46 protein-coding genes, 2 pseudogenes and 1 riboswitch are annotated in these 57,670 nt (G+C 73.7%); of the genes and pseudogenes, 23 read left to right on the top strand and 25 right to left on the bottom strand.

Translation table 11 applies throughout. The annotated features are described in order from the left end of the window. Positions 1 to 1,562, top strand: a 1,562-nt coding sequence (locus tag H1A17_RS13095; RefSeq protein WP_194821963.1) for a LuxR C-terminal-related transcriptional regulator, incomplete at its 5' end; no start/stop codon positions are given. 137 nt (positions 1,563 to 1,699) lie between these two features. On the opposite strand, the gene H1A17_RS13090 is transcribed toward H1A17_RS13095, so the two are convergent. Continuing rightward, positions 1,700 to 2,245, bottom strand: coding sequence for a DsbA family protein (locus H1A17_RS13090; protein WP_145921180.1), 546 nt, complete (start codon positions 2,243 to 2,245; stop codon positions 1,700 to 1,702). Continuing rightward, complete coding sequence (locus H1A17_RS13085; RefSeq protein ID WP_145921179.1) at positions 2,242 to 2,739, bottom strand: redoxin domain-containing protein; 498 nt, start codon at positions 2,737 to 2,739, stop codon at positions 2,242 to 2,244. Before H1A17_RS13085 ends, H1A17_RS13090 begins: the two co-directional genes overlap by 4 nt. A gap of 188 nt (positions 2,740 to 2,927) precedes the next feature. Here H1A17_RS13085 and H1A17_RS13080 point away from each other — a divergent pair, with 188 nt between their 5' ends. Both H1A17_RS13080 and H1A17_RS13075 read left to right on the top strand, forming a co-directional pair. Beyond that, complete coding sequence (locus H1A17_RS13080; protein ID WP_194821962.1) at positions 2,928 to 4,949, top strand: hypothetical protein; 2,022 nt, start codon at positions 2,928 to 2,930, stop codon at positions 4,947 to 4,949. Between the two features lie 177 nt (positions 4,950 to 5,126). Continuing rightward, the gene (locus H1A17_RS13075) at positions 5,127 to 7,877 is read left to right on the top strand and encodes a cellulose-binding domain-containing protein (protein ID WP_194821961.1); all 2,751 of its coding nucleotides are present in this window, start codon (positions 5,127 to 5,129) and stop codon (positions 7,875 to 7,877) included. Positions 7,878 to 8,082: 205 nt separating this feature from the next. On the opposite strand, the gene H1A17_RS13070 is transcribed toward H1A17_RS13075, so the two are convergent. Together H1A17_RS13070 and H1A17_RS13065 are read right to left on the bottom strand one after the other, a co-directional pair. Next, a complete protein-coding gene (locus tag H1A17_RS13070; protein ID WP_145921177.1) occupies positions 8,083 to 8,481 on the bottom strand; it encodes a hypothetical protein in 399 nt (132 codons plus the stop codon). Between the two features lie 157 nt (positions 8,482 to 8,638). Then, positions 8,639 to 8,782 (bottom strand): hypothetical protein, encoded by a 144-nt coding sequence (locus H1A17_RS13065; RefSeq protein ID WP_158224263.1) that lies wholly within the window; start codon positions 8,780 to 8,782, stop codon positions 8,639 to 8,641. 343 nt (positions 8,783 to 9,125) lie between these two features. On the opposite strand from H1A17_RS13065, the gene H1A17_RS13060 reads away from it, so the two are divergent. Together H1A17_RS13060 and H1A17_RS13055 are read left to right on the top strand one after the other, a co-directional pair. Continuing rightward, complete coding sequence (locus H1A17_RS13060; RefSeq protein WP_067309377.1) at positions 9,126 to 9,488, top strand: STAS domain-containing protein; 363 nt, start codon at positions 9,126 to 9,128, stop codon at positions 9,486 to 9,488. A 98-nt stretch (positions 9,489 to 9,586) separates the two neighbouring features. Continuing rightward, complete coding sequence (locus tag H1A17_RS13055) at positions 9,587 to 10,054, top strand: SRPBCC family protein (RefSeq protein WP_145921176.1); 468 nt, start codon at positions 9,587 to 9,589, stop codon at positions 10,052 to 10,054. 68 nt (positions 10,055 to 10,122) lie between these two features. Here the strand turns inward: H1A17_RS13055 and H1A17_RS13050 are convergent, their stop codons facing one another. The 4 genes and pseudogenes from H1A17_RS13050 to H1A17_RS13035 all read right to left on the bottom strand — a co-directional run. After that, entirely contained in the window at positions 10,123 to 11,181 is a 1,059-nt protein-coding gene (locus H1A17_RS13050) for a hypothetical protein (protein WP_194821960.1), read from the bottom strand. A 4-nt stretch (positions 11,182 to 11,185) separates the two neighbouring features. Further along, a riboswitch (cyclic di-AMP (ydaO/yuaA leader) is annotated at positions 11,186 to 11,317 on the bottom strand. 166 nt (positions 11,318 to 11,483) lie between these two features. Beyond that, a complete protein-coding gene (locus H1A17_RS13045; RefSeq protein WP_145921174.1) occupies positions 11,484 to 12,398 on the bottom strand; it encodes a cation diffusion facilitator family transporter in 915 nt (304 codons plus the stop codon). Positions 12,399 to 12,505: 107 nt separating this feature from the next. Continuing rightward, on the bottom strand, positions 12,506 to 14,623 hold the full coding sequence (locus tag H1A17_RS13040) for an AAA family ATPase (RefSeq protein ID WP_145921173.1): 2,118 nt from the start codon (positions 14,621 to 14,623) through the stop codon (positions 12,506 to 12,508). A gap of 290 nt (positions 14,624 to 14,913) precedes the next feature. After that, a pseudogene (locus H1A17_RS13035) lies at positions 14,914 to 15,825 on the bottom strand (alpha/beta fold hydrolase); the annotation flags it as partial. A 145-nt stretch (positions 15,826 to 15,970) separates the two neighbouring features. On the opposite strand from H1A17_RS13035, the gene H1A17_RS13030 reads away from it, so the two are divergent. Further along, positions 15,971 to 16,639 (top strand): carbonic anhydrase, encoded by a 669-nt coding sequence (locus H1A17_RS13030; RefSeq protein ID WP_194821958.1) that lies wholly within the window; start codon positions 15,971 to 15,973, stop codon positions 16,637 to 16,639. Positions 16,640 to 16,712: 73 nt separating this feature from the next. Here H1A17_RS13030 and H1A17_RS13025 read toward each other — a convergent pair whose 3' ends face one another. Then, the gene (locus tag H1A17_RS13025) at positions 16,713 to 17,042 is read right to left on the bottom strand and encodes a hypothetical protein (RefSeq protein WP_088647745.1); all 330 of its coding nucleotides are present in this window, start codon (positions 17,040 to 17,042) and stop codon (positions 16,713 to 16,715) included. Between the two features lie 354 nt (positions 17,043 to 17,396). On the opposite strand from H1A17_RS13025, the gene H1A17_RS13020 reads away from it, so the two are divergent. Beyond that, positions 17,397 to 17,885 carry a DUF3145 domain-containing protein gene (locus tag H1A17_RS13020; RefSeq protein ID WP_088647746.1) on the top strand — a complete coding sequence of 163 codons (489 nt, stop codon included), beginning with the start codon at positions 17,397 to 17,399 and terminating at the stop codon, positions 17,883 to 17,885. A 343-nt stretch (positions 17,886 to 18,228) separates the two neighbouring features. Beyond that, positions 18,229 to 19,959 carry a glycoside hydrolase family 3 protein gene (locus H1A17_RS13015; RefSeq protein WP_194821966.1) on the top strand — a complete coding sequence of 577 codons (1,731 nt, stop codon included), beginning with the start codon at positions 18,229 to 18,231 and terminating at the stop codon, positions 19,957 to 19,959. A gap of 73 nt (positions 19,960 to 20,032) precedes the next feature. Here the strand turns inward: H1A17_RS13015 and H1A17_RS13010 are convergent, their stop codons facing one another. Then, a complete protein-coding gene (locus tag H1A17_RS13010) occupies positions 20,033 to 22,726 on the bottom strand; it encodes a sugar-binding protein (RefSeq protein WP_194821957.1) in 2,694 nt (897 codons plus the stop codon). A 416-nt stretch (positions 22,727 to 23,142) separates the two neighbouring features. Between H1A17_RS13010 and H1A17_RS13005 the strand changes: the two genes are divergently transcribed. The 8 genes from H1A17_RS13005 (at position 23,143) to H1A17_RS12970 (ending at position 32,804) form a co-directional block, all read left to right on the top strand. Beyond that, entirely contained in the window at positions 23,143 to 24,306 is a 1,164-nt protein-coding gene (locus H1A17_RS13005) for an ROK family protein (protein WP_194821956.1), read from the top strand. A gap of 48 nt (positions 24,307 to 24,354) precedes the next feature. Next, entirely contained in the window at positions 24,355 to 25,398 is a 1,044-nt protein-coding gene (locus H1A17_RS13000) for an extracellular solute-binding protein (RefSeq protein ID WP_088644864.1), read from the top strand. Between the two features lie 94 nt (positions 25,399 to 25,492). After that, positions 25,493 to 26,566 carry an ABC transporter ATP-binding protein gene (locus H1A17_RS12995; protein WP_145921168.1) on the top strand — a complete coding sequence of 358 codons (1,074 nt, stop codon included), beginning with the start codon at positions 25,493 to 25,495 and terminating at the stop codon, positions 26,564 to 26,566. Continuing rightward, positions 26,563 to 28,344: an iron ABC transporter permease gene (locus H1A17_RS12990; protein WP_240762333.1), complete on the top strand. Its 1,782-nt coding sequence runs from the start codon at positions 26,563 to 26,565 to the stop codon at positions 28,342 to 28,344. The genes H1A17_RS12995 and H1A17_RS12990 overlap by 4 nt, the downstream gene beginning before the upstream one ends. Next, the gene (locus H1A17_RS12985) at positions 28,341 to 29,312 is read left to right on the top strand and encodes a creatininase family protein (RefSeq protein WP_309236767.1); all 972 of its coding nucleotides are present in this window, start codon (positions 28,341 to 28,343) and stop codon (positions 29,310 to 29,312) included. Before H1A17_RS12990 ends, H1A17_RS12985 begins: the two co-directional genes overlap by 4 nt. Continuing rightward, positions 29,309 to 30,319, top strand: a complete 1,011-nt coding sequence (locus H1A17_RS12980) for an amidohydrolase family protein (RefSeq protein WP_194821954.1) — start codon at positions 29,309 to 29,311, stop codon at positions 30,317 to 30,319. Before H1A17_RS12985 ends, H1A17_RS12980 begins: the two co-directional genes overlap by 4 nt. A gap of 9 nt (positions 30,320 to 30,328) precedes the next feature. Beyond that, a complete protein-coding gene (locus tag H1A17_RS12975; RefSeq protein ID WP_194821953.1) occupies positions 30,329 to 31,780 on the top strand; it encodes a lyase family protein in 1,452 nt (483 codons plus the stop codon). A 103-nt stretch (positions 31,781 to 31,883) separates the two neighbouring features. Then, positions 31,884 to 32,804, top strand: coding sequence for an ROK family protein (locus H1A17_RS12970; RefSeq protein ID WP_240762329.1), 921 nt, complete (start codon positions 31,884 to 31,886; stop codon positions 32,802 to 32,804). A gap of 98 nt (positions 32,805 to 32,902) precedes the next feature. On the opposite strand, the gene H1A17_RS12965 is transcribed toward H1A17_RS12970, so the two are convergent. The 9 genes from H1A17_RS12965 to H1A17_RS12925 form a co-directional block, all read right to left on the bottom strand. Beyond that, positions 32,903 to 34,471: an amidohydrolase family protein gene (locus H1A17_RS12965; RefSeq protein ID WP_228543455.1), complete on the bottom strand. Its 1,569-nt coding sequence runs from the start codon at positions 34,469 to 34,471 to the stop codon at positions 32,903 to 32,905. A gap of 190 nt (positions 34,472 to 34,661) precedes the next feature. Beyond that, entirely contained in the window at positions 34,662 to 35,888 is a 1,227-nt protein-coding gene (gene fabF, locus H1A17_RS12960) for a beta-ketoacyl-ACP synthase II (protein ID WP_145921164.1), read from the bottom strand. A gap of 1 nt (position 35,889) precedes the next feature. Further along, entirely contained in the window at positions 35,890 to 36,129 is a 240-nt protein-coding gene (locus H1A17_RS12955) for an acyl carrier protein (protein ID WP_067313076.1), read from the bottom strand. Between the two features lie 75 nt (positions 36,130 to 36,204). Then, positions 36,205 to 37,149 (bottom strand): beta-ketoacyl-ACP synthase III, encoded by a 945-nt coding sequence (locus tag H1A17_RS12950; protein WP_145921163.1) that lies wholly within the window; start codon positions 37,147 to 37,149, stop codon positions 36,205 to 36,207. Then, positions 37,146 to 38,315, bottom strand: coding sequence for an acyltransferase domain-containing protein (locus H1A17_RS12945; RefSeq protein ID WP_194821951.1), 1,170 nt, complete (start codon positions 38,313 to 38,315; stop codon positions 37,146 to 37,148). The genes H1A17_RS12950 and H1A17_RS12945 overlap by 4 nt, the downstream gene beginning before the upstream one ends. Positions 38,316 to 38,450: 135 nt before the next feature. Continuing rightward, positions 38,451 to 39,686 (bottom strand): CdaR family transcriptional regulator, encoded by a 1,236-nt coding sequence (locus H1A17_RS12940; RefSeq protein ID WP_228543461.1) that lies wholly within the window; start codon positions 39,684 to 39,686, stop codon positions 38,451 to 38,453. Positions 39,687 to 39,764: 78 nt separating this feature from the next. Beyond that, positions 39,765 to 40,844, bottom strand: coding sequence for a cellulose binding domain-containing protein (locus tag H1A17_RS12935; RefSeq protein WP_194821950.1), 1,080 nt, complete (start codon positions 40,842 to 40,844; stop codon positions 39,765 to 39,767). 133 nt (positions 40,845 to 40,977) lie between these two features. After that, entirely contained in the window at positions 40,978 to 41,643 is a 666-nt protein-coding gene (locus tag H1A17_RS12930; RefSeq protein ID WP_145921159.1) for a response regulator transcription factor, read from the bottom strand. After that, positions 41,640 to 42,824 carry a sensor histidine kinase gene (locus H1A17_RS12925; protein ID WP_228543454.1) on the bottom strand — a complete coding sequence of 395 codons (1,185 nt, stop codon included), beginning with the start codon at positions 42,822 to 42,824 and terminating at the stop codon, positions 41,640 to 41,642. The genes H1A17_RS12930 and H1A17_RS12925 overlap by 4 nt, the downstream gene beginning before the upstream one ends. Positions 42,825 to 43,012: 188 nt before the next feature. On the opposite strand from H1A17_RS12925, the gene H1A17_RS12920 reads away from it, so the two are divergent. The 3 genes from H1A17_RS12920 (at position 43,013) to H1A17_RS12910 (ending at position 45,009) form a co-directional block, all read left to right on the top strand. Further along, positions 43,013 to 43,552, top strand: a complete 540-nt coding sequence (locus H1A17_RS12920; protein WP_194821949.1) for a hypothetical protein — start codon at positions 43,013 to 43,015, stop codon at positions 43,550 to 43,552. A 104-nt stretch (positions 43,553 to 43,656) separates the two neighbouring features. Next, entirely contained in the window at positions 43,657 to 44,010 is a 354-nt protein-coding gene (locus tag H1A17_RS12915; protein WP_145921157.1) for a hypothetical protein, read from the top strand. A 36-nt stretch (positions 44,011 to 44,046) separates the two neighbouring features. Further along, positions 44,047 to 45,009 (top strand): NADP-dependent oxidoreductase, encoded by a 963-nt coding sequence (locus H1A17_RS12910; RefSeq protein WP_145921156.1) that lies wholly within the window; start codon positions 44,047 to 44,049, stop codon positions 45,007 to 45,009. 74 nt (positions 45,010 to 45,083) lie between these two features. Here the strand turns inward: H1A17_RS12910 and H1A17_RS12905 are convergent, their stop codons facing one another. Next, positions 45,084 to 45,749, bottom strand: a complete 666-nt coding sequence (locus tag H1A17_RS12905; RefSeq protein ID WP_145921155.1) for a hypothetical protein — start codon at positions 45,747 to 45,749, stop codon at positions 45,084 to 45,086. 223 nt (positions 45,750 to 45,972) lie between these two features. Between H1A17_RS12905 and H1A17_RS12900 the strand changes: the two genes are divergently transcribed. Continuing rightward, positions 45,973 to 46,584, top strand: a complete 612-nt coding sequence (locus H1A17_RS12900; RefSeq protein WP_145921154.1) for a copper resistance CopC family protein — start codon at positions 45,973 to 45,975, stop codon at positions 46,582 to 46,584. 58 nt (positions 46,585 to 46,642) lie between these two features. Here H1A17_RS12900 and gltX read toward each other — a convergent pair whose 3' ends face one another. The 3 genes from gltX to H1A17_RS12885 all read right to left on the bottom strand — a co-directional run bounded on the left by gltX (position 46,643) and on the right by H1A17_RS12885 (position 50,756). After that, positions 46,643 to 48,040: a glutamate--tRNA ligase gene (gene gltX, locus H1A17_RS12895; RefSeq protein ID WP_194821964.1), complete on the bottom strand. Its 1,398-nt coding sequence runs from the start codon at positions 48,038 to 48,040 to the stop codon at positions 46,643 to 46,645. A 116-nt stretch (positions 48,041 to 48,156) separates the two neighbouring features. After that, complete coding sequence (locus H1A17_RS12890; RefSeq protein ID WP_194821948.1) at positions 48,157 to 49,434, bottom strand: MFS transporter; 1,278 nt, start codon at positions 49,432 to 49,434, stop codon at positions 48,157 to 48,159. Next, entirely contained in the window at positions 49,431 to 50,756 is a 1,326-nt protein-coding gene (locus tag H1A17_RS12885) for a GH1 family beta-glucosidase (RefSeq protein ID WP_145921151.1), read from the bottom strand. The genes H1A17_RS12890 and H1A17_RS12885 overlap by 4 nt, the downstream gene beginning before the upstream one ends. A 182-nt stretch (positions 50,757 to 50,938) precedes the next feature. On the opposite strand from H1A17_RS12885, the gene H1A17_RS12880 reads away from it, so the two are divergent. Further along, complete coding sequence (locus H1A17_RS12880; RefSeq protein WP_088644846.1) at positions 50,939 to 51,385, top strand: SRPBCC family protein; 447 nt, start codon at positions 50,939 to 50,941, stop codon at positions 51,383 to 51,385. A 64-nt stretch (positions 51,386 to 51,449) separates the two neighbouring features. On the opposite strand, the gene aceE is transcribed toward H1A17_RS12880, so the two are convergent. After that, positions 51,450 to 54,188, bottom strand: a complete 2,739-nt coding sequence (gene aceE / locus H1A17_RS12875) for a pyruvate dehydrogenase (acetyl-transferring), homodimeric type (protein ID WP_194821947.1) — start codon at positions 54,186 to 54,188, stop codon at positions 51,450 to 51,452. Between the two features lie 206 nt (positions 54,189 to 54,394). On the opposite strand from aceE, the gene H1A17_RS12870 reads away from it, so the two are divergent. Further along, on the top strand, positions 54,395 to 54,799 hold the full coding sequence (locus H1A17_RS12870; protein WP_168222548.1) for a YjbQ family protein: 405 nt from the start codon (positions 54,395 to 54,397) through the stop codon (positions 54,797 to 54,799). A gap of 72 nt (positions 54,800 to 54,871) precedes the next feature. Here the strand turns inward: H1A17_RS12870 and H1A17_RS12865 are convergent, their stop codons facing one another. Further along, complete coding sequence (locus H1A17_RS12865) at positions 54,872 to 56,533, bottom strand: alkaline phosphatase (protein WP_194821946.1); 1,662 nt, start codon at positions 56,531 to 56,533, stop codon at positions 54,872 to 54,874. A gap of 329 nt (positions 56,534 to 56,862) precedes the next feature. Here H1A17_RS12865 and H1A17_RS34390 point away from each other — a divergent pair. Next, positions 56,863 to 57,670 (top strand): annotated as a pseudogene (locus H1A17_RS34390) (transketolase); the annotation flags it as partial.

Raw genomic sequence — 57,670 nt, 5'->3', positions numbered from 1 at the left:
GGGCGTACGCGGGGGACGTGGCGGCGGCGACCGCCCGCCTGCGGGACGCGGTGCAGGCCGCCCGCACGCTGCCGGCCCCCCGCCGGGACCGGTTCCGGCGGCTGGCCGTGGCACTGGAACTCACCCTGGCCCGGCTGTCCGGCGACCCCGCGACGGTACGCGCTGCCGCCGCCCGCCTGCTCGCCACCGGTTCGGTGCCGCCTGCCGGTTCGGGGCTGGCCACCGGTGCGGCTTCCGTCGCCCCGGTTCCTCCTGATCCGCCCGCCGGCACCGACGTGCTCGGCCCGCCGACCGGTGCCGACCTTGTGACCGGCGAAGATGTGGTGACCGGGGATGATCCACGGACCGGCGAGGACGACGCGGATGTCCGGGCGGTGGCCGGCACCGCGCTCGGCCTGACCGACCTCGCCGAGGGGGAGTTGGGCCGGGCCGCAGCGTGGTTCCGTGCCGCGCTGGCGGCGGCCCGGCGGGTCGGCCGACCCCGGACCGAACTGGTCGGCGCGAGCCGGGCGGCGCTGTTGCTCGCCCTCGCCGGTGAGCTGTCGCCGGCCGAGGAGACCGCGCGGGCGGCCCTGGCCATGCCCCCCTGCCAGGGCTGGTCGGGGCGGGTCGACTGCGGCCACGCACACCTGGCACTGGCGCTGGTGGCGGTACTGCGCGACCAGCCCGCCGAGGCGACCGCCGAGCTGGCGGCGGCCGGCGCGGTGACCGGGACGACCCTGGCCGGGGCGGTGGCGGCGCTGTGCCGGGCGGCCCTGCTCCGGGACGCGGGCGAGCCGGCGGCGGCCATGGCAGCGGTGCAACGCGCCCGCGACGAACTGACCACCAGCGGTGCCGGGGAGCTGGCTGACCGGTTGCTGGCGCTGGAAGCGGACCTGCGCGGCGAGCAAGGTGACGTGGACACGGCCCGGCGGCTGCTCGGCGAGCGGGCGCACGGGCCGGACCCGGTGCCGGTGCTGGCGTTGGCGCTGGCCCGGGTGGAGTTGCGGGCCGGTGACCTGCGGGCCGCCCGGCACGCCCTGCCCGACTGGGACGCCCCGGGCGCGGTTGGTTGGCCGTTGTCGGTACGGCTCGCCGCCGGAGTCCTGGACGCGCTGCTGACCCGGCGGGCCGGTGACGAGCGCCGGGCCGGGCGGCTGCTGGAACGGGTGCTGGACCTGGCGGGGCGGCACGGCCACCGGCGGGTGTTCACCCGGGCCGAACCGGAGGTGCGGGAACTGCTCGCGGCCCACCTGGACTCCGGTACGGCGTACTGGCCGCAGGTCAGTGACCTGGTGCGGGACGTCGCCCCGCCGTCCGGCCAGGGGACGTACGGCACCCGGCGCGGGCCGGCCGATCCCCGGCGGGACGACCCCGAGCGCCCCCTGGACGAGCCGCTCACCGAGCGGGAGCTGACCATCCTGCGGTACCTGCAGAGCATCCTGTCCAACGTGGAGATCGCCAGCGAGCTGTCCCTGTCGGTCAACACCGTCAAGACCCACGTCCGCAACATCTACCGCAAGCTCGACGCCACCCGCCGCCGCGAAGCCGTCCGCCGAGCCCGCGACCTCCACCTCCTCTAACCCCCACCCCCGCCCCGCCTGCCCCCGGTGATCAAGAGGTTTACGTCAAGATTGATCTTCAACCTGACGCAAACCTCTTGATCAACTGACCTAAACCTCTTGATCACCGAGGCGAGGCGGGGCGGGGCTGGGCTGGGTCAGGGGGTGGCGGTGTCCACGGTGGTGAGGAGGGTGGGGAGGTCGAGTGGGCCGTCGTGGCGGTGGTCGCCGACGAAGAGGGTGGGTGTGCCGTTGACGCCGCTGCGGATGCCGCCGGTGAAGTCGTGGCGTACCCGGTCGGCGTGCGCGTGCCGGTCGACCTCGGCGTCGATCTCGTCCGGCGGGAGCCCCACCTGCGCCACGCCGAGCGACAGGTGCACCGGGTCCAGTTGGTCCTGGTGTTCGTAGAGCCAGTCGTGCATCTCCCAGAACCGGTCCCGGCGGCCGGCCGCCTCGGCCACCTCGGCGGCCCGTTCGGCGTACGGGTGCAGGTTGGTGATCGGGAAGTGCCGGTAGACCAGCCGGACGGTGTCCCGCCGCTGCCGCAGCACCTCGGCCAGGTTCGGGTACGCCGCCCCGCAGTACGGGCACTGGAAGTCGCCGTACTGCACGAGGGTGACCGGGGCGTCCAGGGGGCCACGGACATGGTCGGTCTCGGTCACCGGCACCCGGAGTCGGGCGGTGACCTGCAACGGGGTGCTCATCGGGTCATCACCTGCCGTTCGGTGCCGAGCTGTTCCAACGCGTCGAGGATGCCGTCGGCGCCGGGGTTGACCTCGGCGGGGGACAGGTAGCTCCAGGCCACCGCCCCGGCCGGGTCGAGCACCACCAGGGCCCGGCCGGCCTGCCCCTGCGGCGTGTACGCCCCGTAGCCCCGCGCCACCTCGCCCTTGGGTTCGAAGTCGGACAGCAGCGGGAACCGGACGCCCTTCGCCTCGGCGAACGCGCGGTGCGACCAGAGGCTGTCCACCGAGATGCCCAGCACCGCCGCGTCGTACCGCTCGAACTCCGGCATCGCGGCCTGGTAGAGCGCCATCTGGTCGCCGCAGACCGGGGACCAGTCGGCGGGGTAGAAGGCGAGCACCACCGGCCGACCCCGGAACTGCGCGGGTCCGGTCCGTCGCCCGTCCGGGGTGGCCGGCAGGGTGAATTCGGGGGCCGGGGTCCCGGGTCGGATCAGTCCGTCGGGTCCAGTCATGTCGCCCACCGTCCCGCCGGGTCGGGTGAGGGCGGCTCACCCTACCCGGGTGGTCCTGCGGCACGGCGTCGTCAGATCGGATTCGGACCGCCGAAGGGGACCCGGTGGCGAAATTCGGGCGGGTCGCGGTGTCGACAACCGGATCGGACTCGGGCAGTCTGACGGACGGCGAAGGACGGGGTGGAAAGATGGACGTCGATCAGATGCGGGTTTTCGGTCGCCGGTTGGCGGGCGTGTCGTGGCGGGTGGCCCGGCACGAGTGGACCCTGGCGGCGCTCGCCGCGCTGCTGCTGGCCGTGGTGCTGACCTGGCCGACCCTGCGCGATCCGGCGAGCACGATCCCACAGGACACCGGCGACCCGACGTTGCAGGCGTGGCAGGTGGCCTGGGGCGGGCACGCCCTGCTCACCAACCCGTTGCAGGTCTGGCACTCCAACACGTTCTATCCCGAGCCGTACACCTACGCCTACTCGGACACCCTGCTCGGGTACGCCCCGTTCGGCATGATCGGGGACGGTCCGGTGGCCGCCGTGATCCGCTACAACCTGCTCTACATGCTGACCCACGCCCTCGCCCTGTTCGGGGCGTACGCGCTGGCCCGGCAGGTGGGGGCCGGTCGGGCCGGCGCGGCGGTGGCCGGGGTGTCCTTCGCGTACGCCCCGTGGAAGCTCGCCCAGGCCGGGCACCTGCACGTGCTCAGCATCGGCGGGATCGCCCTCGCGTTGGCCATGCTGGCCCGGGGCCACGGCTGGTCGCTGCGGCACGGCCACCGGCCCGACCGGGTCCGTCCCGGCTGGGTGGTCGCCGGGTGGGCGGTCGCCGCCTGGCAGGTCACCCTCGGTTTCGGCATCGGCCTGCCCTTCGCGTACGTGCTGGGTCTGCTCTGCCTCGGCGCGGTCGTCACGTACGGCGTGGTGTGGTTGCGGCGGCGGACCCGGCCGGTGGTGCCGCGCGGCCTGCTCCTGGCCGACCTGGCCGGGGGGATCGGGTTCGCCGGGGTGACCCTGGCGATGGCCGCGCCGTACTTCGAGGTGGTGGCCCGTAACCCGTCGGGCCGGCGGACGGTGGCCCAGATCGAGATGTTCTCCCCGCCGTGGCGGGGGTTCGTCACCGCGCCGCCGGAGTCCTGGCTGTGGGGGGAGCGGCACGAGGCGGCGCGCGCCACGCTCGGGTTCCCGGGCGAGATGACCCTGCTGCCCGGGGTGGTGCTGCTGTCGCTGGCGGTGGCCGGGCTGTTCTTCTCCGCGTGGCGGCTGCGGCACCGGCTGATGCTGGCCGGCGCGGCGCTGGTCAGCGTGGCGCTCGCCGCGGGCACCACGTTCGGTGGCGACGGCGACCCCGGGTACGTGACGCTCGTCGAGCACGCCCCGGGCTGGGACGGGGTGCGCACCCCGGGCCGGCTGGTGCTGTGGACGACGCTGCTGCTCGGCCTGCTCGCCGCCGGGGCGTTGACGGTGCGCGAGCCGGCGCGGCAGGCCGACCCCGGCGCGGAGCCGGCCCCGGGGTCGGAGCCGGCCGGGGAACAGCCGCCGGGGCCGGACGCGGAGCCCGGGGCAGGGTCGGCCGGGGACCAGTCGCCGGGCCCGGACGCGGAACCCGGGTCGGAGCCGGCCGTGCCGGCGCTGCGACCGGCGGGAGCGCCGGTGCTGGTGGAGGCGTCCGCACCGACGGAGGCGGCACCGGGACCACGGCCGGCACTGCGGTCGGCGGCGTGGTCCGGATCGGCGGCCGAGCAGGCGGTCACCCGGGAGCCGGCCCCGAAGCGGGCCGGCCGGCAGTGGCGGCTGGCCCGGTTGGCGCTCCTGGTGCCGCTGCTGCTGGTCGGCGTGGAGGGGGTCAACCGGACCCCGCACGTGCCCGCGCCGGAGCAGCCGGCCGTGCTGCGTGGGCTGACCGGCCCGGCGCTGGTGCTGCCCAGCGACGGCATCCGGGAACTGCACGTGATGCTCTGGTCGACCGACGGGTTCCCCAAGGTGGTCAACGGGCTCGCCTCGTTCACCCCGCAGTCCCAGGAGCGGATCAGGGCGGTGAGCATGACCTTCCCGGACGCCACCTCGGTGGCGTACCTGCGGCAGGTCGGGGTGCGCACGGTGGTGCTGCTGCCCGGCTGGGCGGCCGGCACACCGTGGGCGGACGTGGCCGCCCGACCGGTGGACGGGCTGGGCATCAGTCGCGAGATCGTCGGCGAGGACGTCATCTACCGGCTCTGATGGCCGAGTTAGTTGGGAGCGCTTCCTAATTCGGCGGCGTACCGGTTACTGTTGGGTTCTTCTTCGGCAGCGGGAGCCAAGCGTGCCGGCGGGGAGCCAGGGCAGCTCTTCGCACCCGTCGACGTCCCCCCACGGGGCCGTCGCACCCTGACCCTGGCATCCCGAGAGGAACCGCAGATGCGGAGAAGTCTCGTCGGCGCGGTCACCACCGTGCTGGCCGCCGCGACGGCCGTCGTGGCCGTACAGTTCACCGTCGCACCGTCCACACCGGCCGCCGCGGCGGCGGCCGAGCCGTACAGCTGGAAGAACGTCCGGATCGACGGCGGCGGCTTCGTCCCCGGCATCATCTTCAACCAGACCGAGAAGAACCTGATCTACGCGCGTACCGACATCGGCGGCGCGTACCGGTGGGAGCAGGCCAGCCAGTCCTGGACGCCGCTGCTCGACTGGGTCGGCGCGGACAAGTGGGGCTACAACGGCGTGGTCAGCCTGGCCACCGACCCGGTGCAGACCAACCGGGTGTACGCGGCCGTCGGCATGTACACCAACGACTGGGACCCGAACAACGGCGCGATCCTGCGCTCGTCGGACAAGGGCGCCACCTGGCAGGCCACCGCGCTGCCGTTCAAGAACGGCGGCAACATGCCCGGCCGGGGCATGGGGGAGCGGCTCGCCGTCGACCCCAACAAGAACAGCATCCTGTACTACGGTGCCGAGGGCGGCAACGGCCTGTGGCGCAGCACCGACTACGGGGTCACCTGGGCCAGGGTGGCGAACTTCCCGAACGTCGGCAACTACCGGGCCGACCCCAACGACACCACCGGCTACCAGAGCCAGAACCAGGGTCTGACCTGGGTCACCTTCGACAAGAGCACCGGTACGGCGGGCAACGCCACGCAGACCATCTACGTCGGCGTGGCGGACAAGGCGAACCCGGTGTACCGCTCGACGAACGGTGGCACGAGCTGGGAGCGGATCGCCGGCCAGCCCACCGGCTACCTGGCCCACAAGGGCGTGGTCGACCCGGTCGGCGGCTTCCTCTACATCGCCACCAGCGACACCGGCGGCCCGTACGACGGGGGCAAGGGTGACGTGTGGAAGTTCAACCGGGCCACCGGCGCGTGGACGCAGATCAGCCCGATCCCGTCGTCCAGCAGCGACGCCTACTTCGGCTACTCGGGGCTGACCATCGACCGGCAGAAGCCGAACACCCTCATGGTCGCCACCCAGATCTCCTGGTGGCCGGACGCGATCTTCTTCCGCAGCACCGACGGCGGCGCGACCTGGACCCGGATCTGGGAGTTCGGCAGCTACCCGGAGCGCACCAAGAAGTTCACGATGGACATCAGCTCGGTGCCGTGGCTGACCTTCGGGGCCAACCCGGCCCCGCCGGAGGAGTCCCCGAAGCTGGGCTGGATGAACGAGTCGGTGGAGATCGACCCGTTCGACTCCAACCGCTTCATGTACGGCACCGGCGCGACCATCTACGGCAGCACCGACCTCACCAAGTGGGACACCGGCGGCAAGCTCACCATCAAGCCGATGGTCAAGGGCCTGGAGGAGACCGCCGTGCTGGACCTGATCAGCCCGCCCACCGGGGCGCCGCTGGTCAGCGGGCTCGGTGACATCGGCGGGTTCCGGCACACCGACCTGAACGCGGTGCCGCCGATGCTGTTCACGCAGCCGGTCTTCACCAGCACCACCAGCCTCGACTACGCCGAGGCGAACCCGGCGACGATGGTCCGGGCCGGCAACTTCACCGACGCCGACCGCCCCAACGACAGCCACGTCGCGTTCTCCACCGACGGCGGGGCGAACTGGTTCCAGGGCAGCGAGCCGGGCGGGGTCAACAACGGCGGCACGGTCGCCGCCGCCGCCGACGGCAGCCAGTTCGTCTGGGCCCCGGGTGACGCCGGGCAGCAGGTGATCCGCTCGGTCGGGTTCGGCAACTCGTGGACCGCCGCCACCGGCATCCCGGCCAACGCGGTGGTCGAGTCCGACCGGGTCAACAAGAACAAGTTCTACGGTTTCAGCGGCGGCAAGTTCTACGTCAGCACCAACGGCGGGGCCAGCTTCACCGCGTCCGCCGCCACCGGCCTGCCGACCACCGGCACGGTCAAGTACAAGGCGGTGCCCGGCAAGGAGGGCGACATCTGGCTGGCCGGCGAGGGCGGGCTGTGGCGCTCCACCGACTCCGGGGCCAGCTTCACCAAGCTGGCCGGGGTGTCCTCGGCGGTGAACGTCGGCTTCGGCAAGGCGGCCCCCGGGCAGACGTACCCGGCGGTGTTCACCTTCGGCACCGTCGACGGCAAGAGCGGTGTCTACCGCTCCGACAACACCGGCGCGGCCTGGGTGCGGATCAACGACGACCAGCACCAGTACGGCAACGCGGGCGAGGCGCTGACCGGTGACCCCCGGGTCTACGGCCGGGTCTACCTGGGCACCAACGGCCGGGGCATCCTGGTCGCCGACCGGCTCGGCGGCACCCCCACCCCGACGCCGACCACCCCCAACCCGACCACGCCGCCGCCGACGACCCCGCCACCCACCACGCCGCCACCCACCACGCCTCCGCCTACGACGCCTCCGCCCACCACGCCGCCGCCGACGACTCCGCCGCCCACCGGCGGGTGCGCGGCGACGTACAAGGTGACCGGGTCGTGGCCGGGTGGCTTCCAGGGTGAGGTGACGGTCCGCAACGCCGGCACCAGCGCGATCGCCGGCTGGACGGTGAACTGGACGTTCGGCAACGGTCAGACGGTCAACTCGCTCTGGGGCGGCACCTTCACCCAGACCGGGGCGAACGTCTCGGTCCGGGACGCCGGGTGGAACGGTGCGCTCGGCGCCGGCGCGAGCACCAGCATCGGCTTCACCGCCAACGTGACCGGCACCAACGCCGTCCCGACGGTGACCTGCACCAGCCGCTGACAACTATCCGACACCCGCCGGCTCCCCCGATCGGGGAGCCGGCGGCACGTCCGGCCTGTGGGTGATCGACTCAGTGGGGGCGAAGTTGCGGCATCAACCACGGATCCTTACCGCAACATCGCCCCAACGGAGTGGATCAAGAGACGGCGAAGGCCCCGGTCGACGCTGAGGAGCGCGACCGGGGCCTGTGCGTGCCGTGGGACGGTCAGTCGTCCAGCCCGACGGGGGAGTTCGGCCGGTCCACGTCGACGAACTCGATGTCGTCGACGGCCCGGTCACCCCCGCTGCCGGCGGCCCGCGCGGCGGTGCCGGCGGCCCAGCCGATCGCCGCGCCGACCAGCGCCGCGCCGATCAGCAGGGTCCAGGGCAGGGCCGGACGCCGGCCGGCGAGCGCGTCGAAGGCGAGCGTCGCCCGACGGCGGGCCTCGTCGGCGGTCGAGCCGACCAGGTCGCCGGCGTCGGACAGCCCCGAGTCCCGGACCGACCGGGCGGCGTCCCGGACGCTGTCACCGGCGGAGTCCACCGCCGAGAGCAGGTGGTGCCAGGCCTGGTCGGCGATCCGCTCGGGCTTGCTGCGGCGCTCCAGAAGGTTGCTGCCGATCATCGTGTTACCTCCTCGAATGCCGAAGTCTGCGGCCACTTCGGACGTCGTCTCTGTGCCGCGGGACGGTCCTCGCGCCGACCGGTCGCCCGGCCGGTATCCGAGCAGTGCCCCGCCCGGCCGGGTCGCAAACCCGGTGCGCCGGGGAGACCGCCACCGCTCAGCGGACCACGACCACGGACGTGGCGCGGGCGAAATCGTCCCCGTCGTCGTCATCGTCGTCGTCCCCGCCGCCGAAGCCGCAGGCCAGTACGAGAGCGAGTAGCGCGCCGACCCCGGCCAGGCCGAGCAGTCTCTTGAGCATCGATCCGTCTCCTCGATCGTGGTGACCCATCTCTCGCCCACGGTAGGCACCTGTCACAACCTGCACCGGGGGAGTCGGCGGGCCGCGCCGGGGCTCGCCCGGCCCACCGCATCCGGGTACCGATGGACCGGGGCCGCTACTCTGGGACGGTTGGAACGGTCGAGCTGAGCCGTTCGTCGGAGAGAACAGGACCAGCAACGGTGTGGAGAGGGACGGTCCGGTCCGTCCGGATCCGCGAATTGCTCATCCCGAGGGGTGGCGACCGAGGCCATCGGAGGAATACTCTCGGTCGCGGCCCGCGTACTGATGAGGCGCCCGGGGACGGGCGAGTGGAGGTGCTCGCGTGAGCCTGTCGATCGTGAAGTCGGTCCTGCCGGCCGGTGTCATCGAGATCGCCCCCCGTGGTGAGATCGACGTCGACACCGCCTACGAGGTACGTGAGGCGATCGCCGAGGTGCTGGCCAAGGGCCGGCCCGCGCGGATCGAGCTGAACATGCGACTCGTCACCTTCATCGACTCCGTCGGGATCAGCGCCATGGTCGCCGGCTTCCAGACCGCCGAGGTCAGCGGCGTCAAACTCATCGTCACCGAACCGAGCCGGTTCGTGCACCGGCAGCTCTGGGTGACCGGCCTGCTCGGTCTCTTCGGTGCCCCGGAGCCGTACTTCGCCGGTGCCGCCACCCCGGAGGTGCTGCCCGGCGCCTGACCGGGTCACCGTCGGCTTCCGTGCCGTCCGGCCAGGGACGTTGCCAGTCCGTCCCCGGTGCGGCACGATCGTGCGACCGACGACGGTCAGGAGGCCCGGTGGTCCGGCGGGAGAGCTTCAGCTACACGGTGCAGGCGCGCTGCTCACCGGCGGACGCGATGGCGCTGCTGAGCGACCTGTCCCGGCAGGAGGAGCTGCATCCGCTGATCGTCCGGGTGCGCCGGCTGCCCGCCCGGCCGGGTGCCCTGGCCAGCTACGCGATCACCGACCGGCTGGAGCTGGGGCCGCTGCGGTTCCCCGTCACCTACCAGGCCGACGTCCTGCTGGCCGGCGACGACGAGATCGTGACGGTGGCCCGCCAGCAGCCCGGCACCACCGTACGCAACCACACCCGGCTGCGGATGGAGGGTGACCTGCTGCGGATCGACGTGGAGATCACCCTCGCCGCACCGGCGCCGCTGTTCGGCTACGCCTTCCGGCAGGCCCGCGCCGCCCACCTGGGGCTGGCCAGCCGCCTCGGCGCGGTCCTGGACGGCCGGGCCGGCGACCCGCCCGCCGCCGGCTGACCACCACCGGGACCCGCCTGACGCTCGCGTCGGTGGCCCGCCCGGGTCTGACGGGCCACCGGGCGGGCTCAGATCATCGACAGGTGCACGTGGTTGGTGTGGTCGCTGGACGGGTCCCCGTTGCCCCCGCTGTACGCCTTCCACCCGCTGCTCGGCAGCCAGATCCGCTTGAACCAGATCACGTAGAGCACGCCGAGCCGGTCGGCGTTGCGGATGAAGTACGCGGCGAGGTTGTTGCCGTACGTCCGGTCGCCGCCACTGGCCACCCCGCCGAAGCCGTTCTTCTGGGCGGCGAAGTCGCACGCCCGGCCCTTGGGGTGTTCCCCGGAACCGCTGGGCCGGTAGCAGGAGACGTACCTGGTGAATCCGGCCGCCTTGGCCTGGTTCAGGGCGTTGAGCGTACGCGGGGTGATGCAGCCGTTGGCCGGCGTCGGGTCGTTGACGCTGCACGACTCGGACGGCCAGGAGCCGTCGGAGTTGCGGGGTGCCCCCTTGGCGTTGCTGGTGGAGGTGCCGTCCGAGCTGCCGGAGTCGCGGGAGGTGGGGGCCGGCTTGTCGGCGGCGGCCACCGCCAACGCCCGTTCGGCCTGCTCCTTGCGCTTGCCCATGGTGGCGACCTGCTTGCGCTGTTCGGTGATCTCCCGGCTGACCGCGGCCCGGGTCCGGGTGGCCTGGTCCCGGGTCTCGATCATCGTGCGCAGTTCCTGGTCCTCCCGGGTGGCGACCGTCTCCAGCGCTGCCGCGCGGTCCAGGAAGCCGCTCGGGGTGTTGCTGTTGAGCAGGGCGGACATCGGTCCGAGCCGGCCGGTGCGGTAGGCCGCGCCGGCGATCTCGCCGACCTTGGCGGTCTGCGTGACCAACTGCGACTCGATGGTCTTGAGCTGCCCGTCGAGTTCCTGCTGGCGCTTGGTGGAACGCTCCAGGGCGGCCTTGGCCTCCAGCCAGCCCTTGCTGGCCGCGTCGAGCTGGTCGCGCAGCGCCGGGGTGCCGCCCTCGTCGTCGTCGCCGGGGGCGGCGAGCCGGGTGGTGGGCGCGGCGACGGCCGGGGTGAACGGTGCGGCCGACACGCCCAGGGCCAGCGCCGTGACGACCGCGGCCAGCAGCCGCGTGGTGGTGCGTACGTGCATGCGGATGTCCTTCCGTCAGCCGCCGACCGGGTTAGCTGACGGGTTCGGGACGGAAGATCCCTACCGCTGACGCGGATGCACCCCAGGAACGTGGTTCCCCGGTTCGCCCGGGCGGGCGATTAGGCGGCGGCCTCCGCCTGGCGGAGGCCGGGGCCGAGCCTACCGGTACGCGTGTGACACCTGCCTACCTCGTGACTGAGGGTACGAGAGTGAATACCCTTAAAAGGTGCAAACGGCGCAAATTCCCATGATCTCTGTGCGGGAGTACCCGCAGTGGCTGACCGTCCGGGCCGGGGTGGGGGTCACCAGTGGGCGGGGCCGCAGGCACCGGGGGTCGCCCCGGGCTCGACCTGGAGGGTGGCGTGCTCGATGTGGAAGTCCTCCCGCAGGGCGCCCCGGGCAGCCGCCAGCACCGTGCCGACCTCGGCGTCACCGGCCAGGGTGAGGTGGGCCGAGGCGACGTCCATGCCCGAGGTGAGCGTCCAGACGTGCAGGTCGTGCACCTCGGCGACACCGGGCACGGCGGTCAGCCGGTCGTGCACGGCGGTCACCGGCAGGTGCTCCGGGGCGGCCTGCACCAGGATGCGTACCGCCGCCCGGCCGAGCCGCCAGGTGCGGGGCAGGATGAACACGCCGATCGCCACGGCGACCAGCGGGTCGGCCCACCACCAGCCGGTGCCGGCGATCAGCAGCGCCGCCACGATCACGCCGATCGAGCCGAGCAGGTCGCCCAGCACCTCCAGGTACGCCCCGCGCAGGTTGATGCTCTCCTGGGCGCCCTCCCGCAGCAGGCCGAACGCGACGATGTTGGCGAGCAGGCCGAGCACCGCCACCACCAGCATCGGGCCGGCCAGCACCTCGGGTGGCTCGCCGAACCGGCGGACCGCCTCGATCAGCACGTAGACCGCGACCCCGCTGAGCAGGACGGCGTTGGCCAGGGCGGCGAGCACCTCCAGCCGGTAGAGGCCGAAGGTGCGCTGCGGGTCCCGTGCGGCCCGCCGGGTGGCGGTGATCGCGGCCAGGGCCATCCCGATGCCGAGCACGTCGGTGAACATGTGCCCGGCGTCGGAGAGCAGGGCCAGTGAACCGGTGCCGAAGGCGGCGACCGCCTCGACCACCATGAGTACGGTGAGCAGCCCGAACGCCGCCCAGAGCCGACCCCGGTGCCGGTGCGCGGCGTTGCTCACCGTCGCGCTGTGGTCATGACCTGCGCCCACGTCCACACCTTCCGTCGCCGCTGCGGACCGGATCCAATCTATGCTCACATCGCTATGTATGCAAGTGACGGTCGGACGTTCGGCCAGGTAGGCCGGGTGCCGGTCGGTCAGCCGGTCGGTTCGACGGTGGTGAGGCGCTGGGTCGCCCGGGACAACGCCACGTAGAGCGTCCGTACCCCGGAGCCCGGATCGGCCCGGATCTCGCCGGGGCAGACCAGCACCACCCCGTCGTACTCCATGCCCTTGGCCTGGAGGCTGGTCACCACCTGGAGCCGGGCCCCGCCCCGGCCGCCCAACCAGCCGGCGACCTCGTCCCGGCGGGGCACCGGCGTGATCACGCCGACCGTCCCCGCCACCTCGGCCAGCAACGCGTCCACCGCGTCGGCCGTCGCGCGGGCCAGCTCCGCCGCCGGCACGTGCAACGCCACCGGGTCCACCCCGGTCGAGCGCACCGCGCTCGGCAACTCCAGGTCCGGATAGAGCCGGCGGATCTCCGCCGCCGCCACCGCGAAGATCTCGGCCGAGTTGCGGTAGTTGGTGGACAGCGTGAACCGGTGCCGCCGCCGCCGGCCCAGCGCCTGGTCCCGGGCCCGGTCCAGCTCCGCCTGGTCACCCGTCCAGGCGGTCTGCGCCGGATCACCCACCACCGTCCAGGAGGCCAGCCGACCGCGCCGGCCGATCATCCGCCACTGCATCGGCGAGACGTCCTGCGACTCGTCGACCACCACGTGCGCGTAGTCCCGGTAGTCCTCGGGCCGCTCCCGCGCCGCCGCCCGCGCGGCACGCTGCCGTTCCCCGAAGGTGCTCAGCTCCCGGACCCCGCCGGCGAGCTGGAACGGGTCCCGGCGGGCCTTCTTCGGGCGGACCGGCTGCCCCAGCAGCGCGTCCAGCTCGTCGAGCAGGGCGATGTCGGCCACCGTCAGCCCCTCGGTGTCCAGCGACCGGTACGCCCCGACCAGCAACCCGATCTCCGCCCGGGACAGGACGCCGGCCGCGTACCGGTGCAGCCGCTCCGGCCGGGCCAGCCAGCCCAGCACGTGCCGGGGATGCAGCCGGGGCCACCACGCCTTGAGGAACTCCCGGAACTCCGGCCGCTCGATGATCTCGTCCTCGAAGACGGGCTGCTCGGGCAGGCCGGGGACGGCCAACCGTCGGGCCTGCGCGTACAGCGCGGCGAGCACCCCGTCGAAGCCGACCCGACGGACCTCGTTGCGGCGGGCCCCCCGGTGCAACGCGCGGTCCCGGACGCCGTCCAGCTCGCGCCGCTCCAGACGCAGCAACGCACCCCGGTAGAGCAGCCGCAACTCCGTCGGGCCGTCCGGCACCGCGTCCCGGGCCGCCCGCTCCAGCACCCGACGCATCCGCAGCGACCCCTTCACCGCCGCCACCTCGGGCCCGTCCGTGCGGGTCGCCGACATGCCGGGGAAGAGCGAACCCAGCGAGTGCAGGGTGGCGGTCTCCTCACCCAGCGACGGCAGCACCGAGGCGATGTACTCCACGAAGACCGCCGACGGGCCCACCACCAGGATGCCGCCGCCGGCGTACCGGCTGCGGTCGGCATAGAGCAGGTACGCCGCCCGGTGCAGGGCCACCGCCGTCTTCCCGGTGCCCGGCCCGCCGGAGACGATCGTGACCCCCGAACCGGGGGAGCGGATCGCCTCGTCCTGCTCCCGCTGGATGGTCGCGATGATGTCCCGCATCCCCCGGCCGGTCGCCCGGGACAGGGTCGCCAGCAGCGCCCCGTCGCCCACCACCGGCATGTCCGGCGGGGCGGCCTCCGGGTCGAGCAGGTCGTCCTCGATCCGGGTGACCTTCTCGTCCGAGGAGCTGATCGTGCGCCGCCGCACCACCCCCAGCGGCTCCGCCGGGGTGGCCCGGTAGAAGGCGGCGGCGGCCGGGGCCCGCCAGTCGACCACCAGCGTCTCGGCGTCCTCGCCCCGTACCCCGAGCCGGCCCACGTGCAGCACCTGCCGGTCGCGCAGGTCGAGCCGGCCGAAGACCAGCCCCTCGTGCTCGGCGTCGAGCAGGTGCCGGCGCTGGGCGGCGTGGAAGACCATCGCATCCCGCTCGACCAGCGCGCCGAAGTTGCCGACCCGGGCCAGCCGGTAGCCGTCCCGCTCGGCGCGGGCGGCCGAGCGGCGCAGTTCGGCGAGCCGGGCGTACACCCGGTCGAGATGCCGTTGTTCGGCGGCGATCTCCTGCTCCAGGGTGCTCTGGTCGGTCAACGTACCGCTCCTGTGCGACGGCGACGCCGGGCGCGGGTGCACGCCAGGCGGAATGAGGGTACGGGCAGCCGCCGACCCCACGGCGGGCCGATACCCGTACCGCGACCTCCACCACCTCCGCGCGACCTGCCCGGGGCAGTGGTCGCACGCCCCCACGCACGGGTCGACCCGTCGGGACGCGGCGGCGCGTCGGCTCAGCGCGTCGTCCGCCCGGCGGACGCCGGGTGGCCCGGGATGCCGGCGGGTGCCCGGTCGCCCGGGGTGTCGACCGGGCGGCGGGGACCGGGCGGCGGACCCGCCGGGGCGGCGGACAGCACCCGGTCGAGCACCCCGGCGAGGGCGGCGTTCACCTCGTCCGGGCGCTCCATCATCAGCATGTGCCCGGCCCCGGGGCAGACCGTCAGCTCGGTGGCCGGCAACGCCGCCGCGATCGACTCGGCGCACGGCGGCGGGGTCAGCCGGTCCCGGTCCCCGACCAGCGCCGCCGCCGGCAGGTGCGCCAACGCGGCGAGGGTGGCCAGCCGGTGCTGGGCCCCGATCGAGGCGCGGAAACCACCTATCGAGCGCAGCGAGGCGCGGGCCACCGCCGAGGTGACCAGCCGGATGTCGGCACCCGAGCAGCGGTCGCCGAACAGCATCCACCTGATGCTCGGGGCCAGGGCGCGCAGCAGCGGACGGGGTGGCCGCCAGGAGCCGCACCGGGCCAGCACCCCCGCCCCGGTGGTCTCGGCGAGCCGGATCAGCCGGGCGATCCGCGGCGACAATCCGTACACGGTGTGGGTGTGCCCCTCGGCGGTGGTGGAGACGAAGACCAGTCCGGCCGTACGGGTGGCGAAGTGGGCGGGGTGCCGGTGGGCGTACTCCATCACGGTCATTCCGCCCATCGAGTGCCCGACGAGCACCACCGGCCCGGCCGGGTCGAGCTCGTCCAGCACCGCCGCGAGGTCGTCGCCGAGCTGGGCCAGGGTCGCCGTGCGCAGCGCCATGCAGCTGGACCGGCCGTGCCCCCGGGCGTCGTAGGTGACCACCCGGACCCGGTCGCCGAAGCGGCTGCGCAGGTCGGTGAGCTGCCGGTGCCAGGCCCGGCCGTCGAGCGTCCAGCCGTGCAGCAGGACCACTGTCACCTCGGCCCCGGCCGGGCCGGTCACCTCGACGTGCAGGCGTACCCCGTCGGGCAGCCGCAACTCCCACTGATCCGGCATCGCCACCTCCCAGGCACCCGGGACACATTCACCGGCGTAACCCGGCGGTAACACCGGCTACCCGACATCAGACCACGCCAACCGTGTCGGTGAGAAGATTCCCGACCCGCCCGCACACGGCCGGGCCGACGGTCAGGCTGGAGCCATGCCGAGTCCGCCCACCGGGGCCGCCCGGACCCCCGTGCCGCCGCCCGTCGCCGCCGGGCCGCCCCGTGCCGCCCGCACCCCCCGGGCGGCGCTGGCCGAGCTGCTCACCGGCAACCGGCGCTTCGTCAGCGGTCGGCCGGTGCACGGGCACGACGTGACCGCCGCCGCGGCCGTGGCCTCCGGCGACCAGCAGCCGTACGCGGTGCTGCTCGGCTGCATCGACTCACGGGTGCCGCTGGAGGCGATCTTCGACCAGACCTTCGGTTCGATCTGCGTGATCCGCACCGGGGGGCACGTGCTCGACCGGGCCGTGCGGGGCTCGATCGAGTACGTGGTGGCGCAGCTCGGGGTGACCCTGGTGATGGTGCTGGGGCACGAACGGTGCGGCGCGGTCGCCTCGACGGTGCAGAGCGTGCGGACGGGACGGCGTCCGGACGGTGACCTGGGCTACCTGGTCGAGCGGATCACCCCGGCGGTGACCGAGGCGGGTCCGCACGACCCGGCCGTGCACCCCCTGGCCGTACGCCGGCACGTGCGCCGTACCGTGCGGGCGCTGCGCGCCGACGACATGCTGGCCGGCCCGGTCGCGGCGGGTGCGGTGGACGTCGTCGGCGCCCTGTACGACCTGGACACCGGCGAGGTCACCCTGCTCGACGACGGGGCCTGACCCGGTGGGCGCAGACGCGGAACCGCCCGCCGGGTTACCCGACGGGCGGTTCCGGATGTGCTCGGGGGAGGGCTCAGCCCTCGAAGACGCCGGCCTCGACGAGACGCTTCTCGGTCTTGTCCCACCCGTGGTCGGGGTGGGTGGCGGCGAGGTTGCTGATCTCGGCGCGGATCTTGGCGGCGTGACCGGCGGTGGCCAGCGTCCGGATCTCCTCGACGAAGGCGTCGGAGTCGGTACGCAGGTGGGCGGTCTTGCCGTTGGTCAGGTTCCGCACGTAGGCGTGCTTGCCGCCGTTGAGCGGGATGAGGTACTTGAACTCGCCCAGCACGCTGAGGGCGCCACCCTGGCCAGCCTGGCCGGCCCGGACTGACGCGCGCGCGGTCTTCGAGGTGTTGCTCGCCACGGAGATGCTCCTTGCAAGACGTACGGGAGGACGGGGAACGTCCGGGGGCTGTAGCGGGTGACGCCCGGTGGTCGTCTGACGCTCGGTGGTCGTCGGACGCCCGGGTGGGTCGTCGGCCCGCGAAGTGGTGCGACGGCACAGAACCGCCCAGAGAAATATACACGACCACGGTGCCTGGCAGCTCACCGTGCCCGTCGGAGTGCACAACCCGGGTCACCGGTCCGGGTATTTCCCGGCGGCGAATTTTCCGATTCCCTGGCGCACCATCCGTCACAGCAGTCATCATGTGTGGCAACAGCCACTCGGGTGTCGAGGTCGTAGGGGAAGACGCACCTCGCCCTCCGGGAGGTCACCGTGCCAACGCGTGGCGTCGTATACGTCCACTCGACCCCGCTCGCCGTGTGCTCACACGTCGAGTGGGCGATCGCGCGCGTCCTCGCCGCGCCGGTCAACCTGCACTGGACGGCCCAGCCCGTCGATCCCGGCGCCCGCCGGGCCGAGTGCGGATGGACCGGTCGGCCGGGGACGGGTGCCGAGCTGGCTGCTGCCCTGAGGCAGTGGCCCATGATCCGTTTCGAGGTGACCGAGGAACCCAGTACCGGCGCGGACGGCGAACGCTTCATGCACGTGCCCGGCCGGGGCCTGTTCCGGGCCGCGGTGGGCGCGGCCGGCGACATCCAGCTCGGCGAGGACCGGCTGCGCAGCATCATGGCGTCGGTACGCCCGGAGGCTCTCGCGCACGCGCTGGACAAGGCGATGGGCACCGCCTGGGACGCCGAGCTGGAGCCCTACCGCTACGCCGGGGACGGCGCGCCGGTGACCCTGCTGACCCGGGTCGGCTGACCGCGGCCCCGCCGCTCACCGTGCGGGCGGCCCTCGGCAGTCTCGGTGCCTCCTCGGGCGCTGCACCGACGCCGGTCTCCATGACCGCTGCCCTCCCGAAGCACGGTCCCGCAGAGAGCTCTATGCCTGTCCGTCATATTTATGACGGACAGGCATAGAGCTCGTCGAGAAGTTGTCCCGCACCCGAGGCGCACGCCGGGTCGGGCCCGGGTGAATCCGCTCACCCGCACCGGCCGCGTCCCGCCCGGGAAACGCCCGGGAGCCGGACACCCGGTCGGGGACGGGCACGCCGTGCCCACCGCCTGACCTGGCCGGGTTGCCGCTGATCTCCGGCGCGGGTTGGATGGGCCGGGTGCCGATCTCCCCGCGACGTGCCGGCGTCGCCGTCACCGCCCTGACCGCGCTGCTCGCCTCCGGATGTGCGGGGGAGGGGCAGGCTCCCGCGCCGGTCCGCCCCGAAGCCACCCCGACGGCCACGGCGACCGTCGTCCCGTCCGCCGCCGACGACCCGGCCGGCCGGGCCGCCGCGCTGGCCGGCACGCTCGGTGACGAGGACCTGGTGGGCCAGGTGCTGATGCCCTACGCGTACGGCAGCTCGGCGACGACGGTGACCCCCGGTTCGGCCGCCGGCAACCAGGCCCTCGCCGGGGTCGACACCCCGGCCGAGATGATCGCGAAGTACCGGCTGGGCGGGCTGATCCTGGTCGGGTTCAGCGCCGACGATCCCACCTCGGGCAACCAGTCGACCACCAACGTCGACAACCCGGCGCAGGTGAAGAAGCTGACCGCCGGGCTGCGCGAGGCCGCCGGGAAGCTGGCCGCCGGCCCGGCGCCGTTCCTGGTCGGCACCGACCAGGAGTACGGCGTGGTCACCCGGATCACCGACGGGGTGACCACGCTGCCCAGCGCGCTGGCCGCCGGGGCGGCCGACGACCCGGCCCGCACCGAGGCCGCCTGGAAGGCCGCCGGCACCGAACTGGCGGCGATGGGGGTGAACCTGGACTTCGCCCCGGTCGCCGACGTCCTGGCCACCCGCAGCACGGTCATCGGCTCGCGGTCCTTCGGCGCCGACCCGAAGCGGGCCGCCGCGCAGGTCGCAGGCGCGGTCCAGGGGTTGCAGAGCGCCGGGGTGGCGGCCAGCGTCAAGCACTTCCCCGGGCACGGGCTCAGCGCCGCCGACTCGCACCAGGAGGTCCCGGTGGTCGGCCAGTCCCGGGCCGAGCTGGACGGCACCGCCTTCCCGCCGTTCCGGGCCGGTATCGACGCCGGGGCGATGGCGGTGATGTCGGCGCACCTCGACGTCACCGCCGTGGACCCGGGCACCCCGGCCACCTTCTCCCACAAGCTGCTCACCGACGTGCTGCGGGGCGAGCTGGGCTTCCAGGGGGTGGTGATCACCGACGGGATGAACATGCCGCCGGCCAAGCGCTACCCGCCGGGCGAGGCGGCGGTGAAGGCCCTGCTCGCCGGCAACGACCTGATCCTGATGACCCCGAACGTCGGCCAGGCGTACGACGGGCTGCTGGCCGCGCTGCGCGACGGCACGCTGCCCCGGGACCGGCTGGTGGCGGCGGTCACCCGGGTGTTGACCATGAAGTTCCGGCTCGCCGACCGGCCGACGCCGGCGATGTCCACGCTCGACAGCGCCCCGCACCGGGCCGCCGCCACCGCGCTGGCCGCAGCGGCGGTCACCCAGCTGCGCGGGAAGTGCGGCGTCGCGGTGTCCGGCCCGGTCACCGTCACCACCTCCGACGGGCGGGACCGGACCCGGGCGGCGCTCACCGCGGCGTTGACCGACGCGGGCGTGCGGGTGGTGGCCAAGGGCGGCACCCGGGTCCACCTGGTCGGCTACGGCGACGGCCCGAAGGATCTCGCCGCCGACGCGGCGGTCACCGTGGCGATGGACACCCCGTACGTGTTGGAGCAGGCGACCTCGCCGACCCTGCTGGCTACCTATTCGTCCAGCCGGGCCTCGATGACCGCGCTCGCCGGGGTGCTGGCCGGCAAGGCCCGTCCGACCGGCCGTTCCCCGGTGCCGCTGACCGGGCTGCCCGCCACCAGCTGCCCGGCCTGACCCCCGGACACCGGCGTGGCCGGCCGCCGACGGAGGTCGACGGCCGGCCACGGTCGGCACGGTGCTGGACGGGTCAGTTCAGCGGGACCTGCTGGGCCACGGCCGCGCCACCGGACTCGAAGGCCGCCAGCAGCGACGTCGGGGTGCCCCCGCTGACCGGGACCGTCACGGTGACCCGGTCACCGGCGGCCAGCCGTACGGTGTGCTCGCCCCGCGCCGTGTCGCCGTCCCAGGCGTACAGGTAGGCGGTGCCGGCCCGGTCGGCACGCAGGGTGACCTGCACGCCGTCGGTGACCCGGTGGGCCGAGGTCAGCCGCAGCGCCGAGTTCTTCAGCCGGGGCACGGCGGCCGGGGCCACCCCGTCCACGGCCGACTGGGCGATGGTCTGCGGGCTGTGCACGCTCCGCGCGGCGGTGTCCGGGAACACCGGCTTGCTGGGCTGCCGGGCCGCCGGCTGGTAACCGGGCAGGGTGGCCAGACCGTAGCGGTACGGGTCGGCCCGGACCCCGGTGAAGGTGGACCAGCCCAGCCGGGACTGCGAGCTGAGGTCCTGGGTGTCCGAGTCGTAGACCAGCACGTTGAAGCCCATCCGGGCCGGGTCCACCGCGTCGGGCAGCACCGCGAACGGGATCATCGTCTCGATGGTGTACCCGGTGTACGGGGAGCTGACCTTGCTGACCACGGTCATCCCGGGTGCGGTGGTCGCCCCCGGGCCCTGCCGGTTGTCGGCGTCGCGCTGCCAGCAGGGCGGGTCGCCGTTGGCCGGGTCGTCGGTGATCGGGAAGATGCCGGCCTTGAACGCGGTGGAGGTGTCCGTCGAGTTCCCCTTCGGGTCGACGATGATCTCCACGCTGTCGGTGCGGCGCTGCCGCTTGCAGTCCTGCGGAACCACCTTCTTGCCCAGCACGTCGTCGGTGACCTGGACGATCACCTTCAGCCCTTCGGCGGTCCAGGCGATCCGACCGGTCGCCGAGGCGTCCTGCGCAGTGGTGACCTGCCCCTCCCAGATGCGGGAGAAGTCCAGCTCCGGGCCGGGGTACTCGCCCGGCGAGGCGACCCCGTCGACGGTGCCGTCACCGGCGCGCGGGACCTCGGTGGTGGGCACGATCTCCAGCGCGCCGGTCTCCACGGTGCTGCCGGCGGCGCTGGTGGTGGTGATGGTGATGCCGTAGTCCCCGTCCGTGCCGCCCTCGTTGGCGGTCGGCAGGGTGGCGTCGGAGTTGGTGACGGTGAAGGTGACCGAGCCGGTCGCGCCGGGGGCCAGCGCGGGGTAGCTCTTGGTGGCCGCGTCGGCGGTGAAGCCGGCCGGCAGGCCGAGGGTGACGGTGCCGTCGCGGCTGACCCGACCGTGGTTGCGCAGGTCGATCCGGACCGACCGCTGCTTTCCGGAGCCGATGGTGAGCACCGGCTTGATCAGGGTGTCCAGCTGCGGGTATCCGCCGTCGCCGGCCCAGTCGCGGAAGATGCCGACCTCGGGCAGCGGCTCCAGGGTGCCGCGTACGTCGGCGACCACCCGGACGGCCCGGTCGGTGCGCCCGACACCCTGGCGGGTGGTCAGGGTGGCCCCGATGAGCTGCTGCTGATTGGTGTCGGCGTCGGCCGGGACGGTGACGGTGAACTTCCGGGTCCGCTCCTTGCCCGACGGCACGTCGTTGTTGAGCACGCCGGAGCCCTTGGCCTTCCAGCCCGCCGGCAGCCGCAGGTCGATCCGGGGCTTGACCAGGGCACGGTTGTGCGGGGCGCGCAGGTGCGCGGTGACCTCGACGGTCGAGCCGGGGGCCAGGTCGAACCGGTCGGTGGTGAGGTACAGCTCGGTGCCCTTGGGCAGGCCACCGGTCGCCGGCGGCAGCACCGAGCCGCGCAGGATCGCCTCCGGGGAGGTGTCCGCCGGGTCGTACGGGACGCGGCTGTCGACCAGGGTGTAGAAGTCGCAGCGGATCCTCGTCGGGTCGGTGGGGGCGGCGGCGGTGCCGGCCCAGCCCTGGGTGACGTACTCCCGGCGGGCGTCCACCTCGATCTCGGCCCAGGTCTTCCCGCTGGCGCTTCCGGTGCCCTCCCAGACGCCGAAGACCTGGTCGGTCGGGACGGTCGGGGTGAAGCTGGTCGCGCACTGCGGGCCGGCGGCGGAGCTGCCGGTGCCGCCGGTACGCAGGAACTTCGCGGCCCGGAACGGGGTGAGGCCCTCGGCGCTGAGCTGCTCGGGGAACGCGTTCGGGTCGGCGGCGGCGTGGAACGCCTCGGCGGCGAACCGGGCGGCCTGCTGGTGGTTGCCGTGGTTGCCCGGGGTCGGCGACGGGTTCATCGTCATGATGATCTCGGGCTTCGTCGTCCGGATCACCCGGACGATCTGGGCCAGGGTGTCGTCGTGCCCCCAGATCTGCTCGGACAGCGGGGCGGAGGCGGTGTACCAGAAGTCGACCCGGTCGAGGTTGTAGAGGTTCTCCACGCCGGCCTTGCCGATCGCGGTGCGTTCCTCCCGCTCGCGGATGATGCCCAGCGGCGGGCCCTCCTCCAGGCCGACGGCGTTGCCGCCGCCCTCACCCCGGGTGATGGTGACGACGCCGGCCTTGGCGCCGTACTTCTCCTTCCACTGGCCCAGGGTGGCGAGGCTGCCGGCCTCGTCGTCGGGGTGGGCGCTGACGAAGAGCACGTCGAGGTCGACGGCCTTGGCGGGGCGCACGTCGGCCGGGGCGGCGACGGCGGTGGCGGGCGCCCCGGCCACGGCCAGGGCGAGTGCGGTGGGTAGCAGGAAACCCTTGATGCGCATGCAGATCCTTCCGGGACCACGATGTCCGGGCAGCGACCGTCCGCGTCGGACGCTGGGCGTCGGACGCGGGGTCGTCGGTGGACGGTGAGGCGGCGGGAACGGGAACGGTGGGCGTCGTCGGACGCGGTGCACCGGGTACGGCAGCGGTACGGGTTCCGTACACACTGGAAGGCCTTCGCCCGGTGACGCTAGGGACCAGCGCGGCGGCACGTCAATGCTTTGGAAGGTATTTCTTCCTTTGCAGAAGAAATAAAGAGGGTGGTGTCCGGGATGTCCTACGGTGCGCCGGAACGGTGACCCGAACCCGCCCAACGCTTCCAATTGCGGACGTTTTTGCTGCTCCGACGGTCTGAGGTGGCCCGGCTGAGACGGACTTGTTACTTGACTCTTTAATTCGTTCGCCGTAGGAAGGAAGTGTGACAGACGTGGTGACGCCACCAACGAGCCCGGTGAGCCGGGAGCGGTCGAAGGAGATCAAGCGGCTTTCCGTGATCTCCACCGCCCGCCAGGTCCGGGTGCTCTCCCGGGCCGAGCTGACCGAGCTCACCGGCCTGAGCCCTGCCACGCTCACCCCGCTGGTGCGGGATCTGATCGCCGAGGGATACCTGATCGAACGCGGTCCGGGCACCTCACGGTCCGGCCGCCCCCGGGCGATGCTGGAGTTCAACCCCCGCGCCGAACTGGTCGCCGCCGTCTCGCTGGAGCCGTCGAGGATCAGCTGCGAGATCGCCGACAGCGACGGCGCGGTGGTCGCCCACCGCGCGGTCCGGCTGACCGGCGACATCGTCGACACCATCTGCCGGTCGGTGCCCGAACTGGCCGGCGACGGACTGCCCGCGCTGCGCGGGGTGGCCATCGCCGCGCCCGGCGTCATCTCCGGCGGCGCGGTCCGGCTCGCCCCCTCGGTCGGCCTGATCGAGGGCCGCCCGATAGGGGAGTCGGTCCAGCGGACGCTCGGCGTGCCCGTGGTGGTGGACAACGACGTCAACCTGATGGCGGCCGGCGAACACGCCGCCGGCGCCGGCACCGACGTCGCCGACCTGCTGCTGCTGCACGTCGCCGACGGCATCGGCGCGGGCCTGGTGCTCGACGGCCAGGTCCGGCGGGGCGCCCGGGGCGCGGCCGGCGAGGTCGGTTTCCTGCCGCTGGACCCGGCCGACCGGGGACACGACGGGATCGGCCCGTTCGAGGCGCGCTGGTCGGAGAACGCGATCGCCGAGCGGGTGGTCGCGCTGGCCCCCGGCCGCCGCCCCGACTCGCCGGTGCGCGCGCTGGTCGAGCTGGCCGCCGACGACCCGCGCGCCGCCGGCTACCTCGACGAACTGCTGCACGCCTGGTCCCGGCTGATCGTCTCCTGCGTCTGCGTGATCGACCCGGGGCGGGTGCTGCTCAGCGGTGCCGCCGCCGAACTCGACGACGCCGCCGTCGGCCGGCTCCAGGACCTGGTCACCGCCGCCGCACCCAGCACCACCGAGGTACGCCGGGCCGTGCTCGGCGACCGGGCGGTGCTGCACGGCGCGGTCAGCTACGCCCTCTCGGCCGCCGCCGCCGGGCTGCCCACCCTGTTGCCAGCCCCTTGACCTGCTCGAACCGCTGATTCTCCCGCCCACACCCCTCGGAGGTACCCCATGAGACGTCGACTTCTGCTCGCCGGAGCGCTCGCCACCGTCCTCGCCGCCGGCACCGCCTGCGGCGGCGGCTCGGACGACACCGCGGCCGGTGAGACGGAGAAGCTGACGATCTACACCGCCCGCGACAAGAAGGTCTCCACCTTCGTCGTGGACAAGTTCACCGCCAAGTACCCCGAGTACAAGGGGAAGGTGGAGATCCTCAACCTGGGCGCCCAGGAGATCCTGGAGCGGGTCCGGGCCGAGAAGGCCAACCCGCAGGCCGACGTCTGGTGGGGCGGCACCCAGCAGGGGCTGGCCGCCGGCGCCGGCGAGGACCTGCTCGCCGCCTGGCAGCCCGCGTTCGCCGGCAAGATGGACGCCAAGTACAAGGACGCCGAGGGCCGCTGGTTCGGGGAGATCCTGCTGCCCGAGGTCATCATGTACAACAACAAGGCGCTCACCCCGGAGCAGGCCCCGAAGGACTGGGACGACCTGCTGAAGCCGGAGTGGAAGGACAAGATCGTCATCCGTGACGTGGCCGCCTCGGGCACCATGCGGTCGATCTACGCCGCGATGATCATGCGGCAGTCGCCGGACGGCAGCAACCCGCAGCCCGGCTACGACTGGCTCAAGAAGCTCGACGCCAACACCGGCGCGTACGCGGCCAACCCGGCCGACCTCTACCTCAAGCTCTCCCGCCAGCAGGGCACCCTGAGCGCCTGGAACCTCCAGGACATCCTGCTCCAGGCCAACCAGTCGAACATGCCGTTCGGCTACGTGATGCCGGCCTCCGGCGCCCCGGTGCTGGTCGACGGGCTCGCCGCGGTCAAGGGCGGCAACAGCGCCGGCGCGCAGAAGTTCATCGAGTTCCTCTTCGACGACACGCTGCGTGCCGACCTGGCCAAGGACTACTACCAGATCCCGGCCGTGGAGATCGCCCAGCAGCCGGAGTGGCTGGCCCAGCTCAACCTCAAGCCGCTCGACGTCAACTGGGACATCATCGGCAAGAACGAGACCGAGTGGATCAACCACTGGAACAGCCAGATCAAGAACAAGGGCTGACCTGATCGGGTGCCGGGGGCCGTCCCGCCCCCGGCACCGCCCGTCCCGCCACACCGCCCGGCCAGGTCCGGTACCGCATGAAGGAGAAGACATCATGATCGATGTCACGCTGGAGTCGGTGAGCAAGCGCTTCGCGCGTGCCGGCGACACCGCTGCCGTCGACGACGTCGACATCAGCATCGCCGCGGGGGAGTTCTTCACCCTGCTCGGCCCGAGCGGCTGCGGCAAGACCACCACCCTGCGGATGGTGGCCGGGTTCTACTTCCCCACCTCGGGGCGGATCCGGTTCGGCACGGAGGACGTCACCCACCGGCCGCCGAACAAGCGCGACACCGGCATGGTGTTCCAGAACTACGCCCTCTTCCCGCACATGTCCGTCGCGCAGAACGTCGCGTACGGGCTGAAGATCCGCAAGGTGGGGCGGGCCGAGTCCGCCCGGCGGATCACCGAGGCGCTCGGTCAGGTGCACCTCGCCGGCTACGGCGACCGCCGGATCGACCAGCTCTCCGGCGGCCAGCAGCAGCGGGTGGCGCTGGCCCGCGCCCTGGTCATCCGGCCGCGTACCCTGCTGCTCGACGAGCCGCTGTCCAACCTCGACGCCAAGCTGCGCGAGGAGACCCGGGTGGAGATCCGGCGCATCCAGCAGGAGGCCGGCACCACCGCCATCTACGTCACCCACGACCAGTCCGAGGCGATGGCGATGTCCGACCGGATCGCCGTCATGGAGTCCGGCCGGGTCCGGCAGATCGGCGCCCCGCAGGAGATCTACCACCGGCCGGCGACCGCCTTCGTGGCCCGGTTCATCGGCCGCAGCAACGTGCTCAGCCTGCCGGTGGTCACCGCCGCGGCCGAGACGGTCACCGTGGGCCTGCCCGACGGCAGCGAGACCGCCGTCGCCGCCCCCACCGACCACGGCCTGCGCGCCGGGGACACCGCCCTGGTCTCGGTACGCCCCGAGCACCTCGGGCTCACCTCGACCACCGAGGCCGGCGCGCTCCCCGGCCGGGTGACCGAGGTGGAGTTCACCGGCATGGCCACCAACCTCGTGGTCGAGGTGGCCGGCGAGCCGGTGCAGGTCGCCGCGATCGACGTCCCGGACGGCATCACCGTCGGCGACCAGGTCGGCCTGCGGCTCAACCGGCAGCGGATGTGGGTGGTGACCCCGTGACTACCATTCCCGCCACGCCGAGCCCGGCGACCGTGCCGCCGGTCACCCAGGACCCCGCCCCGCCGCCGGCCGCCCGGCCCCGGCGCGGCCTCAACGCCAACTCACCGTGGTTCCCGTACCTGCTGGTGTTCCCGCTGGCGCTGATCCTCTTCGGCTACGTGGTGCAGCCGATGTTCGCCACCTTCGCCGAGAGCGTCGGGGTGGACGGGGTGGCCAACTACACCGAGTTCGTCACCGGCACCGGGGTCGCCCGGTCGGCGCTGCTCACCTCGCTGGGCATTTCGGCGGCCAGCGTGCTGCTCTGCGGGATCGTCGGGGTGGCGATGGCCTTCCTGCTCAAGCGGTTCTCGTTTCCCGGCCGGCGGCTGATCGAGGCGATCATCCTGGTGCCGGCGGCGCTGCCGCCGCTGATCGGGGCGATCTCGTTCCAGCTGCTCTACAGCGAGACCGGCATCCTGCCGCGCGGCCTGCAACACCTGTTCGGCACCGAGAACCCGGTGCTGCCGTTCACCGGCATCGCCGGGGTGCTGGTGGTGCACACCTTCACCATGTACCCGTTCTTCTACCTCGCCGCCTCGGCAGCCCTGGTGGGGATGGACCCGTCGGTGGAGGAGGCGGCCTACAACCTGGGCGCGGGCCGGGTCCGGGTGTGGCGCACCGTGCTGCTGCCGATGCTCACCCCGGCGCTGGTCTCGGCGTCGCTGCTGGTCTTCATGACGTCGCTGGCGTCGTACACCGCGCCGTTGCTGTTCGGGGTGGACCGGACGATGACCATGCAGATCTACATCAACCGCACCAACGGCGACCTGCCGATGGCCTCGACCTACGCGTCGGTGCTGGCGGTGGCGTCGGTGCTGTTCCTGCTCGGGATGCGCTGGTACGAGGGGCGGCGCAGCTACCGTTCCCAGTCCAAGGGCGTCGCCTCGCACCGCCGGGAGATCACCAACCCGTTCGGCAAGTGGCTGGCGCTGCTGGCCTCGGTGCTGGCCACCCTGGTGCTGCTCGCCCCGGTGGCGACGATCGCCCTGGTCGCCTTCTCCCGGGACGGTTCGTGGACCACCGAGGTGATCCCGTCGGAGTACACCACCGCGAACTTCGTGACGATCTTCTCGGACCCGGGGGCGTACCGGCCGATCCTCAACTCGTTGCAGATGAGCCTGCTCGCCACGGTCGGCTGCGTGGTGGTCGGTGTGCTGATCGCGTACGCGGTGCGCCGGCTCGACTTCCGGGGCCGGGGGCTGCTCGACGTGGCGGTCATGCTGGCCTGGGCGCTGCCCGGCACGGTGGTGGCGATCAACCTGATCTCGGCGTTCAGCACGGGCAACGCGTTCAGCTTCGGCCAGGTGCTGATCGGCACCTTCTGGATCATGCCGTTGGCGTACTTCGTGCGGTTCCTGCCGCTGGTGTTCCGGTCGAGTTCGGCGACGCTGGCGCAGATCGACCCGTCGCTGGAGGAGGCGGCCCGCAATCTCGGCGCGCCCTGGTGGCGGGCGTTCGGCACGGTCACCCTGCGGCTGATGCTGCCGGGTGTGCTGGCCGGCGCGCTGCTCGCGTTCGTCAACGGGGTGGGCGAGTTCGTCGCCTCGGTGCTGATCTACACCTCGGAGACGGCACCCATCTCGGTCGAGATCAACAACCGGATGTACTCGTTCGAGGTCGGCACCGCCGCCGCGTACGGCATGCTCCAGGTGGTGTTGATCTTCGTGGTGATGGTGTTCTCCGGCCGCCTGCAGAACGGCGGCCGGGCCACCCGGGAGGCGGCGAAGTGGACGGCGTGACCTGGCCGGCCGGCGGCGGGCTGCTGCCCGCCACCCGGATTCCCGGCGGTGAGCTGGCCGCCGTCGCGGCGGCGGCCGACTACGCGGTGCTGCCCGTCGGCGCCGTCGAGTGGCACGGCCCGCACCTGCCGCTCGGCACCGACCTGATCCTCGCCGAGGGCTTCGCCGCCGAGGCCGGCGGCGCATCCGCCCCGGCCGCCGGGGCCGGCGACGCTGCCGGTCCGGCCGCCGGGGCCGCGTCCGCCGCCGGCTCCTTGGGGGATACGACCACCGGCCTTCCCGGGCCGCGCGGGGTGCTCTTCCCGGCGGTGCCGTACGCGGCCTGCCCGGGGCAGACCCGGCCCTGGCCGGGGACGGTGTCGATCCGGCCGGAGATCGCCGTCGGCTATCTCGCCGACGTGATCGAGGGGATCGTCGCCGCCGGTTTTCCCCGGCTGCTGATCGTCAACGGGCACGACGCCAACATGTCCACCGTCCGGGCCGCGATGGAGTGGGTCTCCGGCCGACGCACCGCCAGCCTGCTGCTGGTCAACTGGTTCCAGCTGGTCACCCCGGCGGAGACCACCGAGCTGTACGGGCCGCTGACCGCCCGGGGGCACGGCGGCGCGTACGAGACCTCCGGGGTGCTCGGGTTCGATCCCGGCGCGGTCCGCCTCGACGCCGTGACCGACCTGCCGCCGAAGCCGAAGCTGCCGGTGGGCCACCCGTACGTGCTGGTCGAGTCCCGGCCCGACCCGTGGCAGGGCTGGTCCGGGCACATCTCGTTGGCGTCCGAGGCGGCCGGCCGGCAGGTGCGGGCCACGGCCGGCGCGCGGCTGCGGGACATCGTCGCGGCCTGGGTGGCCGCCCCGCCGCCCGCCCCACCCACCGCCGACCCGCTGCCCGACAGCCCGGCCCCGACGGCCGGGCCGACCACGACGGCCGGTGACCCGACGGCGGCGGACGGGGCGACCGGGGGAGACCGATGAGCGTGGACCGGGGACTCGACATCGTCGACTTCCACCTGCACTTCCGGATCGGCACCGACGAGACGATCCACGCCTGCGAGGACGCCGCCGGGATGCACCCGGGCGGGGAGCACGAGCGGGCCGTCCGGGCCGCCGGGTCCGCCCCGTACGCGAAGGCGTGGCGGCAGGCGTGGAGCTTCCCCGACCCGGAGCCCCCCGCCGCCCGCTGGCAGGACGAGGCCGACCGGTGGGCCGACGAGCTGCGTGCGGTGCGGGTACGCCGGGCCGTCTTCGTCACCGGCGGCGGCAACGACACCGTCGCCGACGTCGTCGACCGGCACCCGGACCTGCTGCTCGGCTTCGCCCACCACGACCCGTACGGCCCCGACGCCGCCGCCGAACTGGAACGTGCGGTGACCGAACGGGGCCTGCGCGGGCTGAAGCTGTTCGCCCCGCTGCTGCGCGGCCCGCTGGACCACGCCGACCTGGACCCGCTCTGGTCCACCGCCCAGCGCCTCGGGGTGCCGGTGCTGATCCACATCGGCCACTACGGCAGCGCCGGTGGCCTCTCCTTCGGCCGGTACGGCGGCCCCGACGAGCTGGCCCGGATAGCCCGCCGGTTCCCCGAGTTGAACGTGGTGGTGCCGCACTTCGGCGTCCAGCACGTGCAGGATCTCCTCTTCGCCGCCTGGGGCTGCCCCAACATCCACGTCGACACCTCCGGCTCCAACCAGTGGGTGCGCTGGATGCCGTACAAGCTGACGCTGGAGGACCTGTTCCGCCGCTGCTACGAGACGATCGGCCCGCAGCGCATCGTGTACGGCAGCGACTCGTCGTGGTTCCCGCGCGGCTACGTCACCCGCTACCTCGACGACCAGTTGCGGGTCTGCCGCGAGCTGGGGATGCCCGACGACCACCTCCGCGCGATCTTCGCCGGTAACGCCGAACGGCTGCTCGGCCTGACCGACCGACCAGCCGAGAACCCGGGAACCGGCCCCCGCGCCGCGTCCCGGCCCGGAAGGAAGTAAGGAACCGCCATGAGCGAGCTGACCACCTACCAGCGGCACCACCTGGCCCCGACCTACGACCACCACGTCGGCCACCTGTACCCGGCGATGGTGCGCGCCAGCCAGGCACACGTGGTGATGCTGACCGAGCAGGGCCTCATCCCGGCCGAGCGGGGGGCCCGGCTGCTGCGCGGGCTGGCCGCGCTGCGCGCCGACGACAGCCCCGCCCCGGCGTTCGACGGCAGCTTCGAGGACACCTACTACCTGCTGGAGAAGACCCTCGCGCAGGCGTGCGGCCTGCCCGCGTCCGAACTGGACGTGCAGATGGCCCGCAGCCGTAACGACCTGGACGCCGGGGTGTTCCGGATGCTCCTGCGCGACCAGCTGCTCGGGGTGCTGGACCGGGTGCTGGTCACCGGCGTGACCGCGCTGGACGCCGCCGACCGGTACGCCGACGTGGTGATCACCGGCTACACCCACCGCCGGCCCGCCCAGCCCACCACCATCGGGCACGCCCTGGCCGGCTACGCCGAGGCGCTGGCCGGCGAGGCCGCCGCGTACGCCGACGTGATCGACCAGCTCAACGTCTCGCCGCTGGGCTCCTGCGCGTTCGCCGGCACCGACCTGGACATCGCCCCGGCCCGGGTGGCCGAGCTGCTCGGCTTCGACGGCCTGGTGACCAACTCCTACGAGGCCGTCGCCGGCGCCGACCACCTGGTGCGGGTCGGCACCCTCAACGCGCAGGCCCTGGCCACCGGCGCCCGGCTCGCCCGCACCCTGATGGACTGGCTGACCTGGCAGTGGGTGGCCACCCCCGGGGACTTCACCCAGGGCAGCAGCATCATGCCGCAGAAGCGCAACCCGGTGGTGCTGGAGCACCTGGTGTCGATGGCCGGCGCGAGCGCCGCCGACGCCGCGTCGGTGCTCAACAACGTCGGGGCGGCCTGGTGGGAGGACTCCAACAACGCCACCACCGACGTGCAGGTCCGGCTCTGGGACAGCAACGACCGGGCGGAACGGTTCTTCGCCCTGGTCGGCGGCTTCCTCGCCGAACTGGAGCCGCTGCACCCGCCGACCCGGGAGGAGATCGTCGCGTCGGGGGCCACCACCACCGCGGCGGCCGACGCGTTGACCCGGCACGGGGTGCCGTTCCGGGCCGCCCACTCGGTCGTCGGCCGGCTGGTCCGCGCCGGTGCGCCGGGCACCTGGACCGCCGAGGGGGTCCGGGCCGCCGCCGACGGGCTGGTCGACGGGCTCACCGACGCCGCCGTCGCCGACCTGATCGCCGCCGCCGTCGACCCCGAACTGGTGCTCGACCGGGCGCAGGTGGACGGGCCCGGCGCCGCCGCCGTCCGCGCCCAGGTGGCGACCCTGCGGGTCGCGTTCACCGGTGTCGCCGACCGGCTCGCCGTGACCCGGGACCGGCTGGCCCGCGCCGACGAGGCGCTGGATGCGGTCGCCGCCGAGGTGGCCGGCCGGTGAGCGCGCCGATCGGGCGACCCGGTGGCCGCCGGCCCGTGCGGCCGGGCGGCACACCGTCGCGGAGACGACCGGCGGACACGGCGGTGACGGGGCGGTGGACCAGGTGAGCGTACGGCTGGCCGGCCGGGCCGCCGCCGGCACCCGGACCGGGGAACTGCTGCTCGGCATCGACTTCGGCGGGACCAAGATGGCCGTCGGGGTGGCCGACGACACCGGTCGGCTGCTGGCCCACCGGCGGATCGCCACGCACGCCGAACAGGGTGCCCCGCAGGCGTTGGACCGGGCCCTGGAGTTGGCCGCCGCGCTGGTCGCCGAGGTCGGCGGGCCGCTGGTGGCGGCCGGGGTGGCCTCGCCCGGTGTGGTCCGCCCCGACGGCATCGACCTGGCCCCGAACGTGCCCGGCTGGGAACGGTTGCGCCTGGCCGACGCCGTCTCCGACGCCCTCGGGGTGACCCGGGTGGCGGTCGACAACGACCTGAACGCCGCCGCCCTGGCCGAGCTGCGGCTCGGTGCGCTGCGCGACGCCGACCCCGGCCTGGTGGTCGGGATCGGCACCGGCGTGGCGGCGGCGGTCACCGTCGGCGGCCGGGTCCTCGCCGGGCACCGGGGCGCGGCCGGCGAGATCGGCTACGCGGTGGCCGGCGGACCGTGGCCGGGCACCATGCTGGAGCTGGACTTCTCCGGCCGGGCGCTGGACCGGTTGGCCGACGAACTGGGGGTGGCCGGGCAGGCGGCCGGGCTGGCCGCTGCCGCCGAGCTGCCCGGTGCGGCCCGCGACGCGCTCGCCGCCCGGGTCGACGAGCTGGCTCGGCACCTGGTCACCTGCTGCCTGCTGCTCGATCCGCAGCGGGTGGTGCTGGTGGGCGGGGTGGCCGGCAGCGCGCTGATCCGGGGGCTGCTCGTCGACCGGCTGGCCGAGGTGCTCCCGCACCGCCCCGACGTGGTGCTGTCCCGGTTCGCCGACGACGCGGCGCTGCTGGGTGCGGTGACCCTGGCCCGGGAGGCGGTGCCGGCGCCCCGCTGACCGGATCACCTGGGCGTCCGGACCGCGAGGGGCGGACCGGTCGGACCGCGTGTCCGGCCCGCGAAGGGGGCGGGCCGGACACCCGGTGCGGGGGCGGGTCAGAACGTGGGCGGGGTGGTGCTGGTCGGGGTGAGCACCCCACCGGCCCGGGTACGGACGGCGTGGGCCGCCGCCGCCGCGTTGCGGACCACCTTGGCGGTGTCGTGGCTGACCATGGTCCGGTTCTGCTTCACGATCCGGCCGTCGATGAGCACGGTGTCGATGTTGGCGGGGGTGGCCGAGCGGACCAGGGTCGACTCCAGGTCCCCGATGGGGGCGATGTTCAGGTCGTCCGCCCGGATCAGGACGATGTCGGCCCGCTTGCCGGGGGTGATCGATCCGGTCACGTCGGCGAGACCCAGCGCCTTCGCGCCGTTGATGGTCGCCATCTCGATCGCCTGCCGGAACACCACCGGCGGCAGCGTCGCGGTGTCCGTGCCCACCCACGGGATGCCCAGGTTCCAGGCGACGTTCATCGACTCGAACATGTTGATCGGGGCGAGCGAGCTGGCGTCGAAGGACAACGAGACGGTGATCCCGGCGGCCAGCATCCGCAGCAGCTGCCCGTGGAAGCCGCCGGCCGTGCCGAGGCGTAGCTCGGAGTGGACCGAGAAGCTGACCGGGGCGTCGGTGCGGACCATCGCCTGCCGGTCCGCCTCGTCGAACGGCAGGGCGTGGCAGAGCAGGAAGTCGGGCCCGAGGAAACCCATCCGCTCCAGGTCGGCGGCGTGCACGGCCGTCGTCGGGCCCTGCCCGGAGTGCACCGAGACCGGCAGCTTCCGCTTCCTGACCTCGGCCATCTCGGTCAGGAAGGTGGGCAGTTGGCCGGGGCCGCGCAGGTTCACCCCGAGGTGCACCAGCCCGTCGAACGGCGACTTCTTGCCGAACCAGGTGGACGTGACCCGGTCGATGTCGGCGAAGTCGATCGGCTGGGTGGCCGGCTGGCCGTCCCGGTGGCCGTACGAGTAGCGCGCCCGGACCAGGCCGTCGGCGTGCGCGTGCAACTCCGCGTCGGCGTACTCCGGCCCGCGTACGTTGTGCGCCCAGTTGTTGACGGTGGTGATGCCGGCGCTCGCGCACTCGACCAGACCGAGCAGCACGCTGTGGTAGAAGTCGTCCGGTTGGTAGGCGGCGACCGTGGCCGACTTCGCCGCGAAGTACTCGAATCCGGTGGAGACGAAGTTGCGGCCCAGCGCGCTCCACATGTGGTAGTGCGTCTCCACGAAGCCGGGCATCGCGATCATCTTCGAGGCGTTGATGACCTGGGCACCCCGGGCCCGCAGGCTCGGGCCGACCTGGACGATCCGCCCGTCGAGCACCTCGATGTCGGCCCGTGCCCGGTTGCCGATCACGGGATCGACGGAGACCAACGCCGCGTTCCTGATCAGGTAGTGCCCCCGCTCCGGACGCCAGCCCGGGGCACGGCCCGGCCGGTGCGGCCCGGGGGAGGCGGCGTGGGCCGGCGCGGGCAGGGCGAGTGGTGACACGGCGGCGGCTCCGGCGGCGGCCAGCAGGGCGCGTCGGCCGAGCAGTGGTGCGGGAGCGGGCCTGCCGCACTCGTCGAAGAGTGCCGTTGTGTGGTCGTCGCCGTTCTCCGGCGTCAGGGCTGTGTCCGGGGTGTGAGGCATGCGGGCAAGCTAGGAAGAGGCGATTTCCGCGAAATTTCCGACCGGCTAGTATCCGGTGAACGCGCTGGTCCCGACCGGATGCTGAGAAGATCAGCGGCGGCCCACCACCCGTCGACAGGCCCCGCTCGCCCACCGTCACCCGACGGCCCACCAACCCCGGAGTGCCGGGGTCGGTGGGCCGGTGGTGCCGTCAGGGGCGGGTGAAGACCAGGGCGACGTTGTGACCGCCGAAGCCGAACGAGTTGTTCAGCGCGGCGGGCACGTCCAGGTGGCGGACCTTGTTCGCGGCCACGTCCATGTCCAGACCGTCGTCCGGGTCGTCCAGGTTGATCGTCGGCGGGATGACGCCGTCGCGGATGGTCAGGATCGTGGCGATCGACTCCAACGCGCCGGCCGCGCCGAGCAGGTGCCCGGTCATCGACTTGGTGGCGGTCAGCACCGGGTGGTCGCCGAGCGCCCGGTGCAGCGCCTTGATCTCGGCGAGGTCGCCCACCGGGGTCGAGGTGGCGTGCGCGTTGACGTGCACGATGTCGGCCTTGGCCACGTCGGCGTCGGCGATCGCCTTGGCGATGGCCCGGATCGCGCCGGCCCCCTCGGGGTGCGGCTGCACGATGTCGTACCCGTCGGAGGTGATGCCCGCTCCGGCGAGCCGGGCGTAGACGTGCGCGCCCCGGGCGGCGGCGTGGTCGGCCCGCTCCAGCACCAGGATGCCGGCGCCCTCACCGAGGACGAAGCCGTCGCGGCCCTTGTCCCACGGGCGGGAGGCCTGCTCCGGCTCGTCGTTGCGGGTCGACATGGCCCGCATGGAGCTGAACCCGGCGATCGGCAGCGGGTGGATGACCGCCTCGGTGCCGCCGGCCACCACCACGTCGGCCCGACCGGACCGGATCATGTCGAGGCCGAGCGCGATCGCCTCCGCGCCGGTCGCGCAGGCGCTCGCCACCGAGTGCACCCCGGCCTGCGCGCCCAGCTCCAACCCCACCCAGGCGGCGGGGCCGTTCGGCATCAGCATCGGGATGGTGTGCGGGGAGACCCGGCGCGGGCCGGACGCCTCCAGGATGTCGTCCTGGGCGAGCAGCGTCAGGGCGCCACCGATGCCGGAGCCGACACTGGCCCCCAACCGCTCCGGGTCCAGCCCGGAGTCGGCGAGCCCCGAGTCCGCCCAGGCCTGCTGCGCCGCGATCAGCGCGATCGCCTCGGAACGGTCCAGCCGGCGCAGCTTGACCCGGTCCAGCACCTCGCTCGGATCGACCGCGAGCTGGGCGGCGATCCGGACCGGGAGCTGGCCGGCCCACTCCTGGGTGAGCGGACTCACCCCGGAGCGGCCGGCGAGCATGGCATCCCAGGTCGACGCGACGTCCCCGCCCAGCGGGGTGGTCGCGCCGAGCCCGGTGACGACGACGTCGACGTGACTCATCTCAGGACTGCGCCTCGATGAAGCTGACGGCGTCCCCGACGGTCTTCAGGTTCTGCACCTCGTTGTCCGGGATCTTGACGCCGAACTTCTCCTCGGCGGCGACCACGACCTCCACCATGGAGAGCGAGTCGACGTCGAGGTCGTCGGTGAAGGACTTCCCCTCGGCCACGTCGTCCGGGTTCACCCCGGCAACCTCTTCGAGGATCTCGGCGAGGCCGGAGGTGATCTCGTCACGGGTCATTACGGTGGGTTCCTCTCATCGGGGTTTGTTCTCCGCCGGCTGGCGGTGCGCCGCGGTCGCCGACCGCGTCGGGTCTCAGGGGCAGCGGACGACCTGACCGGCGTAGGTCAGCCCGCCGCCGAAGCCGAACAGCAGCACCGGCGCGCCCGAGGGCACCTCCCGCCGCTCGACCAGCTTGGACAGGGCCAGCGGCACGCTCGCCGCCGAGGTGTTGCCGGACTCGACGATGTCCTTGGCGATGATCGCCTGCGGGATGTTCAGCCGCTTGGCGATGCCGTCGATGATCCGCGAGTTGGCCTGGTGCGGCACGAACGCGGCCAGCTCGGACGGGTCGACGCCGGCCTTCTCGCACGCCTGCAGCGCCAGCGGGGCCAGCGCGGTGGTGGCCCAGCGGAACACCGACTGCCCCTCCTGCGCGATGTACGGCCGCCAGCCCTCGATGCGTACCGCGTCGCTCTTGTCCGGCGCGGAGCCCCACACCACCGGGCCGATCCCGCTCGGCTCGTCGCCGGTGGTGGCGGTGACCACCGCCGCGCCCGCGCCGTCGGCGAAGATGATGCAGGTCGAGCGGTCGGTCCAGTCGGTAAAGTCGGAGAGCTTCTCGGCGCCGATGACCAGCGCGTTGCGGGACGCGCCGGCCCGGATGGCGTGGTCGACGGTGCCCAGCGCGTACGCGAAGCCGGAGCACGCGGTGTTCAGGTCGAACGCGCCGGGGGCGGTGATGCCCAGCTTGGCGGCGACCCGGCAGGCCACGTTCGGGCTGCGGTCGATCGAGGTGCAGGTGGCGACGACGACCAGGTCGATGTCGGCGGCGGTGAGGCCCGAGTTGGCCAGCGCCTTGTCGGCGGCGGCGGTGGCCATGTCGGCGACCGTCTCGCCGTCGGCGATGCGCCGGCTGACGATGCCGACCCGGTCCCTGATCCACTCGTCGTTGGTGTCGACGAACTGGGCGATGTCGTTGTTGGTCACCACCCGGGAGGGCTGGTAGTGCCCGAGGGCGACGATCCGACTGCCGCTCATGCCTGGCCTCCGATGCGGGCGATGGGTCGGCCCGGCGCGACCGGGTCGGCGGGGTGGGCGAGCCACTCGGTGAGCGGGCCGCTGTCGTGGGCGGTGACCTCGACCGGCCCCAGCCGGGTGGTCACCTGGCCGAGCACCTGGCCGGCGCTCAGCTCGGTGCCCTCGGTGAGGCCCTCGGCCGGGGCGAAGGTGCCGACGGCGGGGGCGACGACGACCCGGGTGCGGTCGGTCGGGCGGTGACCGGGCGGGCCGCTGTGCCGGGCGATCAGGTCCCGGGCGGCGGGCAGGTCGGCGGGGGTGTTCAGGGTGACGATCTCCGGTACGCCGGTGGCCTTGAGTTCCCGCTTGACCAGCCCGGCGAGGGTGCCGGCCGGGGGCAGTTCGAGCACGCCGGTGACGCCCAGGTCGGCCAGCGTCCGCATGCACAGGTCCCAGCGCACCGGCGCGGTGACCTGCCGGACCAGCCGGTGCACCAGCTCCCGGCCGTGCGCGACGGGAGCGCCGTCGAGGTCGGAGAGCAGGAGCCGGGCCGGGGCGGACGGGGTGATCCCGGCGGCGACGGCGGCCAGCGCCTGCTCGGCGGGGCCCATGTACGGGGTGTGGAACGCCCCGGCGACCTGCAGCCGGATGATCCGGGCCTTGGCCGGCGGCTCGGCGGCGAGCTTGTCCAGGGCGTCGAGCGTGCCGGCGGCGACGATCTGGCCGCCGCCGTTGCGGTTGGCCGGGTGCAGGCCGTGGGTGTCCAGCGCGGCGAGCACCTCGTCGGGGTCGCCGCCGAGCACGGCGGCCATCCCGGTCGGGGTCAGCGCGCAGGCGTCGGCCATCTCCCGGCCGCGTACCCCGGCGAGGGTGACCGCGGTCTCGGCGGAGAACACCCCGGCGAGCGCGGCGGCGGCCAGCTCGCCGACGCTGTGCCCGGCGACCAGGTTCACGTCGTGCAGGGGAAGCTGTTCGGCCGCGACCAGGGCCGAGGCCACCAGCAGCGGCTGGGTGCGGGCGGTGTCCCTGATCTCGTCGGCGTCGGCCTCGGCGCCGAGCCGGACCAGGTCGACCCCGGCCGGCACCGACCACCAGCGCAGCCGTGACTCGACGCCGCGCAGGGCGAGCCACGGTGTCAGGAAGCCGGGCTTCTGGGAACCCTGGCCGGGAGAGAGGACGGCGAGCACGTCTATGACTCTTCCCGATACCCCGGGGTAAGCGCTGTGCGGGCTGACACCAAACCGCACTAGAACTCTTGGAGGGTTCCTACAAACATCGGCCGTGATCGTCGCCTAGCGGCCCTGCTCACCGGTCACCCGGTGTCATTTCTGGCTCGGACCGGGCGCGCCCGCCGGGACGATCGGGTCCAGCCGGCCGACCGTCAGCGCCACCTGGAGCGCGAACGCGTCCCGGGGGGTCAGCGGGGAGAATCCGGTCACCTCGGCGATCCGACGCAGTCGGTAACGCACCGTGTTGGGGTGGACGAACAGGGCGCGGGCCGCGCTCTCCAGCGTCCCGCCGGCGGCGAAGAAGGCGTCCAACGTCTCCAGCAGCTCCCCGCCCGCGCGGACCAGGGCGGCGTACACGTCGTGGCGCAGCAGGCGGCGGGCCTCGGCGTCGCCGGCGAGGGCCCGCTCGGGCAGCAGGTCGGCCGCCGGCACCGGCCGGGGCGCGGTCGGCCAGGCCGGCGCCGCCCGGTAGCCGGCCAGCGCGGCCCGCGCCGAGTCCGTCGCCTCGTCCAGACTGGGTACGGCGGGACCGACCACCACCGGGCCGTCGCCGAACCCGGGAAGCAGCTTCTCGGTGGCGGCCATCGGGTCGGCCGCGCCACCGAGCACGATCACCAGCCGGTCGCCGTGCACGCCGCCGATCACCTCCACCCCGATCCGGCGGGCGTACCGGTAGACGGTGTGCAGCACGGCGGACACCTCCCCGCCGGGGGACCGGCCCACCGCCACCGCCACCGGTGGGGCGTCCGCCCAGCCCAGCGCGGCGGCCCTGCTGGCCAGCACGTCGGGGGAGTCCCCCCGCAGCAGGGCGTCGACCAGCAGCGCCTGCAACCGGGCGTCCCAGGAGCCCCGGGACTCGGCGGCGCGGGCGTACGCCCGGGCGGCGGCGAAGGCGATCTCCCGGGAGAACCGCAGCACCGCCTCGCGCAGCTGCTGCTCCTCACCGGGCGCGGCCAGGTGCGACACCTGCTCCTCGACCACGTCGATGGTCACCTTGATCAGCGCCACCGTCTGCTGGAGGCTGATCGACCGGGCCAGGGCCAGCGGCGCGGTGGCGAAGACCTCGTCGGAGACCTCCTGGGTGCTGTCGGTGGTGCCGCCGCCGGACCCCAGCCACTCGACCAGCGACCGGGCGCCGGCCTGCGCCACCAGCATCACCCAGGAACGCTGCTCGGCCGGCAGCTCACGGAACCAGGGCAGGCTCTCGTCCATCCGGACCACGCTGGCCGTGGCCAGCGCCCCCGCCGCCCGTTCGATCCGGCGCAGGGTGGCCGTCAGTTCCCTCCCGTCCGGCTCGCTCACCGCTCCAGCGTGACATGCCCTGAGCAGGGACTCGACGTCGGCTCCGGGGCGACCCGCCGGGGGGCGGGTCGCCGGGCGTCGGGGCGCAGGTCGGCGGGGTGGCGGTCAGTTGGTGACGGTGACGTGCACCACCCAGCGCGCCTGGGGGGACGGGCAGGGGGTGGGCGCGTGCCGGCAGAGGTTGTCGGTGATGGTGGAGACGTCGACCCGGCCGGGCGCGGTCGCCACGTAGCGGGCGACGAGCGGCTGGCCGCTTGGGTAGCCGCCGGCCACCTCGTGGGGCACGACGACCCCGGCGGGGGAGAGCGTCGGGGGCAGGTAGTTGCTGGCCAGGCTGACCACGAGCGTGTCACCGACGCGCAGCGTGAGGTCCCGCTGGTTGTCGGGCGCGGAGACGACGACGGTCTGCCCGGCGTCGGTCGGCGGCACGTCGAGGACCGCGACGTGCAGCGTCCACAGCACGGTCGGCAGGGCGCACGGCGGGGTGGCGTGCCGGCAGGCGTGGTCGGTGCTGGTGGTCAGCTCGGCGGTGCCCGGGGCCACGGCCCGCAGCGTCGCCACGAGGGGCTGCCCGGTCGGGTAGCCGCCGCTGGTCGACACGGGGGTCAGCGCGCTCCCGGTGGTGGTGACCGGCAGGTAGTCGGCCGCCAGGGTCACGCCCAGCGTCTGCCCGACGAACAGGGTGACGGTGCGCTGGTTGTCGGCCTCGCGGACGGTGACGTCGGCGCCGGTCGGCGGGCTGGCGGTGGTCGGCGGGGCGGCGTCGTTGGTGCAGCTCGGCGTCGGCGTGGTGGTGGGGCCGGCGAGCTGCACGCCGAAGGTGGTCGACGCGCCCGGCGTCAGCACCCCGTTGTACGACGTGTTGGTCGCGGTCGCGGTGCCACCCGTCGCGCTGACCGAGGTGTTCCAGGACGACACGATCCGCTGGCCGTCGGTGAGCGGCCAGGTGACCGTCCACCGGTTGGCGGTCGACGACGCGGTGTTGGCGACGGTGAAGGTGACGATCTGGCCGCCGCTTGCGCCGCTGCCCCAGCGGGAGTCGACCCGGACCGTGGCGGTGCAGCCGCCGGCCGGGGTGGCCGTGGCGGGTGCGCCGCCGGCCACCGTGGTCATGCCGAGGGCGACGATGGTGGTGCCGGCGAGGATGCCGGCCGCCGTCAGGACGGACCGCCTGGACGCGATCATGACGATTCCTCCGATCCCCGTCGGAGCTCCGGTCGGGCGCGGCGTCGGACCACGGTCGCCGGCCGGAAAGCCCACGGTTCCGCTCGCACCCTATGACCGTCGCGGACCGTCAGTCAATAGACCAAAATCTATATCATGGTGGGGGTGCGGGCAGCGCCAGCTCCTGCGCCAGGATCGCCGCCTGCACCCGGCTGCGCAGCGCCAACTTCGCCAGCACCCGGCTCACGTGGGTCTTCGCGGTGCTCTCCGCCACCGCCAGCCGGTCGGCGATCTCCCGGTTGGACAGGCCGACGCCCAGGCAGGCCAGCACGTCGCGCTCCCGGGGGGTCAACCCGGCCACCGCGGCGCGGTCCGCCCCGTCGACGGCCGGCGCGGTCGCCGCGAACGCCGAGATCAGCCGCCGGGTCAACGTCGGGGCGATCACCCCCTCGCCCCGGGCCACCGTCCGCACCGCCGCCACCAGACCGGCCGCGTCGGTGTCCTTGAGCAGGAAACCGGCCGCCCCGGCACGCAGCGCGCCGAAGACGTACTCGTCGAGGTCGAAGGTGGTCAGCACCAGCACGTCGGCCGTGCCGGCGGCGACGATCTCCCGGGTCGCCGACACCCCGTCCAGCCGGGGCATCCGGATGTCCAGCACCGCCACGTCGGGACGCAGCTCACGGCAGAGCCGTACCGCCGTCTCCCCGTCGGCCGCCTCGCCCACCACCTCGATCTCCGGCGCGCCGGCCAGGATCAGCACCAGACCGGCCCGGACCGCCGCCTGGTCGTCGGCCAGCACCACCCGGACCGGGGCGGTCACGGCCGCTCCCCGGCCGGCAGCGTCGCCCGCACCCGCCAGCAGCCGTCCCCGGGGCCGGCGGTGAACTCGCCGTCGAGCAGGGCGGCCCGCTCCCGCATCCCGATCAGGCCCGCGCCCCCGGCCGGCAGCCCCGCGCCGGCACCGGGCCCGCCGGAGCGGACCGGATTCTCCACCGTCACCGCCACCTCCGTCGGCCGGTACGCCACGGTCAGCTCCGCGGTGCCCGTACCGTGGCGCAACGCGTTGGTCAACGACTCCTGCACGATCCGGTACGCCGCCAGGTCGACCCCGACCGGCAGCTCCCGGGGCGGCCCCTGCACCGTCGCCCGGACCCGCAGCCCGGCGTCGGCCATCCGGGCCAGCAGCCGGTCCAACTCGTCCAGCCGGACCCGGGTGGCCTCCTGCACCGGGTCCACGGACGGCTCCCGCAGCAGCCCGATGAGCTGCCGCATCTCGGCCATGCCCTGCACGCTGCTCTCCCGGATCACCCGCAGCGCCGCGTCGATGCGGGGCCGGTCCAGCCCGGGGGCGGCGAGCACGGCGGTGGCGTGCAGGGCCACCGCGCTGAGCTGGTTCGCCACCACGTCGTGCAGCTCCCGGGCCATCCGGGCCCGTTCGGCCAGCACCGCCTGCCGCCGGTCCAGCTCGACCAGCCGGGCGGTCTGCTCGGCGCGGGCCCGCTCGGTCGCCGCCTGGTCCCGGTACTGCCGCACGCTGATCCCGGTGACCACCGGCAGCACCCCGAACAGCGCGAACGGCATCCCGACGGCGGCACCCCGCCAGCCCCACCAGAGCAGGCCCAGCACCGTGCCGCCGACGCTGAGCCCGACGGTGACCCGCAACAGCCAGCGCCACCACCGGGGCGGGCCGTACACGCACGTGTCGTACAACACCTGGGTGTAGATCACCGTGGTGCCCACCGACACGCCGAGCGCGGCGTCGGCGAGCACCGCCACCGTGCCCACCGCCAGGCCGGTACGGGTGGCCACCCGGCGCAGCCCGACCGCCACGCTGACCGCCAGCAGCGGCACCAGGAAGGACACCCGTGGCACGTCCGGCGCCCAGCCGAACTGCGGTTGCAGGCCGACACCGTAGGCCGCCAGGCCGCCGACCAGGGACACCCCGGCCAGGGCCAGGTCGCGTCCCGGCCGGCCGGAGCCGACCCAGCCCGGCATCCGCATGGTCCCGATCTCACCACACCCCGGGCCGGTGCCCCTCCCACCTGCGGAGGAGGCCGCCCGGTCGGCCGTCCGCCGAAGGGGGTACGCGGGGCCGCCGCTCCGCCGAAGGAGGGACCCGGAACTCGTCCCCGCCGGTGAGGTGACCACCGGCCCGCCCCGGCACGCTGGACCGGGACGGGGAGGTGGACATGCTGCTGGCGGTCATCGTCGGGTGTGAGATCGGATTCTGGGTGCTGCTCGCGGCCGGGCTGGTCGCCCGGTACCCGCTGCGCCGGCCCCGGCTGGGCGCGGCGCTGCTGGTCTGCGTCCCCCTGGTCGACCTGGTGCTGCTGGGCGCGGCGGCGGTGGACCTGCGCCGGGGGGCCACCGCGGACGCCACCCACGGGCTGGCCGCCGTCTACCTCGGGTTCTCGGTGGCGTTCGGGCACTCCGTGATCCGGTGGGCCGACCAGCGCTTCGCCCACCGCTTCGCGGGCGGCCCGCCGCCGGTGAAACCACCCCGGTACGGCTGGGCGCGGGCCCGCCACGAGTGGCGGGAATGGGGCAAGGCACTGCTCGGCTGGGCCGTCGCCTGTGCCCTGCTGGCCGCCGCGATCGTCGTCGTCGGGGACGCCGAGCGCACCCGGGAGCTGGCGAACTGGATCCGCAACCTCACCGTCGGGCTGCTGATCTGGCTGGTCGCGTTCCCGGTCTGGGAGACGATCTTCCCGCGTCGTCCGAGGTCCTGACACCGGGGGTACGCGCTGCACGGCGCGTCGGTGCCGGCCAGTACGGTGGCACTGCCGCGCCGGGGTGTCGTCCCGGCGGGCGACGCGAGTGTGAGGAGACCGGGATGGCGCACGGGGAGGCCGACCACGGCTGCGCCCAGGGCGAACCCTGCCGACCGGGCCACCCCGACCAGCCGCCGGCGGCCCGACCGCACCGCCGGATGGCCACGGAGCAGGTCTGCCGGGCGGCCGAGCGGGCCGACGACGAGCTGACACTGCCCCGCCAGCGCGGCACCGAGACCGTCGACGGCGCGGCATCCCGACCGGCGGCGGAACCCGGCCCGACCGGTCAGCCGGACACCCCGGCCCGTGCCTGCCGCAGCGACCTGGCCGGGTGGGCCGGCGCGCACCGGCACGGCCCGGTCCGCCCCGGCCGGCGTCGGCAGCGTGTCCAACGCCCGCCACACCGTTGGTGCTGATCACCTGACGGCCCGTCGGCCGTTAGCGTGGGTGACGTGCAGGCGATCGCGATCGACGGGTGGGGTACGGCCGACCGGCTGGCCCTGCGGGAGCTGCCCGACCCCCCGGTGGGGCCGGACACGGTGCTGGTGCGGGTCCGCGCCGCCGGGGTGAACCCGGTCGACGCGAAGATCCGCGCCGGGCAGCTGGCCGGGGCGATCCCCGCGCACTTCCCCCTGGTGCCCGGCTGGGACGCGGCGGGTGTGGTGGTGGCGGCCGGTCCGGCGGTGACCGGGTTCGCCGTCGGCGACGAGGTGATCGGGTACGTCCGTCGCGACCACCTCCAGTACGGCAGCTACGCCGAACTGGTCCCCGCCCCGCAACGCTGCCTGGCGGTCCGGCCCGCGCGGGCGTCCTGGGCCGAGGCGGCCGGCCTGCCGCTGGCCGGGTTGACCGCCTACCAGGCGTTGCGGCGGGCCGGCACCGGCGCGGGGGACACCGTGCTGGTGCACGGCGCGTCGGGCGGGGTGGGGCATCTCGCGGTGCAGGTGGCGCGGGCGCTGGGGGCGACCCGGGTGATCGGCACGGCGGGCCCCGCCAACCACGACTTCGTCCGGTCGTTGGGCGCCGAACCGGTCGCCCACGGCGACGGCCTGGCCGACCGGCTCCGCGCGCTCGCGCCCGACGGGGTGGACGTGGCGCTCGACCTGTTCGGCGGGTCGGCGCTGGACGTGTCGGCGGCGCTGCTGTCCCGCCCGGCCCGGCTGGTCTCCGTCGCCGACCCGGAACACGTCACCCGGCTCGGCGGCAGCTACCTGTTCGCGCAGCCGTCCTCGACGGACCTGGGGCTGCTGGCCGCGTTGGTCGACGCGGGCCGGCTCACCGTCCACATCGAGCGGGTGCTCCCGCTGGCCCAGGCCGCGGACGCGCACCGGCTGGTCGAGGCCGGGCACGTCCGGGGCAAGGTGGTGCTGGCGGTGTGGTCGGCGGCGGGCACGGCGGCCGACCGGCCGGCCTGACCGGCACCGGGGCGCGGGTGCACCGCGCCGGACCGGCGGGGCTGTGCGGGCCGGCATCGGCGGCCGGCCGGAGGTCAGCGGGTGCGGCGGCGGACCAGCAGGGCGATGCCCGCCAGACCGAGCGTGATCACCAGCATCACGCCCACGTTGAGCAGCAGCAGCCGCTGGAGTTCGGCGATCGCGTCGTCGATGTCCCGGCCCGGGTTGAGGGCGTCGTCCGTAAGGACCCGCTCGCCGCCACCGACGCCGCCGCTGACCGTGTCGAGCTGCCGCTCCAGCGGCACCCCGGCGGCGCGCAGCGTCTCGGACATGCTGAGCCGCCCGAGGAACCAGCCGGCGGTGGTCTTGCGCTGGTCGGGCTGCTTGGCCGGCCGGAAGGCCCGGGGGCCGCCCTTGGCCAGCGGGTAGAGGTCGAACGTCTGCTTGGGGGCGTCCCCGGCGAGCACCACGATGGTGTACTTCGGACCGAGGTCGGCGGCCTTGGGCCCCTTGGCCTCACCGGTGCGGCCGAACCAGCTGACCTGGTCGATGACCGCGACCACGTGGGTGGGGGCGGTGTCGGTGCGCAGGCGTAGCGGTTCGGTCAGCCCGACCCCGGTGATGTCCACTCCGGCGGGTGGCGTCTTCGGTGCCGTCCGGTGCGTCCCGGCCGCCTGCGCGGCCGTCCCGGTGCCGAGCAGCACCGCCGCCGCCACGCCCACGGCGACCGCTGCCAGCAGTCGCCTCACCCTGTCGACCATCGCCGCCTCCTCGCCCCGTTCGATGGATGGCTGTGCTGCGGGTCACGCGCGGCTCGGTCGGCATCGGTGCGTGACCGGGCAGCGCCGGCCCCACCGCACAGACTTCCTGGAACATCGCTCGGATGCAGCTCTGGGAACAATATGTGGAACTATCTGCGATCCTGGAACGACCAATTCTCAGCCGCGCGATCAGCGGGCGGATCGTACCTTTGCGGAGGGCTTCATGGGGGGCAGGGTCCCACGGCTGGTGCGGGCGGTGCCAGTGCTCGTCGGCGTGGCGCTCGGCGTGGCGCTGTTGCCGGCGTCGCCGGCGTTCGCACACAACTCGCTGACCGGGAGTAATCCGGCCAACGGGGCCAAGGTCGCCACCGCGCCGGCCGCGGTCGAGCTGCGCTTCCTGGCCAAACTCGATCCGGACAGGACGAAGATCACAGTCACCGGTCCGGACAACATCCCGGCCGCCGGTGGCGAGCCGACCTTCTCCGGCAGCCGGGTCAGGGTGCCGTTCGCCCCGGGCGCGGCCGGACTGTACATCGTCGACTATCAATTGCCGTCCAGTGACGGCCACCCGGTCAAGGGGGAGGTGCGGTTCACCCTCACCACCGGCACCGCCGCCGCGCCCCCGTCGCCGTCGGTCACCCCGTCGGCCAACCCCACGCCGTCGCCGTCGCCGAGCAGTGCGGCACCCGACTCCCCGTCGGCCACCCCGGTTGCCGCGACCGGCACCGACGACGCCGGCCGGGGCTGGCTCTGGGCGGCGGCCGGCGGCCTGGTGCTGCTCGCCGCGCTCGCCGGGGGCCTGTTCCTGCGCCGCCGCCGCTCCACCCGGACCTGACCGGACACCGACGCGGGGCCCACCGGTCACCGGTGGGCCCCGCATCGTGCCGTGGTGGCTAGACCAGGCGGAGCCGGGCGGCGCGCAGCCGGGCCAGGGTGCGCTCCCGACCGAGCACCTCCAGCGACTCGAACAGCGGCAACCCGACGGTCCGGCCGGTGACCGCCACCCGGACCGGGGCCTGCGCCTTGCCCAGCTTGAGGCCGCGTTCCGCGCCGACCGCCTCCAGCGTCGACTTCAGCGACTCCGTGTCCCAGGACTCCAGCGCCGTGTAGCCGGCGACGGCCGCGTCGAGCAGCTCGGCCGCCCCCTCCTTCATCGCCTTCGCCCAGGCCGCCTCGTCGATCAGCGGGTCGGCGAGGAAGAGGAAGTCGACGTTGGGCACGATCTCGCTGAGCACCGCGATCCGGGTCTGCGCCAGCGGCGCCACCGCGGCGAACGCGTCGGCGTCGAACTCCGCCGGCTGCCACGGCGGCGGCGCGATGGTGCCGGTGCCGGTCAGCCACGGCTGGCAGGCGGCCACGAACTCGTCGACCGGCAGGGCCCGGATGTACTCGCCGTTGAACGCGCGCAGCTTCTTCTCGTCGAAGAAGGCGGGGGAGGGGTTGACCTCGGTCAACCGGAACTCCTCCTCGATCACCGACCAGGGCACGATCTCCCGGTCGCCCGAGGGCGCCCAGCCGAGCAGCATCAGGTAGTTGCGCATCGCGGCGGCGAGGTAACCCTCGTCCCGGTACGCCTCCAGGGCCACCTTGTCGCGGCGCTTGGAGAGCTTCTGCCGCTTCTCGTTGACCACCACCGGCACGTGCGCCCAGATCGGCGGCTTGACGCCCAGGGCGTCCCAGAGGAGCTGCTGCTTCGGGGTGTTCGGCAGGTGCTCCTCGGCCCGGATCACGTGGGTGATCCCCATCGTCATGTCGTCCACGACGTTGGCGAGCAGGAACACCGGGGAACCGTCGCCCCGGGCGATGACGAAGTCCTCGATCAGCTTGTTCTCGAAGGTCGGCTCGCCCCGGATCAGGTCGACCACCACGGTCGCACCCTCGTCGGGGGTACGGAAGCGCAGCGCCCGCCCCTCGCCGGGCGGCAGGCCCCGGTCCCGGCAGAAGCCGTCGTAGCCCTGGTACTGCGAGCCGGTACGGGCCTGCACCGCCTCCCGGGTGCAGTCGCAGTAGTAGGCCCGGCCGGCGTCGTGCAGCCGCTGGGCGGCGGCCCGGTGCTCACCGGCGTACGCCGACTGGAAGTAGGGGCCCTCGTAGCTGCCCCGGGCGATGCCGATCCACTCCAGCGCGGACAGGATGCCCTCGGTCCACTCGGGCTTGTTGCGGGCGGCGTCGGTGTCCTCGACGCGCAGCACGAACACCCCGTCCTGCTGCTTGGCGAAGATCCAGTTCTGTAGCGCCGAGCGGGCGCCGCCGACGTGGAACATACCGGTCGGGGAAGGGGCGAAGCGCACACGTACCGTCACGCCGTCCAGCCTACGGCCGGGTGCGACCCGGTTTCCCCAGGGGGCCGGGACGCCGTCGCCCCGGGGCCCGGCCGGGACCGGACCGGTCGGGTCGCCGCCGGTGGTCAGCGGACGCCGCGGATCTTGAGGACCAGGGCGCTGCCGAGCAGGGTCACCACGGCGGTCACCGCGTACAGCGTCGGGTAGCCGCCCAGGTGCACCACGATCGGGGCGGACAGCGCCGGGCCGAGCACCTGCGGCGCGGAGTTCGCGATGTTGATCACGCCGAGGTCCTTGGCCCGGTCGGTGGCGCGCGGCAGCACCTCGGTGATCAGCGCCGCGTCGACCGACAGGTAGACGCCGTAACCGGCACCGAGCAGCACGGCGGCGACCAGCGCCATCGGCCAGGTCGGCGCGACCGCCAGCAGCAGCGCGGCCACCGCCATCACCACCCCGGAGACGATCACGTAGACCTTGCGCCGGCCGGACCGGTCGGACAGCATCCCGGCGACCACGGCGGTGAGCATCATGCCGAGGGTGTAGAGCAGGATCAGCACCAGCAGCCCGCCCTCGGGGTCGGGGTAGCGCACCCCGTCGGTGAGGAAGTACAGCAGGTAGAGGGTGCCCAGGGCGTTGCCGATCTGCACCAGGAACCGGGTGATCCAGGCCCAGGCGAAGTCCGGGTGCCGGCGCGGGTCGATCCACATCGAGGCGACCAGCGCGCGCAGCCGCAGCGGCGGGCGGTGCTGCCGGGGCAGCGGGTCGTCAGGGGTGAGGAACGCGAACGGCAGCGACAGCAGCAGCACCGCCAACGCCATCGCCGTGTAGCCGGGCACGGTGCCGCTGACCAGGGCGGTGACCAGCACCGCGCCGAGCACCAGGCCGAGCGCCTGCGGAATGCCCACCCAGCCGGAGACGCCACCGCGCTGCACGACCGGCACCCGGTCCGGAATGCCGGCGGTGAGGCTGGCCAGCATCGCGTTGAAGCAGACCTGGGCGGCGACCCAGCCCAGCGCCACCCCGGCGATGGTCTGCTGCCGGGCCAGCAGCACCAGCGCCAGCGCGCCGAGCACCGCCCCACCGGCGGTCCAGACGTGCCGGCGGCCGAACTCCCGCCCGCCGACGCGCAGGCAGGTACGGTCCGACAGCGCCCCGGCGAGCGGATTGGCCAGCACCGCCGCGAGCGCGCCCAGCCCGGTGACGACGGCCAGCATCGCCTCCTTGTGGTCCGGCGAGATCCGTTCCACCTGCTGCGGCAGCAGCACCTGGATGGGGGTGAAGAAGGCCATCCACACGCCGAGGTTGGCCGCGAAGATCAACGCGATCCAGCTGCGCCGTACCGGGACGACCGGGTCGGCGAGCGCCGCCGGCAGCGAGGCCGGCGTCGGGTCGACGGTGGTCACCCCCGGCCGACCTGGGACCGGTACCAGGCGTACGAGGACTTGGGCGTGCGGGTGCCGGTGGCGAAGTCGACGTGCACCAGGCCGAAGCGCTTGGTGAAGCCCTCGGCCCACTCCCAGTTGTCCAGCAGCGACCAGACGAAGTACCCGGTCACGTCGACGCCCTCGTCGATGGCGGCCCGCAGGGCGCGCAGGTGCCCGTCGAGGTAGGCGATCCGGTCCGGGTCGTGCACCCGGCCGTCGGCGTCGGGGACGTCGTCCCAGGCGCAGCCGCCCTCGGTGATCTGGATCGGGGGCAGCGCGTCGCCGTACCGGTCGCGCAGGCCGACGAGCAGGGTACGCAGCCCGTCGGGGACCACCGGCCAGTCGAACGCGGTCAGCGGGTAGCCCTCCAGCGGGACCAGGTCGAACGGCAGCGGGGAGCCCTCCTCGGGGGCGCGTACCCCGGTCGGGTTGTAGTAGTTGACCCCGAGTACGTCCAGCGGCGCGGCGATCACTGTCAGGTCGCCGTCGCGTACCACGCCCGGGTCGAAGCCGTCGGGGTAGCCCCGGCCCAGCAGCGGGTCGGTGAACAGGTGGTTGTGCAGTGCGTCGTACGCCGCTGCGGCGGCCCGGTCGGCGTCGGTGTCGCCGTGCCGGACGACCGGCGAGTAGTTGTTGGCGATGGCCACCGGGGAGCTGCTGCGGGCGCGCAGCGCGGCGACCGCGAGCCCGTGCCCGAGCAGTTGGTGGTGGGCGGCCGGGAAGGAGTCGAAGAGCAGCGTCTGACCGGGGGCGTGTTCCCCGGTGCCGTGGCCGAGGCTCAGGTGGATGAACGGCTCGTTGAGGGTGATCCAGAGCTTCACCCGGTCGCCGAGGCGTTCGGCGGTCAGGTCGGCGTACTCGGCGAAGTGGGCGGCGGTGTCCCGGTTCAGCCAGCCGCCGGCGTCCTGGAGCGGTTGCGGCAGGTCCCAGTGGAACAGGGTGGCGACCGGGTCGATGCCGGCGGCCAGCAGGTCGTCGACGAGCCGGTCGTAGAAGTCCAGGCCGGCGGCGTTGACCGGGCCGGTGCCGCCGGGCCGCACCCGGGGCCAGGCGATCGAGAACCGGTACGCCGACACCCCGAGCCCGGCCAGCAGCGCGACGTCCTCCCGGTGCCGGTGGTAGTGGTCGCAGGCTACGTCGCCGGTGCTGCCGTCGATGATCCGGCCGGGGGTGTGCGCGAAGGTGTCCCAGATGGACGGTCCCCGGCCGTCGGCGGTGGCGCCCCCCTCGATCTGGTACGCCGAGGTGGACACCCCCCAACGGAAACCGGCGGGGAAACCGGGGATCGGTGCGGTCGTCATCCACCCTCCCAGAACGCGAAACGTGTTCGCACTCTAGGGCGCGAAGTCCCCGAGCGCTATAGGCGCGAAGCAATGCGGGCGCAAGGGTTTTCGGCGTGTCTTTACCAAACACGTCCCGGTAAGTCCGATTTAGCGCATAGAGTGCGGAATATCGCGGATGTCCTCAGTGGGGGAAGAACAGAATGATCCTCGTCGAACGCAGTGCGCACGTGACGGCGCCGGTGGAAGCGGTCTGGGAAGTCGTACAGCGGGCCGAGCAGTTGCCCGCCTGGCTGGCCGGGGTCCGGGCCGCCGAGGTCCTCTCGGGGGAGGGTTTCGGCCGACGACAACTCGTCCAGGCCGGGCGCGGCTCGGCGCACGAGGCCGAGGTGATCGCCTACCAGGAACCCACCCTGATCGGCTGGCGGGAACGCGCCAGGGGGGCCGGGGCCCGCGCCGAGGCGCGCACCGAGATCTACGTGCAGCTCACCGCCGACGAGGAGGAGGGCGGCACCATCGTCCGGCTGATCGTGGTCCGCTGGCCGGCCGGCCCGGTCAAGGGCGCCCTGCTGCGCCTCGGGCTGCGCCGGGTCGGCGCCGACCTGGAGGAGTCGCTGGCCCGGCTCACCGACCTGGCCGCCGTCGGCTGACGCGACGGAGCGACGCGAAAGGGCCCGGCGCGCCGCGCCGGGCCCTGCGTCGTACCGGTGGGGGCTAGCTGTCCCCGCCGGTCTCGCCGACCGGGGCGGCGTTGACGTCGTCGATCGCGTACTTCTTGGCGGCCTCGGCCGGGACGCCGGCCGGCACCGTGCCGCGCAGGGCGAGCTGCCGCAGCGTCGCCACCGCCACCGACTCGGCGTCGACGTGGAAGTGCCGCCGCAGCGCGTGCCGGGTGTCCGACATGCCGAAGCCGTCGGTGCCGAGCGAGGTGTAGTCGCCCGGTACCCAGCGGGCGATCAGGTCCGGTACCGCGCGCATCCAGTCGCTGACCGCGACCTTCGGGCCGTCGGCGTCGGCCAGCTTCTGCTGGATGTACGGCACCCGCTGCTCCGCGCCCGGGTTGAGCAGGTTGTGCTCCTCGCAGAGCACCGCGTCGCGGCGCAGCTCCGTCCAGGAGGTCACCGACCAGACGTCGGCGGCCACCCCCCAGTCCTGGGCGAGCAGCTGCTGGGCCTTGAGGGCCCACTGCATGCCGGTGCCGGAGGCCAGGATGTTCGCCTTCGGGCCGTCGACCTGCGGGGCCGCCGCGTACCGGTAGATGCCCTTGAGCAGCCCGTCGACGTCCACGTCGGACGGCTCGACCGGCTGGTGGATCGGCTCGTTGTAGACGGTGAGGTAGTAGAAGACGTTCTCCTGCGCCTCGCCGTACATCCGGTGCAGGCCGTTCTCCACGATGTGGGCCAGCTCGAACCCGAACGCCGCGTCGTAGGCGACCACCGCCGGGTTGGTGGCGGCCAGCAGCAGGGAGTGGCCGTCCTCGTGCTGGAGGCCCTCACCGTTGAGCGTGGTCCGGCCGGCGGTCGCGCCGAGGACGAAGCCCCGGGCCATCTGGTCGGCCGCCGCCCAGAAGCCGTCACCGGTGCGCTGGAACCCGAACATCGAGTAGAAGATGTACATCGGGATCATCGGCTCGTCGTGGGTGGCGTACGAGGTGCCGGCGGCGGTGAACGAGGCGACCGAACCGGCCTCGTTGATCCCCTCGTGCAGGATCTGCCCGGTGGTCGACTCCTTGTACGACAGGAACAGCTCCCGGTCGACCGAGGTGTACCGCTGGCCGTGCGGCGAGTAGATCTTCGCGGTCGGGAAGATCGAGTCGAGGCCGAAGGTGCGTGCCTCGTCCGGGATGATCGGCACCCAGCGCTTGCCGAACTCCTTGTCCTTCATGATGTCCTTGAGCAGGCGGACGAAGGCCATCGTGGTGGCCACCTTCTGCTTGCCCGAGCCGCGCTTGACGTCGGCGAACCGCTCCGGCCCCGGGATCGCCAGCTTCTTGTGGCTGGTCCGTCGGGACGGCAGGTAACCGCCGAGCTGCTCCCGCCGCTCCCGCAGGTAGGCCAGCTCGTCCGACGACTCGCCCGGCGTGTAGTACGGCGGCAGGTAGGGGTTCTCCTCCAGCACCTTGTCCGGGATGTCCAGGTAGAGGCGGTCGCGGAACAACTTCAGGTCGTCCAGCGTCAGCTTCTTCATCTGGTGCGTGGCGTTGCGGCCCTCGAAGTGCGAGCCCAGCGTCCAGCCCTTGATGGTCTTGGCCAGGATCACGGTCGGCTGCCCGGTGTGCTCGGTGGCCGCCTTGTAGGCCGCGTAGAGCTTGCGGTAGTCGTGCCCGCCCCGCTTGAGGTTCCAGATCTCGTCGTCGGACAGGTGCTCGACCATCTTGCGGGTCCGCTGGTCGCGGCCGAAGAAGTGCTCCCGCACGTACGCCCCGGACTCCGCCTTGTAGGTCTGGTAGTCACCGTCGGGGGTGGTGTTCATCAGGTTGACCAGCGCGCCGTCGGTGTCCGCGGCGAGCAGCGGGTCCCACTCCCGGCCCCAGACCACCTTGATCACGTTCCAGCCGGCCCCCCGGAAGAACGCCTCCAGCTCCTGCATGATCTTGCCGTTGCCGCGGACCGGCCCGTCCAGCCGCTGGAGGTTGCAGTTGATCACGAAGGTGAGGTTGTCCAGCTCCTCGCGGGCGGCCACGCCGATCGCGCCGAGCGACTCGACCTCGTCCATCTCGCCGTCACCGAGGAACGCCCAGACGTGCTGCTGGGAGGTGTCCTTGATGCCCCGGTGCTGGAGGTAGCGGTTGAACCGGGCCTGGTAGATCGCGTTCATCGGGCCCAGGCCCATGGAGACCGTGGGGAACTCCCAGAAGTCCGGCATCAGCCGCGGGTGCGGGTACGACGGCAGCCCGCCGCCCGGGTGCGACAGCTCCTGCCGGAACCCGTCGAGCTGGTTCTCGGAGAGCCGGCCCTCCAGGAACGCCCGCCCGTACATGCCGGGGGAGGCGTGGCCCTGGTAGAAGATGTGGTCGCCACCGCCCGGGTGGTTCTTGCCCCGGAAGAAGTGGTTGAAGCCCACCTCGTAGAGGGAGGCGGAGCTGGCGAAGGTGGAGATGTGCCCGCCGACGCCGATCTCCGGCCGCTGCGCCCGGTGCACCAGCATCGCCGCGTTCCACCGGACGTACGCCCGGATCCGCCGCTCGATGTGCTCGTCACCCGGGAACCAGGGTTCCTGCTCCGGGGCGATGGTGTTGATGTAGTCGGTGGTGGTCAGGGACGGAACCCCGACCTGCCGCTCACGGGCCCGCTCCAGCAGGCTCAGCATGACGTACCGGGCGCGCTTGGTTCCGCGCTCGTCGATGACACCGTCGAGCGACTCGACCCATTCGCCGGTCTCTTCAGGGTCGATGTCCGGAAGCTGGCTCGGCAGACCAGCGGTGATCACCGGGCGCTTGCGTTCCGTAGCCACAGGCGTTCCCTCGGTTGTGTGTGGGATAGGTCTCTAGCGCCATCCTGCCCTCTGGTGGCACCCGTCGTCACGTCTAGCTCCCCCAGACGCGACGCTGAACACAGGTACCCGTCGGTAACTTTGCGTGGGCGACCGTGCCGGCCGACGGGGGCCGGCACGGCCCCGGCCGACGGCGGCGGCGCGGCGGATGCGGCAGAATGCGCCGTATGCGCAGTGAGGTGATCACCGTCCGGACCGGTTCCCGTCCCACCGTCGCCGACATCACGGCCGAGGCCGAACGGTTCGTCGCCGGGCAGGGCGACGGCCTGCTGCACGTCTTCGTGCCGCACGCCACCGCCGGGGTGGCGATCATCGAGACCGGCGCCGGCTCCGACGACGACCTGCTGCGTGCCCTCGACGACCTGCTGCCCACCGACGACCGCTGGCGGCACCGGCACGGCTCGCCCGGCCACGGCCGCGACCACGTGCTGCCCGCCTTCGTCCCGCCGTACGCGACGCTGCCGGTGCTCGGCGGCCGGCTCCAGCTCGGCACCTGGCAGTCGGTCTGCCTGGTCGACCCCAACGGCGACAACCCGTCGCGCCAGGTCCGCTTCTCCTTCCTCCCCGGCTGACCCCGGCGGGCCCCGGCTGACCCGACCGCCCCCGGGCTGACCAGGGGCCCCGGCCGGCCCCGGGTCAGCCGCTCAGCGCAGCCCGGTCTCCGTCTCGACCGTGTACCGGTCCCGGTCCACCGGCCGGGCGCGGGCGGTGGACGGCGGCCGGTCGTACGTCTGGTGCAGGCCGGGCACCCGGTCCTCGACCACGAACGACGCCCGGGGGTACGCCGGCGCGCCCGCCCGGCTCACGTACGGCAGCACCATGAAGTCCGCGCTGAGCTGCGCCGGGGTGATCGTGGTCCGGACGAAACCGCGCAGGTCGTTCTGGAACCGCAGGTGCGGGTTGGTACGCAGCCAGGGGTGCGAGCCGCTGGCCGAGTCGAAACCGTCCCCGCCCGAGGTGACCGAGGAGCAGACCAGCTCGGTGCCGACCGTCCGCGCCGCCGGGTCGAGGTAGTCCAGCTTAAGATCGGCCGCCCAGTGCGCGTGCACGTCGCCGGTGAGCACCACCGGGTTGCGTACCCCGGCCGCCACCCAGCCCCGGGTGATCCGGTCCCGGGAAGCCAGGTAGCCGTCCCAGGCGTCCATGCTGGTCAGCCGGGTCGGGCCGGGGTCACGGTCCCGGGCGGCGAAGAACACCTGCTGGGCGAGCAGGTCCCAGCGGGAGTCGGAGCGCCGGAACCCGTCCAGCAGCCACTGCTCCTGCGCCGACCCGGTGATGGTGCGACCCGGGTCGGCCGCCGCCGGGCAGTCCCGGTAGCCGTCCCCGCACGCCTGGTCGTCGCGGAACTGCCGGGTGTCGAGCAGGTGGAAGGTGGCCAGCCGGCCCCAGCGCAGCCGCCGGTACAGCGCGATGTCCGGACCGCGCGGCACCGACGCCCGCCGCAACGGCATGTTCTCGTGGTACGCCTGGAAGGCGGCGGCCCGCCGGGCCAGGAAGTCCGGGTCCGGCTCCTCCGGCACCGCGCCGGCCCAGTTGTTCTCCACCTCGTGGTCGTCGAAGACCACCGCCCAGGGGGCCACCGCGTGCGCCGCCTGGAGATCCGGGTCGGTCTTGTACTGGGCGTGCCGCTGCCGGTAGTTGGCAAGCGTCCGGGTCTCCGGCCCCTCGTGCCCGCGCGGCCGGTCCGGGCCGTACTCCCGGGCGTACTCGTACTGGTAGTCGCCGAGGTGCAGGATCAGCTCCGGCGCGCTCTCGGCCAGCCGCCGGTACGCGGTGAAGTACCCCTGCTCGTAGTGGGAGCAGGAGACGAAACCCATCGCCAGCGCGGTGGGCAGGGACGCCGGGTCGGGTGCGGTACGGGTACGCGCGGTGGGGGAGAGGTGCCCCTCGGCCCGGAACCGGTAGAAGTACTCCCGTCCCGGCAGCAGCCCGGTCAGCTCGACGTGCACGCTGTGCGCCGACTCGGGCCGGGCGGTCTGCGTACCCCGCTGGACGACGTGCCGGAACAGTTCGTCGGCGGCCACCTCCCACTGCACCTCGACCGCCCGGCCGGGCATGCCGCCCAGGCCGTCCCCGGCCAGCGGCTGCGGCGCCAACCGGGTCCACAGCACCACCCCCTGGTGGTCGGGGTCGCCGGAGGCCACCCCGAGGGTGAACGGCCAGATCAGCGGCCGGTGCCCGGCGGGGACCACCGGCCGGGCGGGACGCCCGTCGGCGGCGTCGGCGGGCGTGGACCGGCCGGCGGTCGCGCCGGCCGCGCCGAGCGCCGCGCCGGAGAGCAGGACGGTACGTCGGGACAGTGCCATGGGAGCCTCCCCGGGGTCCGGTGCGTTCCTGACCCCGGCAGCGTCGCGACCCACGGTGGCCGTCAGGTGACGACCGGAGACCGTCGCCGCCTCCGGCAGCCGAACAGCGCCCGGCGGCCGGTGTGCCCGCCACCCCGGCCCGGCCCGACCCGGCGGTCGGGTGGGTCGCCGGCCGTCGCCCCGGCCTCCGCCCGGCTGTCCACTCTGCGGGAACGGGGCGGGACGGTGTCCTGCGGGGACCGTCCGCAGCGGGGTGCGGCGCAGCGCCGTACCCCGGTCGGGTCGTGTCTGAGTGGGCGACCGTGGCCTCCGTCGGTAATGCTGATCGCGTGACCACCCCGCAAGATCTCGACGACCGGTTCCGGGAGACCCTGGGCGCGTTGCCCGAGCCCGAGCGGCGGCGTGACCCCGGGCAACCCGTCCGGCCCGGTGCCGCGCTGACCGGGCGACAGCTGCTCGCCCTGTTCGACGCGCAGGTGACCAGCCGTCAGCTCGACCTGGCCGCGCGGTGGCTGCGCAGCTTCGACGAGGGCTTCTACACGATCGGCTCGGCCGGGCACGAGGCCAACGCGGCGGTGGCCGCCGCGCTGCGCCCCACCGACCCCGCCCTGCTGCACTACCGTTCCGGCGCGTTCTACTGCCTGCGCGCCGCCCAGGCCGCCGGCGACTTCCCCGGCGGCGACGCCGGGGCCGGCGGGGATCCCGCGGCCGGACACCCGGACGCCGACGGGGACGACCACCCGGCCGCCGGTGACCCCGACGGCATCCGTCCGCCGGCCGACGCCCCCGACGACGGCGGCCACCCGGCGGCCGACGACGTTCCCGCGCCCGCCGGAGCGCACCACCCGCGCCCGCCCGCCGCAGGCACCGACGCCGGCTCCCTGCCCGGTCACCCGGACGTACCCGGTCACCCGGACACCGCCGGCCCACCGACCGGGGCGTCGGACGCCGTCCCCGCGCCGCCCGGACCCCCGGACGCCGGCCTGCCGGACGCCGCGCCGCCCGGGGCTCCGGACGTCGCCGGCCGGCCGGACGGGAGCGTGGACGCCGGTCTGCCGGTCGGGTCGGCCGCCGGTGCCGGGTGGGGCGGGGAGACCGGCCCCGGCTCCCCGGCCCACGAGATCGGAAGAGCGTCGT

The sequence above is a fragment of the Micromonospora sp. S-DT3-3-22 genome, from assembly GCF_015354745.1.
GTDB classification, from domain to species: Bacteria; Actinomycetota; Actinomycetes; order Mycobacteriales; family Micromonosporaceae; genus Micromonospora; species Micromonospora wenchangensis.
Note: the sequence above shows the minus strand (reverse complement) of the source record. Positions and strands in the feature narration are given on the sequence as shown.

What these genes read in the sequence shown, in the direction of transcription:
- H1A17_RS13090 (WP_145921180.1), bottom strand. Translation starts at nt 2,245, where the DNA reads ATGAGCACCCCGTTGCAGGTCACCGCCCGACTCCGGGTGCCGGTGACC.
- H1A17_RS13085 (WP_145921179.1), bottom strand. Translation starts at nt 2,739, where the DNA reads ATGACTGGACCCGACGGACTGATCCGACCCGGGACCCCGGCCCCCGAA.
- H1A17_RS13080 (WP_194821962.1), top strand. Translation starts at nt 2,928, where the DNA reads ATGGACGTCGATCAGATGCGGGTTTTCGGTCGCCGGTTGGCGGGCGTG.
- H1A17_RS13075 (WP_194821961.1), top strand. Translation starts at nt 5,127, where the DNA reads ATGCGGAGAAGTCTCGTCGGCGCGGTCACCACCGTGCTGGCCGCCGCG.
- H1A17_RS13070 (WP_145921177.1), bottom strand. Translation starts at nt 8,481, where the DNA reads ATGATCGGCAGCAACCTTCTGGAGCGCCGCAGCAAGCCCGAGCGGATC.
- H1A17_RS13065 (WP_158224263.1), bottom strand. Translation starts at nt 8,782, where the DNA reads ATGCTCAAGAGACTGCTCGGCCTGGCCGGGGTCGGCGCGCTACTCGCT.
- H1A17_RS13050 (WP_194821960.1), bottom strand. Translation starts at nt 11,181, where the DNA reads ATGCACGTACGCACCACCACGCGGCTGCTGGCCGCGGTCGTCACGGCG.
- H1A17_RS13030 (WP_194821958.1), top strand. Translation starts at nt 15,971, where the DNA reads ATGCCGAGTCCGCCCACCGGGGCCGCCCGGACCCCCGTGCCGCCGCCC.
- H1A17_RS13015 (WP_194821966.1), top strand. Translation starts at nt 18,229, where the DNA reads ATGGGCCGGGTGCCGATCTCCCCGCGACGTGCCGGCGTCGCCGTCACC.
- H1A17_RS13010 (WP_194821957.1), bottom strand. Translation starts at nt 22,726, where the DNA reads ATGCGCATCAAGGGTTTCCTGCTACCCACCGCACTCGCCCTGGCCGTG.
- H1A17_RS13000 (WP_088644864.1), top strand. Translation starts at nt 24,355, where the DNA reads ATGAGACGTCGACTTCTGCTCGCCGGAGCGCTCGCCACCGTCCTCGCC.
- H1A17_RS12995 (WP_145921168.1), top strand. Translation starts at nt 25,493, where the DNA reads ATGATCGATGTCACGCTGGAGTCGGTGAGCAAGCGCTTCGCGCGTGCC.
- H1A17_RS12980 (WP_194821954.1), top strand. Translation starts at nt 29,309, where the DNA reads ATGAGCGTGGACCGGGGACTCGACATCGTCGACTTCCACCTGCACTTC.
- H1A17_RS12975 (WP_194821953.1), top strand. Translation starts at nt 30,329, where the DNA reads ATGAGCGAGCTGACCACCTACCAGCGGCACCACCTGGCCCCGACCTAC.
- H1A17_RS12965 (WP_228543455.1), bottom strand. Translation starts at nt 34,471, where the DNA reads ATGCCTCACACCCCGGACACAGCCCTGACGCCGGAGAACGGCGACGAC.
- fabF (WP_145921164.1), bottom strand. Translation starts at nt 35,888, where the DNA reads ATGAGTCACGTCGACGTCGTCGTCACCGGGCTCGGCGCGACCACCCCG.
- H1A17_RS12955 (WP_067313076.1), bottom strand. Translation starts at nt 36,129, where the DNA reads ATGACCCGTGACGAGATCACCTCCGGCCTCGCCGAGATCCTCGAAGAG.
- H1A17_RS12950 (WP_145921163.1), bottom strand. Translation starts at nt 37,149, where the DNA reads ATGAGCGGCAGTCGGATCGTCGCCCTCGGGCACTACCAGCCCTCCCGG.
- H1A17_RS12935 (WP_194821950.1), bottom strand. Translation starts at nt 40,844, where the DNA reads ATGATCGCGTCCAGGCGGTCCGTCCTGACGGCGGCCGGCATCCTCGCC.
- H1A17_RS12925 (WP_228543454.1), bottom strand. Translation starts at nt 42,824, where the DNA reads ATGCGGATGCCGGGCTGGGTCGGCTCCGGCCGGCCGGGACGCGACCTG.
- H1A17_RS12920 (WP_194821949.1), top strand. Translation starts at nt 43,013, where the DNA reads ATGCTGCTGGCGGTCATCGTCGGGTGTGAGATCGGATTCTGGGTGCTG.
- H1A17_RS12915 (WP_145921157.1), top strand. Translation starts at nt 43,657, where the DNA reads ATGGCGCACGGGGAGGCCGACCACGGCTGCGCCCAGGGCGAACCCTGC.
- H1A17_RS12905 (WP_145921155.1), bottom strand. Translation starts at nt 45,749, where the DNA reads ATGGTCGACAGGGTGAGGCGACTGCTGGCAGCGGTCGCCGTGGGCGTG.
- H1A17_RS12900 (WP_145921154.1), top strand. Translation starts at nt 45,973, where the DNA reads ATGGGGGGCAGGGTCCCACGGCTGGTGCGGGCGGTGCCAGTGCTCGTC.
- H1A17_RS12885 (WP_145921151.1), bottom strand. Translation starts at nt 50,756, where the DNA reads ATGACGACCGCACCGATCCCCGGTTTCCCCGCCGGTTTCCGTTGGGGG.
- H1A17_RS12880 (WP_088644846.1), top strand. Translation starts at nt 50,939, where the DNA reads ATGATCCTCGTCGAACGCAGTGCGCACGTGACGGCGCCGGTGGAAGCG.
- H1A17_RS12870 (WP_168222548.1), top strand. Translation starts at nt 54,395, where the DNA reads ATGCGCAGTGAGGTGATCACCGTCCGGACCGGTTCCCGTCCCACCGTC.
- H1A17_RS12865 (WP_194821946.1), bottom strand. Translation starts at nt 56,533, where the DNA reads ATGGCACTGTCCCGACGTACCGTCCTGCTCTCCGGCGCGGCGCTCGGC.